The organism is Devosia sp. Root105 (assembly GCF_001424865.1).
GTDB lineage: Bacteria > Pseudomonadota > Alphaproteobacteria > Rhizobiales > Devosiaceae > Devosia_A.
In genome coordinates, this window is record NZ_LMCR01000019.1 from 562,254 (window position 1) to 616,253 (window position 54,000).

Below are 54,000 nucleotides of genomic sequence, written 5' to 3' on the forward strand. Positions count from 1 at the left end.
GCATCAGGGTCTGGAGCACGGTTCTCATTTGGCGCGCCGTTCCGCGTGCTCGCGAATGGCCAGCTTCACCAATGCCGCACGGTCAGGCGCCACGCCTTTTGCGATGGTGCGGTCGATCAGTTCGAGCTGCTGCTGGTTGAGCTTGAGAATAATGGTCCTTGCCGGCATGCGCCTCTCCCGTTCGAATACCAAAACTGTATACATGATTGACGGAACAACGATCCAGTTTCATGCAGATCAGCCATGCGATTCTCGCATGTTGACCGCAAGTGTCTGCAAACTGCTGCAGTTTTTGCTGTCCGATGGTGAAATCTGGCATACTTGCAACTCACAATCTCGTATGCATGAATGGATCGACAACACGAGGTTTGAATGACCAGACCATCCCCCCGCACCGATATCGCTCACGAGGCGCTGAAACAGGCGATCCTCGAGCGGGCGCTGCAACCGGGCACTAAACTGCCCGAGGATGAGATCGGCGCACATTTCGGCATGAGCCGGACGCTGGTGCGGGCAGTGCTGGCGAAACTGCAATCAGAAGGGCTGGTCGATGCTCGGCCCAAGCGCACGGCCATCGTCGCCCAACCGACCCTGGCGGAGGCCCGTGACGTCTTCGAGGTGCGGCGCGGGCTGGAGGCCCAGGCCGTCGACCTCGTCATCAAGCGCTGGAAACCAAGCTTTGGCGCCGAGCTCGAAGGGCTGGTGCGCGAGGAGGATGCGGCCCGCGAGCGGCATGAAGAACACGTTGCCGGGCGCCTGGGTGGTGAGTTTCACATCCGGCTGGCGAAACTGAGCGGCAATGTCCTGCTCGAGCGCTACATGTCGGAACTTGTGACCCGCTGTTCGCTGATCCTTGCCGTTTACGGCTCGCCGCACAGCCACGATCACAGCGGCCCCAACGAGCATATCGAGATCATCGCCGCGCTGCGTGCCGGCGACGCTGCCAAGGCCATCGCCCTCATGGATGCGCACATGTCCGCCGTGGAGCGTCGGGCCATGCACGATACCGACCCCGCCGGCGCGGCGCTCGGCGACGTGCTCGCCCGCTATGCCGGCGCGATCGCCGCGCCCGCCGGCGCCATCCCGCTCAAGCGCAAGCGCGCCAGATGAGCGGCCACCTGCATTTCGACTTCGCCGAACTGGACCCGCGCGAGCGCTACAAGCTGCTGATCGGGACGGTGATCCCGCGGCCTATCGCGTTCATCACCACACTGAGCCGCGACGGCCGGCGCAACGCCGGGCCGTTCAGCTTCTTCAATGTTCTCACCCACGATCCGGCGATCGTCGCCATCGGCATCGAGAACTACGACGACATGCGCCTCAAGGACACGGCGCGCAATATCCGCGAGACCGAGGAGTTCACCGTCCACATCGTCGATGACGCACTGGCCGCGCAGATGGAGATCTGCGCCATCAAGTTCGGCCCCGATGTCGATGAACTCAGCGAGGCCGGCCTCGAAACGGTACCCGGCAAGGCAGTGCGCAGCCCGCGCATCGTCTCGGCCCCGGCGGCGCTCGAATGCCGCCGGCACATGACCATCGAAGTGGGCAAGGCGCGCGAGATCGTGCTCGGCCAGGTGCTGGGCATCCACATCCGCGCCGACATCGTCGATGCGGCACGCCTCCACGTCGACCAGATCAAGATGGATGCGATCGGCCGTCTCGGTGGCCATGGCTATGCCCGCACGCGCGACCAGTTCGACATCCGGACGCTCAGCGTGGGCGAGTACGAACAGCTCAAGGCCGACCGCCTTGTGACTGAGACCGGCGCCGCCTAGCCGCGCGCAGGAACGACCCGACTAAACGGAACGCCGCGCCAACGCGTGGCCGAGACGGTGAGCGCATGCCGCGCTCCCCGGACGATGAAACCTGGACTCATGGGGGTGCAACCTTGTCCAACTTCTCAATGAACCGCCGACATTTCCTCGGCACTGCTGCCGCCGGATCGCTGCTGCTGGCGAGTGGCATGAAGGCGCAAGCTGCAACGCCGCTGACCATCGGCATGATCTATGTCGGGCCGGTCACCGATTTCGGCTGGAACCAGGCCCATGCGGTCGGCGCCGCCGCGCTGAAGGCGCTGCCCGATGTCACCGTGGTGGAGGAGGAGAATGTCCCCGAAACCGACGCGGTCGCCCAGTCGATGGAATCGATGATCAACCTCGACGGCGCCAAGCTGCTGTTTCCGACCTCGTTCGGTTATTTCGACCCCTTCATGAAGGAAGCGGCGAAGAAGCATGCGGACGTCGAATTCCGCCACCCGACGTCGCTGTGGAACAAGGACACCGACCCGCTCAACCTCGGAGGCTACTTCTGCTACCTCGACCAGGGCCACTACGTGAACGGCGTCGCTGCAGGCCTCTCGACCAAATCCAACAAGATCGGCTTCATCGCCGCCAAGCCGATCGCGCTGGTGCTGCGAAACGTCAACGCCTTCACGCTGGGCGTCAAGAAGGTGAACCCCAACGCCGAGGTGCGCCTCATCATCACCGGCGAGTGGAGCCTGCCGGTGCGCGAGGCCGAGGCCGCCAATGCGCTGGTGGATGCCGGCTGCGACGTCATCGCCTGCCACGTCGACAGCCCCAAGGTGGTGGTCGAGACGGCCGAGGCGCGTGGCGTCAAGAGCTGCGGCCATAATGCCGACCAGGCCTCGCTGGCCCCCAACGGCTTCATCACCGGCGCCGAGCTCAAATGGGGCACGGTCTATACCGAGTACGCCAGGCTGATCGCCGCAGGCGAGAAACTGCCCAACGTCAACGAGGGCGGCTACGACAAGGACATGGTCTTTTCCACGCCGTTCGGCGTGGGAGCGACCGAAGCGGCGATCGCCGCAGCCACCAACGCCATTGCCGAAACCAGAGCCGGGACGCCGATTTTCGTCGGCCCGCTCACGGACAATACCGGCAAGCTCATCAGTCAGGAGACGCTCGGTCTCTATGACGGCGCCCTGTGGGGCACCGACTACCTGATCGAAGGCGTGGTCGGCTCGATCACCTGAGAGCCTCGGTGTGCGGGCCCGCTACGGCGAGCCCGCGCACCGATCCAACTGCTTGGGGGCATTGGTGGAGGGCTGGCTCCGCCAATGCCTGAAGCCCACCCGAGCTTAGTTGCCGGCCCGACCCGTCTCGAACAGGAACCAGGTCCGGCGTTCGGCTTCGTCGATCCAGACTTCGACGAGGCTGGTGGTGGCGGAATCATTGTGACCGGCGGCGAGTTCGTGCACGGCACGCAGCAGGCTGACGAAGCGTGAGTTGTCATCGGCCAGTTCGGCCAGCATGTCGGCCGGGGTGACGAACTCGGCATCGTTGTCGGAGAGGCGCTGCAGGCGGCCGATCTGGCCGATCGAGCGCAGGGTGCCACCGCCGATCTTGCGGGCCCGTTCGGCAATATCGTCGGTGATGGCGAAGATCTGGTCGGCCTGCTCGTCGAGCAGCAGGTGATAATCGCGGAAATGCGGGCCCGACATATGCCAGTGGAAGTTCTTGGTCTTGAGGTAGAGCGCGAAAGTGTCGGCCAGCAGTGCGGTCAGCGCGGCGGCAATGTCCTTGACCGCGGCTTCGCCGAGATCGGTGGGGGTGTGGAGCGGCGCGGCGCGCAGTGCACGGGTACGAGCGATGTCCATTCTGTTTCTCCTTGAGTGAGTGGGTCAGGCGACCGGGTCGATCGGGTTGATACGGTTGACGAGCAGGGGATCCTGTTCGGTGAAGGGGAAATCGGGGAGTTCGGCGCGCGACACCCTCAGCGTTGCGGCCAGCACTTCGGGCGGAAAGCTGCCGACAAGGGTGCGGAAACCGATATCGCCGGGGTCGGCGCGATCAAAGAAGATCAGGAAGTGGGCGTCGCCGGCGCCGATATTCTCGATGTGATGCGGATAGGCTGGCGGGATGAAGTAGACGTCGCCGCTCTGCAGCTCGTAGGTGTCCGTCGTTCCATCCGGGTCGAGGATGGTCATCCGCGCCCGGCCCTCCAGCACGTAGCCCATCTCGGCGGTGGCCGGGTGCCAGTGCGGCTCGCGCATGCCGACATCCGAGATGCGGACCGAGTACATCGCGATATCCTCGAGCACCGGCCACAACCCCGCCTTGGTCTGGCGGGCGGAGCCGGCGGCGGCGTCGATCTGCGGCAGGTTGGTCTCGACGCGATACTTCAGCGCATCGACATGCAGGGCCTGCAGCTCGATCTCGGCCTCGCCGTCGACATGGACGATCTCGGGCTCGATCGGGCGGGTGGTGATGCTGCCGATCTCCTGGAAGAAGGCGGTCGGCGCGTCGAAGGTGTTGCCGAGCACGGCCGGCGTCATGGCCGCGAAGCTGCCGCCAAGACCGAAATCCTCGGGCTTCTCATGCGAGAACGCCAGGATAAACTCGGCTTCGGCCGGGCCGATATTGCGGATCGAGTGGAGGCTGCCGCTCGGGGCGAAGAACATGTCGCCGGGCCGGACGACGAAGCTGTTGCGTACAGCGTGATTGCGGACGATGGTGACCAGCGCCTCGCCGCGGACGCAGTAGCCCAGTTCGTGGGCATTGGCGTGCCAATGCGGTTCGCGCAGCCCTTCGGGCGCCAGCAGCAACCGGCGCAGCGACAGACGCTTCAGGAGCGGCAACGCCGTGCTGTCGATATGAACCGTCGATCCCGACGCGTTCGCATAGCTGGGCGGCTGTAGGCTGATTGAAGCGACATGCCGCGAGGTATTGGGTTTGAAGTCCATGTCTCGTCTCCTCAGGTCGGGTTGACCATCGGAAGGTGGACTGAACGCGGCGCCGGCAGAATCCTCCGCAGGTTTGCGTGGCTCATACCTGAGTACAGGGTCGAGCCAACCAGCGCACGATGGGCTGCCGATCCCGGGGCGCGTTAGCTCGATAGTCGAAGCAGCCCAGCGAACGGAGACATCCAATGGAGCGCTCGATCACGGCCGGCAACCCTACCGGCACGAGCTATGAAGGCCTTGCACCATTGCTGGCGTTCGTTGCGGGCTATGTCGACGCCACGACGTTCCTGGCGTTCGGTGGCCTGTTCGTGGCCCAGGCCACCGGCAGCCTGGTGGTCGCAGGCTCCGCCTTCGAAGCCGGTGGCGCCGATATCCTCAAGCTCGCGGCCATCCCTGCCTTCATTCTGGCCGGTATTGTAACGACCGCGGTGGTGCGCAGCTTCGGCCCCGACCGGGAGCACGCCCTCGCGGCTGCGCTGTTCATGGAGACAGTGTTGGTAGCCGGACTGGCGCTGTCGGCGTTGCTGATCCCGCATGACGCGCTGCTGCCGGGGCTGTTCGGCCTAGGCGCCATGGGCGTGCAGAGCGCGCTGGTGCGCCTGTTGCTCAGCGGCGGGTCGACCAACGTGATGACCACCAACCTGACGCAGCTTTCGATCGACATCGAGGGCGCCCTTGCCGGTCTCGCGCGCAACCACATCGACCGCACGGCACTCGCATCGCTGCGCCGGGTGGCGCTGTTGATCCTGGGCTTTCTCGCAGGCGTGCTGGTGGGCAGCGTCGGATTTCATATCGCCGGCAGCGCCGGTGTGGTGCTGATGGTGGCCGTGCTCGCGGCACTGGCGCTGTGCGCCTGGATCCACGCTTTGCCCTGAGGCGACCCAAACCTCTGTATGATGGCAAATCTCCAGCGCCGCGGCACATTGCGTGCCGATAAGCCCGCCGCACTATCCGAGTTGCTCGGAGCGCGGCATGATCGGGTCGCCCGGACCACGCCGGGCGCTAGAGGATACGCGCGTCAATGTCGTCACAAGCCGTCGCAGAAGGTGGAGCAGCGCCGGGTGGCAAGCGGCCGCAACCGCTGATCGGCGCCAATGGCTATCGCCTCAGCGCTGCGGCGCTGGCGCTCGCGATCTTCCTCTTCGATATCCTGTCGCCGCTCGAAGGCGCCATCGCCGTGCTCTACGTGCTCGTGGTGTTCATGGTGGCGCGCACTGGCCGACGCAGGGAGATCATCGCCGCCGCTGCCGCCTGCCTCGGGCTCACCCTGCTGGCTTATTTCATCTCGCATGGCATCAGCCATGCCGGCGCACCGACGCTGCGCGCGCTGGTCAGCATCGCCGCTATCGGCGTTGCGGCCCTGCTGGCCCTGCAGAACCAATCGGCCACCGCCACGCTGGTGCGCAGCGAACGGCGTTACCGGCGGATGTTCGACGCCACGCGGATCGGCGTGATGCAAGAGGACTGGTCGCGCGTTCGAAGCGAACTGGCCGATGCGAGTCCCGCTGACCTCGAAGCGCGTGCGCCGGGCCTGATCCGCATTGTCGACGTCAATCCGGCATTCCTCGCCATGGTTGGCGTCGGCGCGGGCAGCTTCCGTGGCACCGTCGACGACATCCTGAGCGCCGGCGATCGCACGTTTGCCGGCGCGCTCGCCGCTTTCGCCCGTGGCGACACCCACTATGAAGGCGAGACCGAGATCATCGCCACCGACGGCCGGCGCGTGCCGGTGCTGTTCGCCATCACCCTTCCAGCAACGCCTGAGGATGACGGCAACGTGCTGGTCTTCGTGGTCGACATCACCGAACGGCGCGAAGCGCATGACGCGCTGCACCTGGCGCAGACCGAGCTGGCGCATGCCGCCCGGGTGGCGACGCTGGGTGAGCTGACCGCCTCGATTGCCCACGAGGTCAACCAGCCGCTGATGGCGGTGGTGACCAATGGCGAGGCCGGCATGCGCTGGCTGCGACGCGAGCCGCCGGACCTCGGCGAGGTTGAGAAGGCAATGGGCCGGGTGATCTCTGAAGGCCGCCGCGCCAGCGATATCGTCAAGCGCATCCGCGCCTTCCTCAGCAAGGCGCCGGGTCAACCGGCCGAGCTGAGCGTCTCCTCGCTGATCGAGGACGCTTCGGCGCTGGTCGAGCGCGAGCTGGCCCGGGCGGGCGTGCAGTTGCGCATCGAGGCGCCGGACGGATTGCCCACGGTGCTCGGCGACCGGGTGCAGTTGCAGCAGGTGCTGGTGAACCTGATGGTCAACGCCAGCCAGGCCATGGCAGGCCATCCCGGCAACCGCCACTTGACCGTCAAGGCATGGGCAGACAGCGGCAAGATCGCGATCACGGTGTCTGATACCGGCCCCGGCATCGCGGCACAGGACCTGCAGCGGCTGTTCGACCCGTTCTTCACCACCAAGGCAGACGGCATGGGCATGGGGCTCGCGATTTGCCGGACCACCGTCGAGGCGCATGGTGGCTCTCTCACCGTCGAAAGCGAGCCACCCGATGGCGCGACCTTTCGCATATCGCTGCCAGCCCAGGAGGCCAGCCCATGATCCGGCAGACATCGGGGCGCGGCGCCTCGGCAGAAGACCCCACAGTGCCGTTCGTGGCGGTCGTCGACGACGATCCGGCAGTGCTCGAAGCGCTCGACAGCCTGCTGCGCTCCATCTCGCTCGCAACGCGGTTGTTCGGCTCGCCGGCCGAGCTGCTGGCCGCACAGTTGCCCGATGCGCCGGGCTGCATCGTGCTCGATGTCCGGCTGCCGGGCGTCAGCGGGCTGGATTTCCAGGGGCAACTGGTCGAGCGCGGCATCGGTCGGCCGATCGTGTTCATGACCGGGCACGGCGATATCCCGATGAGCGTCCGCGCCATGAAGGCCGGGGCGGTAGATTTCCTGTCCAAGCCCTTCCGCGACCAGGACATGCTGGACGCGGTCTCCGCCGCCATCGAACGCGATCGGCAGCAGAGGGCGGCGGCGGCCAGCCGCAACGATCTGACGGCGGAGTTCGAAACGCTGACGGCGCGGGAGCGCGAGGTCATGACCCACGTCGTGGCTGGCCTCATGAACAAGCAGGTCGCCGGCATCCTGGGGCTCAGCGAGATCACCGTGAAAATCCATCGTGGCAACGTCATGCGAAAGATGGGTGTGCGGACGCTCGCCGACCTGGTGCGAAAGGCCGAGGCGCTCGGGATCAAACCATGAGGGGGAGAGGGGCAAACCTGCGTATGATTCCGCGGGACTCGCAGCTGCGCCATAACGACGGTGGACGCAGGGCTTGGCCACATGGCCGAGCCTCAGCGACACGAGAAATTTGTCATGCACAGTGAAAAGACCATCGCCATCGTCGACGACGACGAGGGTGTCCGCATTTCCCTCGCGAGCCTCCTCCGTTCGTTCGGCTACCAGGTCAGCACCTATGGCTCCGCCATCGCATTCCTCGAGAGCGGCGCGGCGCCGGACTGCATGGTCGTCGACATCCAGATGCCGACGATGCAGGGCGACGAGCTGCAGGCGAGGCTCATCGCCGACGGGCAGTTCATTCCGATGATCTTCATGACGGCATTTCCGACCGAGGCAGTCCGCAATCGCGTCCTCGCGGCCGGCGGCCGGGCTTTCCTTGAGAAACCCACCGATACCGACATCCTCGTCCATGAGGTCGAGCGGGCCATGGCCTGACATACCTTGGTATGAGTGCGCCACCCCAGCGTAGAATTCGGCCGACGACGAACCGGCCCTAGGCTCCGGGCGTTGTATCACCTCAACGCAAGGAGCAGCAGATGAGCAGCGGCTACATCACCACCCGGGACGGCACTGAGATCTTCTACAAGGACTGGGGCAGCAAGACCGCGCAACCCATCGTCTTCCATCACGGCTGGCCGCTGTCGGCCGATGACTGGGACGCGCAGATGCTGTTCTTCTTTTCGAAAGGCTATCGCGTCATCGCGCATGATCGACGCGGCCACGGGCGTTCGAGCCAGACCGACACCGGCAACGAGATGGACACCTACGCCGCCGACGTCGCCGAACGGGCCGAAAAGCTCGATCTGCGCAACGCCATCCATATCGGCCACTCCACCGGCGGTGGCGAGGTTGCCCGCTATGTGGCGCGCTACGGCAAGGGCCGGGTTGCCAAGGCGGTGCTGATCGGGGCGGTGCCGCCGATCATGGTGCAGACCGCCAGCAATCCAGGTGGCCTGCCGCTCTCGGTGTTCGACGGTTTCCGCTCAGCCCTCGCGGCCAACCGCTCGCAGTTCTACCTCGATGTGGCATCGGGTCCGTTCTACGGCTTCAACCGACCCGGTGCGACGGTGATCGAGGGCGCCATCCGCAACTGGTGGCGGCAGGGCATGATGGGCGGGGCCCAGGCACACTACGAGTGCATCAAGGTCTTCTCGGAGACCGACTTCACCGAAGACCTCAAAGCCATCGAGGTGCCGGTGCTGGTGATGCACGGCGAGGACGATCAGGTGGTGCCGATCGCCGACTCGGCGCTGTTGTCGATCAAGCTGCTGAAGCAGGGCACGCTCAAGACCTATCCGGGCTATCCGCACGGCATGGCGACAACTCATGCCGACGTCATCAACCCGGACCTCTTGGCCTTCATCACGGCATGACGGTTTGCGGCGGCCACCGGCCACCAGTGGCCGCCGCAACGCCGGCGGATTTTGTCAGAGGCGCGATCGCGCCCGCAGAGCATCCGACGGCGTGTGACCGAAACGCTCGGCATAGTAAGCCGAGAAGCGACCCAAATGCCAAAAGCCCCATTTCATCGCGATCTCGGAGACGCTGCCGTTGGCGCTGTTGAGGTCGCGGCGTGCGCCATGCAGCCGATGCTGGCGCAGCCAGGCGCTGGGGGTAATGCCGATCGTTTCCGTGAAGGCTTCGCGCAGGCTTGTAGCCGGAACACCAAGCTCCTGCGCCATATCGGCGACCGACAGCGGTTCACGATGCTGATCCTCCATCAGGCGCAATGCCTGCCGGTAGAGAGCATAGGCGGCTCGAGGGCGCAGCGCGGTGTCGTCGCTGAGCAGGAAATGCTGCAGCATGGCGTGCAACCGGTCGAGGACGAGGCCCGGCAGCAAGGCGTCAAGCTCCGGCGGGGCCTCGTTCCTGCCATAGATGGCCAGCAGCGAACTGAGCCACTGTTTGGTGGCTTCGGTTTGGGCTGAGCCGAAACAATAGCGCACCGGCGGGATGTCCTCCGCTGCGACACCCAGCTGTTGCGCCTCGACTGTAACGATCAGCACGTCACTGTGGTCGGGCGCCACGGCGGTGACTTCCGTGCCGCCGCGGTAAAGCGAGATGACATCGGTGCCGCGTCGGGCCGCATTGACGCGCCACTCCGCCGAGTTCGACAGGGACGCGACGAAAACGGCGCAGCCCAGTGGGCTTGCGATCTCCTGCGCCACGGCCAGGTTCACGCGCTCCCGGGTAATGCTGATCCCCGGCAGGCTCAACGTCTGAACCTCGCCGGCGAAGCTGCCGCGACGCAGTTGGCTATAGCGCTGATGCCAACCCACCAGCGCCGCTTCCTGCACGGAAGCATCCGCAAAGCACTGTCGCGTGAGGTGGTGGGAACTTGTGCGCATCGTGTGGCCTTCGCCTGAACGTAGCAGAGCGCATAGATTAGGCAAGTCTCGTTGTTGCCTACGATTTAGGCAGGATTTCTGCTCAAACTGGATATTCAGCCTCAGTCCTGCCTCGCTAGCCTCTCCTCGAAACGCGATGGAGACCCCGCATGGCCCGTTCCCTAACCCTATCAGTCTGCCTCGCCTGCGCCCTTGCCGCGGCCGCGCCGACCTTGGCCCAGGAGGCCGAGTTCAAGCCCGAGAGCGTCGGCGTCAAGGCGGCGATCGACCCTGGGCCAAACGTTTTCGTCAACAAGCAGGAATGGGGTGGTGCGGGCTCGATCAACGTCTATTCGGCTGCCGACCTGACCTACAAGGGCAACATGAGCGCGGGCTCGATGGGCCAGGTGCTGATCTCGCCCGATGGCAAGACGGCCTACAGCCAGTCGAGCTACCTCAAGCGCATCATGTACGGCGACCATGAGCAGGTTCTGCAACTGTTCGACGTCGCAACTTTGACCCCGACCAAGGAAATAATCCTGCCCAACAAGGCGGCCATGGTCGCGGCCTACACACCGCTGCTGACGCAAAGCGCCGATGGCAAGTTCGTCTATGTGCAGAACGCTACCCCGGCAACGTCCGTGACGGTGGTGGATGTCGCGGCGGGCGAGGTGGTGCAGGAGCTGCCGACACCGGGTTGCTGGGGCATCTACCCGTCGCTTGCGGGCTATTCGTTCTCCGCCATCTGCGGTGACGGCACCTTCGCCAGCTTCGCACTGGGCGAGGACGGCAAGGGCATTGCCAAGACCAGCAGCGAGAAGATCTTCGACGCCGATGCCGACGCACTCTTCGTCTCGGCCGAACGGATCGAGGGCAAGCTCGCCTTCATGAGCTTCAAAGGCAATCTCTACGTCCTCGACGATGCGACCGGCACGATCACGCTGAGCGACAAGATCGCCGTCACCGAAGGGCAGGAGGGATGGGCGCCGGGTGGCTACAACCTGTTCGACTACAACGACCCCAACGGCGTCATCTTCCTCACCATGCATGACGAGGCCAAGGAGGGCACGCACAAGAACGCGTCGAAGGAAATCTGGGCCTACGACGTCAAGAACAAGAAACTGCTCTACCGATCGCCGGTCGAGCACGTCATCTCGCTCACTGTCAGCGATGACCCGGTTCCGGTGGTCTATGGACTCAACGAAGACGACGGCAAGGTCATCCGCTTCGCGTCCGATCCGGAAGCCAAGTTCGTCCTCAAGCAGACGGCCGAACACGAGGACACCGGCTTCGCCACCGTCGTAGCGGTGCGCAATTGAGCGCCGACTGGACAAGCCTCGTCGCGGCGAGTGCGACAGCGTTCACGACGCTGATCTTCGCTCGTGCAGCGCTCCATAAACTGGGTGATTTCACCACGTTCACCGGTTTCGTCGCCGACTACCAGGTCGTGTCGGAGCGACAGGTGGCGCCGGTCTCGATGGCACTCGCCGCCGCCGAAGTGGTGGTGGTTGCGGCGGCTTTCCTGCCCGGGCTGCAGCCGCTGGGCAGCGTCGCTGCGATCGGGCTCTACCTGCTCTACGCCACGGTCATCGGGCTCAACGTCGCCCGTGGGCGGGACCGGGTCGAGTGCGGCTGCGGCGGAGCAGCCCAGCCGCTGAGCTGGACCCTCGTTGCGCGGAACTTCGTGCTGGCGGCCATCGCGGCAATCGGCCTTGCCGGCCCGATCTCGGCCCTCAGCGTGGCCGAAGCGGTAACCGCGATCGTCTCCGGCTTCACGCTTTTCGTTGGCTACCAGCTCGTCGAGCAGATCATGGCCAACTTCACCCAGATGCGCCTCAAGCGCTGACCGGGCCGGAACAGGAGTATCTCAAATGGATGCCGTTACCTTCGCAGTGATCGTGCTCTGGCTGGTGGTGATCGGACTGATCATTGTGCTGTTCGCCATGGCCCGGCAGATCGGCGTGCTCTACGAGCGCGTCTCGCCGATGGGGGCACTGGTCAACGAATCCGGCCCACGCATCGGCGACATGACCCCGCTGTTCAGCCTCACGAGCCTCAATGGCGGCGAGGTGGCGATCGGCCCGAAGCCCGAGCGCTCGACGCTGATGTTCTTCCTCTCGCCCACCTGTCCGGTGTGCAAGAAGCTGTTGCCCATCCTCAAGTCGGTTCGGCAGGCCGAGGGCAAATGGCTCGATGTGGTGCTGGCGAGCGATGGCGACGTGGCCAAGCACCAGCGGTTCATCCAGACGGCCGATCTCAAGGCCTTCCCCTATGTCGTGTCGACCGAGTTGGGCCTCGCCTACCGCGTCGCCCGACTGCCGTTTGCGGTGCTGCTCGACAGCAAGGGAACGGTCAAGGCGAAGGGCCTCGTCAATAATCGCGAGCAGCTGGAAAGCCTGTTCAACGCCCATGAGATGGGGATCGATTCCATCCAGGGCTTCCTCGAGACACAGCCCGCTCAAGGCTGATCCCCCGAACGGAGAGAAAAATGTTCAACATCGTTGATACGCTGCTCGAATGGATGGACAGCCGGGCCGAGTCCGGCGCCCGCCGGGTGGCGCAACGCACGGGGCGCCGAAGCTTCCTCACCAAGGCCGGTGCGGCTCTACTTGGTGGCGCGCTCCTGCCGATGCTGCCCTACGACCGCAATTTCGGCGAAGCCCATGCCCAGGAGGGCGCCTCCACCGACGGCGACCAGACCGAGTGCGAATACTGGCGCTATTGCGCGCTCGACGGGAACCTCTGCAACAGCTGCGGCGGCACGCTCACCGAATGCCCGCCGGGCGCAGAGGCTTCGAAGGTCAGCTGGGTCGGCACCTGCCGCAACCCGAACGACAACAAGGACTACCTCGTCTCCTACAACGACTGCTGCGGCAAGGCGTCGTGCTCGGGTTCGTTCTGCTTCACCTCCGAGGGCGAACGGCCGGGCTACCGGATGGGTCTCTACAACGACATCAACTGGTGCATGGCCAATACCTCCAAGGGCTACCACTGCACCGTCGCGGTACTCGTCGGCCTTGCGGATGCGTAATCTCTGCGCCCTTGCGGCGGTACTGCTGCTGGCGGCCTCCGGGCCGGCGGCAGCGGCTGACGGTGAGGCAATCTTCAACGATATCTGCTCGGCCTGCCACCAGCCGGACGGCAGCGGCCAGCCGGGGCTGGCCCCGCCGCTGGTGGACGCCGCTTTGTGGTCGAGGTTGGGCGGCAAGGCGCCCGGCTACGTGGTCGGGGTCGTCCTCGCGGGCCTTACCGGGACGATCGAGGCGGCCGGCCAGAGCTATATCGGTCTCGTCATGCCGACGCACGACTTCATGAGCGACCAAGAGATCGCAGCGGTTACCAACTACGTGCTGCAGGACCTCAATCAGATCGGCACGCCCATAGATGCCACGACCGTTGGGGACGTCCGCGCTGCAGTGCCCACCCACAAGCAACTGCGCGACATCCGCAAGGGCGGTAGCTGACATGCGCGTCCTGGCAGTTCTTGCAGCAGGTCTTGCACTTGGCCTCGCTCTGGTCTCGCCCGCGCTGGCACAGCAAGCAGGCCGCAGCAATTTCATTTTGCGCTGCGCCGGCTGCCACGCCATGGATGGGTCAGGAAGCGAGCCGGGCGGTATCCCCGACTTTCGCAACTATGTCGGTGCATTCGCCCAAACCGAGGATGGCCGTCGCTACCTCATGCACGTCCCCGGTGTGGTGAGCGCAAGCCTCACCGACAAGCAGATCGCCGATGTGATGAACTATGTGATGGAAACCTGGGGCGGAACCTCTTTAGCAGCGGACCACCGACCCTTCACCGGAGCCGAGGTCACGACGCTCAGGGCCGAGCCGGTGGGCGATGTGGTGGCCTATCGGCGGAAAGTGGCGGCGGATCTGTTGGCGCAGGGGATCGCAACGGCAGGCTATCCCTGGCCTTAGGGCCGATCACTCAGCGGGGCGACCGTTCACCCGGCCTGCCCCTGCCCGTCCCACGATGTCACGCTGGTCGAGAGCCGCGAGGTCGCGCGGCATGGCGAGGTGCTTCACCTCGGTCCCTGGTCGGTAGTGGTCTCGTGGCAACGCAAATCCCGGGGGACCGACCGCGATGTCGGTACCAGATCGACCCGAGTTTGTTTTGGAATCGAGCCAGCCCGATTTTCGTGTCGCGCCAAAATGAAGTTGGGTCGGCTAAGCCCATGAAAAGGCTCAACCCACCAAAATTTCTTGGGTCAACCCCGCCAAAGGAACCTGGGTCGATCAGGTCGTACTTCCAAAATTTCTTGGGTCGACTGCGCACCGGGTGTGGCCACCCCTCCTTCGCCGCTGCTCGGAATCGTCGGTAGACTGGACGCCACGATCTCCCTCTTGTCGGATGGCCGCCAATAACCGTGATGAGCTCCACGCGCTGGTTGCTAAGCCAACGTCCGTTCTTGGGCGCGGAGGGGTCACCGTCGGGGGCCGGTTCGGCCCAAAAGCGGCCATTGGCGCTCCTAGAAATCCGTGGACAAACTCGTCGCGATCCACCTCTCGGCTTCCTCGCGGCGAGCGGCTTCGGATTGAGAGACTCGGGCTACCGCGTCGCTACCGAGGATAAGGTGCTCTGGCACGTCGTCTCGGCGCGAGAGGTCGAACAGGACCTGCGCGACCCGCATCGGATCACCCGGTTCGTTGCCGGCTATGTGCTCGGTCAGCTTCATAATCATGCCAATTGTCGGTTCGTATTCCTCGAGCAGCGTCGGCACGTTTCCTCGCGCCACCCGTGTCCAGTTGGTGCGGATGCTGCCGGGCTCAACCGATACGGCTTTCACCCCGGATGGCGCGACTTCCTTGGCTAGGGACTCGGTGAATCCACTCACCGCCCATTTCGCGGCGCTATAGGCGGTTGAACCCGGACCGCCAAAGCGACCGGAACTTGAGGAGATGTTGAGGATGTGCCCTGCCCTTTGCCGCCGCATCACCGGCAGGACAGCTCGCGTCAGGTTGACCACTCCGAAGAAGTTGGTTTCCACCTCGTTGCGAAAGTCGACCTCCGGCGTCTGCTCGAAGGGCGCGAGGTGAGCGTATCCGGCATTGTTGATCAGCACGTCGAGCCGGCCGAAGCGTTCCAGCGCCTTTGCGACGGCCCGCGATGCGGCTGCGCTGTCGGTCACATCGAGCTCCGCCAGCGCCACGCTCGAACCATACCGCTCCACCAGATCGCCGAGTCGGTCGACCCGACGCGCCGTGGCGACCAGTCGGTCGCCCTTCTCCAGTACTAGCTCCGCGGTGGCGCGTCCGATGCCATTGGCGGCACCGGTAATCAGCCAAACCTTGCTCATTTGCTTCGTCCTTCAAGTGCGTGTGTCGTGATATCGATGACTGCCGAAGCGAAGGCGTCGGGCGCTTCCTGAGGCAGGTTGTGGCCGATGCCGCCGGCTAGCGTCCGGTGCTCGTAGTGGCCGGTGACTCGGTCGCGATAGGTTGCGGGCTCGGGGTGCGGGGCGCCATTCGCGTCGCCCTCGAGCGTTATAGTCGGTACCGAGATAAGCGGCCGCGCCGCCAGCCTCGCCTCGAACGCGTCGAGCCTGGGGTCACCTTCGGCCACACCGAGCCGCCATCGATAATTGTGGATCACGACGTCGACATGGTCGGGATTGTTCAGCGCCTCAGCCGTGAGGGCGAACTGGGCTTCGTTGAATGCCCAGCGCGGCGAGGCCAGCCGCCAGATCAGCCGGGCGAAGTCCACGCGGTGCGCCGCATATCCCCGGCGGCCACGCTCCGTGGCGAAGTAATACTGATACCACCAGCGTAGCTCCGCCTCCGGCGGCAATGGCGCCTTGCCGGCGTGCTGACTAGAGATCAGGTACCCGCTCACCGACACCAGCGCCGTCACCCGTTCCGGCCAGAGCGCCGCGACACAGCAGGCGGCGCGGGCGCCCCAGTCGGTACCGGCCAATGTCGCTCGTTCGAGCCCCAAGGCATCCATCAGCCCCAACACGTCGAGTGCCAGCGCCGCCTGCTGACCGTTGCGCAAGGCCCGGGCGTCACGAAACCGCGTCGTGCCGAAGCCGCGCAGGTAGGGCACGATCACTCGAAACCCGGCGCCGGCGAGGCGCGGCGCGACCTGCACATAGGTGTGGATGTCATAGGGCCAGCCGTGGAGGGGGATCACGGCTGGCCCGTCGACGGGGCCGAGCTCGGCGTAGCCGATGCTGAGTTCGCCCACATCGATTTGTCGAAGGTGGTCAGTCAGCGTCGTCATGCGGCACGGGACCGTTGAGAACGTGCGCCACACGGGTGGCCTCGAGCAGCTCCAGCGCTGCTCCCACCCTCTCGGCCACGTCGAAGCGGAAATGCCGGTCGGGCTGGGTGTGCTCGTAGTCGTGCAGTTCCTCGACGCTGACGCCGGCGGCAGCCGCGAATTCCTCCCGACTGGCGCCCAGCGATAGCCGGCGGTTCTTGTCGCCGCGAGGCAGGCGATCATGCGGATCGTTGGGAAAGGTCATTCCGGCCTCCTCAGTGATAGCCGTTGCCAGCGATATAGTTGATCAGAGCTTCCTCCTGGCTCTCCTCGGACTTGAGGATGGCCGAGAGCGCATCGCGGATATCGAGCGTTCCGACGAGCCGGCGGTCCGAACCCACCACGGGCAGGTTCTGCAGCCGCTGACGCACCATGTATTGCCAGGTCTCGTGCAGATCGTCGGCGGGCGAGGCAGTGATGACCGTGTGGGTCATCACCGCCGTGACCGGCAAGTCGACCAGTCCGGCCTGCGCGAGATGCCGCACCAGATCGGACTTGCTCACCACCCCCGTCGGACGCTCGTCCGAGCCGCACACCACGATGAGGCCCAGCCGTGGGTTGGCCAACGCTTCTGCGGCCAGCCGCACCGTGCTCGTCTCATCGAGTGCCTTGAAACGCGAGCGCATCTGCTCGTCGAGGTCGCGGACGAACATCCTCGCCTCCATCAGGCGGCGCGAGGCTGGCTGCGGGCCAGCCAGTCGTCGAGCGACACGGCACCGATGAAGGGATCGTCACCCACCGGCACCAGCGTGCGTTCGCTGATCGTGACGCCGAAATACTTTGCCTTGGGGTCGGCAATCACCAGTCGTTCATCATGGTTCACCGCCAGTACGCGGCCGACCACATCGCTCAGGCGATAGGCCTGCGGTCCGGCCAGTTCGGCGCGGCCGTTGACCGGTGCCCTCAGCGCCAGCTGTGCCAGCGTTTCGCCGACATCGTCGGCAGCCACCGGCTGCATCAGCGCCGGCGGCAGGCGCACCACTTGGTCTTCGCCGGTCGAGAACCCGGCAACGCCATTGAGGAATTCGTAGAACTGGGTGGCCCGGAGGATCGTGTAGGGAATGCCGCCCTCTTCGATCAGTTGTTCCTGCAGCGCCTTGGCACGGAAATAACCGCTGTCCTGCAATTGTTCGGTGCCAACGACTGAAAGCGCCACATGGTGCTTCACACCTGCCGCCTTTTCGGCGGCAAAGATGTTGTTGCCGGCGTTGAAGAAGAAGTCCCAGGCCGCCGCGCTGTCGAACGATGGCGAGTTGGCGACGTCGACAACCGCGTCGGTGCCTTCCATCGCCTCGGGCAATCCGTCGCCGGTCACCGTATTGATCCCGGTCGACGGCGAGCCCGCGATCACGTCGTGGCCGCCTTGACGCAACCGGCTGACCACGCGTGAACCGATGAGACCGCTGCCGCCGATAACCAGAACTCTCATAACTTGCTCCTGTTGTTTGCTCGATGCCGAATTGCCCCTGAAGTCTGTCTCCGGAGCCGGCTGCCGACCATCGTGCCTGGGCTGAGCCCGCCTATACCGAAGGTCTAGGTGCAACAGCCGCTAGGGCTGCAGCGCCTAGACGACCGGAAAACGAAGCCTCACCGCGGTGCCGGATCCGAGGGCGGATTCGATCGCAATGCGTCCGCCGGCGCCCTCGACGAAGCGTCGGACGCCCGGCAGGCCCATGCCGCCGCCGGTCGGTTTGGTGCTGAAGCGAGGCTCGAAGGCACGCTGAATGACTTCCGACGACATGCCGGTGCCGTCGTCGGCAACTACCAGCTCGATTTCCGCGCCATCCGGTCCTTCGGCGAGCATCGCCGAGATCGACAGGGTGCCGCCTACCGGCATGGCGTCCCGGGCATTCACCGCCAGGTTGAGCAGCGCGTTCTGCAGCTCGATCCGGCTGATCCGCACTCGCGGCAGCAGTCCGACCAGCAGCCGCACATGCACATGGGGTCCGGTCGCGTAGCGCAGCAGCGAAGCCATCTGCATAACGCACTCGCCGATGCTCACGTCATCATCCGCATCGTTGCGGCGCACGGTATGGCGCACCAGCGCGCCGGCACGGTCGAGCGCGTCATCGGCCTGCGCCAGCATTGTGCTGAGGGCCATCGACCCCGCAGCATCCTTGTGGCGAGAAACGAGGCGTACCGCCGACATGGCGATCTGGATGTAGTTTCCGAGGTCGTGCACCAGTCCGGCCATGCCATCGTAAGGCAAAGGCGGGATCACTTCGGACCTGCCGCCGGGTACAAAATCCGTCATTTTGCTCTCCTGTAGACCCAAAGGGGGCGGCGAACCGAACAGGTCCGCCGCCTCGGCCTTACGGCTGCGAGAACACGAAGCGCAGGTAGCCCGTGGCCTGGCCAACGGCGCCGCGGACGGCCGGCGTCAGCGCGAGGGCGTTGAGCATCATGAAGTCGTGGATGGTGCCGTTGTATCGGACTGAGGTGACACGAACGCCGGCCTCGGCGAGCTTCCGGCCATAGGCTTCGCCCTCGTCGCGCAAAACGTCGTTCTCGTCCACCATCAGCAGCGTCTGGGGCAACCCGCTCAGCTCGTCCTTGCTGGCGTTGACCGGCGAGGCGTGCGTCTGGGAACGTTGCGCGGCCTCGGGAATATACTGTTCCCAGTACCAGGCCATCGCGTCCCGGGTCAGCCACGGGCCGGCGGCAAACTGCTCGTACGAGCGAGTCGACATCGAGGCGTCGGTCACCGGGTAGAGCAGGACCTGGGCCCGGAAGTTCGGCCCCTTGCGCTCCTTGGCGAGCAACGCAATCGCCGCCGCCATGTTGCCGCCCACGCTGTCACCGGCGATCACGATGTGCTGGCCGTCGATCATCAGTTTGTCGGCATTGTTGGAGACATAGTTCGCCACCGCGTAGCCCTGCTCGATCGCTACCGGGTAGCGAGCTTCGGGCGAGCGCTCGTAGTCGACGAAGACCAGCGCCGCGTTGGCGCCAGTCGCGAGCTCGCGGATCAGGCGGTCATGCGTCTCGCGGTCGCCCAGCACCCAGCCGCCGCCATGCATGTAGATGATCGCCGGCAGTACGCCGGTCGCTCCGGCCGGGCGGACAACGCGGATGTTGATGCTGCCGGTCGGGCCGAGCGGCAGCGCCACATCCTTGATCTGCACATCGAGCAACTTTACGTCGGCGGCTTTCTGCACGCTCGTGAGCACGCCACGCGCTTCGGTGGGCGTCAGGGTCTGGATCGGCTTGCCACCCGCAAGGCCTTCGACGAAGGCGCCAGCAGTGGGGTCGAGGATCGGGGTGGGAGTGATCGGCTTGTTCATTTCGGCTCCTATGGAGTTGGCAAGAGCGTTCGCTGCTCTCGTCCACCATCTGGCGGCGGCCCGTCGCGTCGGGCCATTCGCCCTCGCAGCGAGCTGCGCTAGTGCCGAGGGTGTAGGCGGCTCGACCCGGGGGCAGGAGTGCAACACCCAGCAGCGAGGCGATGCCATGCCTCCGCAGCGGTCATCCTCCGCCTGCGCACAAATGGCCGCTTCGACGGCTTCGGCGATGCTCGCTTCACGGCCAAACCCGGCCGACATGGAGACAATCAAATGCAGAAGACTCTCGGAGTTATCGCGATTGCAGCGGCCGCCGTGCTTGGCGCTACCGGTGGCGGCATCGCCCAGGATGTGACCAAGCCGACCATCGTTCTGGTCCACGGCGCCTTCGCCGATTCCTCGGGCTGGGGCGGCGTCATCGCGGAGCTCAACAAGGACGGCTACACTGCCATCGCCGCCTCGAACCCGCTGCGGACGCTTGCTGGCGACGCAGCTTCGGTCGCCGACCTCGTGAAGTCCATCCCGGGTGACGTCGTGCTGGTCGGCCACTCCTATGGCGGCCTCGTCATCACCGAGGCGGCGAACGGCAACAAGAACGTCAAGGCGCTGGTCTATGTTGGCGGCTTTATCCCCGCGCCTGGCGAGTCGGCTTCCGTGCTCTCAACTAAGTTCCCGGGCTCGACGCTGGGCGCCGCGCTGCAGCCAGTGCCGCTGGCCTCGGGCGGCGCCGACCTCTACATCCAGCCGGCGAAGTTCCACGCCCAGTTCGCCGCCGACGTGCCCGAGACTGTCACCGCCCTGATGGCGGCGACCCAGCGCCCCGTCACCCAGGCGGCGCTCGAGGAGCTCACCGCTGTCGCGACCTGGAAGGACGTGCCGAGCTACTCGATCTATGGCTCGCTCGACCTCAACATCCCAGCCGCCGTGCAGGAGTTCATGGCCGACCGCGCCGAGGTCAAGAAGGCCGTGGCGATCGAAGGCGGCTCGCACGCCCTGATGGTCTCTCATCCGGCCGAAGTCGCCGCGATAATCGAGGAAGCGGCTACAGCGAAGTAAGCATCGCGACAAACTTGAGCCGGCCGGAGGTGCGCCCCCGGCCGGTGTCGTCTGCCCGCTACAACAGGCCTTCCACGCTCATTGCTTCGCGCACCGCCGCCCGCCGGCTGAGCCGGTCGCCGAGAGCGACGATTTCTTCCGGGATAGTCACGCCGAAGCGCTGCGCCCAGAGCAGCATCACAAACAAGTAGAAGTCGGCGACGGATGGGTGATCTCCGAGCAGATAGTCGCCCCGCATCCGATCGGAGAAATATTGCATGTGCCGGTTGATCGTTTCGGCCGCATGCGCCTTTTCCGCGACCGATCTGTTATGCCAGAACGGCTTGAAGGCGCGATGGATCTCGGTCGAGATGAAGGTCAACGCCTCCAGCAGGCGGGTACGCCCGAGCGGCCCCTCGAGCCCGAGCGCCGGGTAGCGGCCGGCGATCCAGTCCAGCACGGCAATGTTTTCGGTCACCACCTCGCCATCGTCGAGCACCAGTGCCGGCACGTAGCTCTTGCCGGTGATCTCGGTGATGTCGCGTCCGGTCGCGGTGCGCTTGGTGCGCAAGTCGACCTGCTCGCGCTCGAACTGCATTCCGGCTTCAAGCAGGGCGATGTGGTCGGCAAGGCTGCAGGCCAGCGGGGCATAGTAAAGCTTCATGGTCTTGATCCTCTGTAGGGAGACCTGAAGTTGTCCCCGCGAGGATCGCGGCGCGATATTATGCTAGGCGGGGAGTGCGGCTCGACCTGAGGGTAGGTTCGTCCATCGAAAAGCCAGTCCCGTCAGCCTCTTAAGGCAGTCAGAATTCGTTCAGACAGCGTTCATGTTGATGGCGGAGCCGTGTCAACCGGACGAGACAGCGATGGCGAACACGCGGGATTTTTCCGGTTTCTCCCCGTGGCCGACGAAGGGGCAGGCGAGCGCTTTACCTGTCCGGCTCCGCCCCGCCCCGCCCGGGGCATGGATTTCCACTAGATACGACGGAAGTGGTTTGTGGTTAGCCTCGGCGCCAGTGAGGGACGACCGGAGCAGCCGGCAATGACCATAGCCCACCCAGACCTGACGGGAGCCGGTATAACCGCCGCAAACGCGGCAAGGGCGGTCGAGCGCATCCTCGGCAACGCTTGGGCCGCAGATATCGACGGCCGGCTCACCTACGCGAACGGTGGAAGCCCTGCGGGAGAAGCTGCCTGGTGCCGGCTCGCCCATCCCGACGACCTCGCCCGGATCGAGGCAGCCTGGCGCCAAAGCCTCGACACCGGCGAACGTCTCGACGTTGAGCACCGCACGCGGCGCGGCGACGGCCGGCTCGGCTGGGCGCGAACCACCGGTGAGCCGGTTCGCGACGGCTCCGGCGCCATCACCGGCTGGTACGGCGCCATGGTCGATATCGAAGCCCCCGGTCTCGCGTCGGAGATAGAAGCATCAATGCATCCCGAGGACCGCCCGCTGGTTGAGCAGGCCGCCTCCCGGGCTTTCTTCCACGGCACCCCACAGGTCAGCAGCTACCGCCAGCTGCAGCCTGACGGCAGCTATGCCTGGGTCGAGTTCCGACTCGAGCCACAGGCGAGCCCACGTCTCACTATCGCTCCAGCCACCGCCCGTGGCGACGACCGCTGGACTGTCGCCTCGTCATTCGGCGAAACCGAGGAGGCCGTCCGCGCGGCCAGGGCGGTCGAAGACCTCTATGGCGGGGCCTGGGCCATGGACGCTACCGGCCAGTTCACCTACGCCACACCCACGGCCCAGACTTCGATTGGGATGACGCTCGAGGGCCTCAACGAGCTGCTCGACGGCATCCCGTTCCTCGAAGGCGGCCGGCAGGGCTGGCAGCGCAGCTGGCATCCCGACGATGCTCCGCTTGCCGCCGATGTTCTGCGCAACTCGCTGCGGACTGGTGAAAATTGTCATTTCGAGTACCGAGTGCTGCGGGCCAATGGTGCCTTCGTCTGGCATCGGGTTGCGGCGCGACCGACCCGCAATGCCGACGGTCGCATTACCGGCTGGTACGGCGCGATGCTCGATATCGACGTCTACCGCCTTACCGAACAGGCGCTGCGCGAACGCGAGCGTCGCTTGCAACGCCTCGTCGACACCGTGCCAATCCAGATCTGGTGTGTCACGCCCGACGGCGAGCCCGCCTACATCAACAAGACGATGACCGACTATATCGGCCTCGACCTCGCTTTCTTCGACGCTCAGGGAGGCCTGCGCGAGGCGATCGGCACCATTGTGCACCCCGATGACCGGACGCTCCTCGCCAACGCGCTGCACCACTCCTTCACCACAGGTGAGCCGTTCCATCTGCATTACCGCAACCGCCGTCACGACGGCGCATGGCGGTGGACAGAGGGGCAAGCAGCGCCATTCCGGGCTTCCGACGGCAAGATCGTCCAGTGGTACGGCGTCAACGTCGACATCGAGGACATGGTGGTGGCGCAGGACTCGCTGCGGCAGAGCGAACAGCAGTTCCGGCAACTGGTCGAGACACTGCCGGCTATGATCGACTGTGCTGCTCCCGACGGCGAGCCCATCTTCCGCAGCCAACAGCTCCGCGAGTACCTGGGCTATGACCTCGATGCCCTCGACGGCACGGGAAAGTCTCGGCTGGCCGGCACGCTCGATGCGGGCGTCCATCCCGACGATCTCGCGGCGGTCAAGGAGGACTATGGCCTATCGCTGCGCACCGGCCAGCCATACGCCCGCAAGCACCGGCTGCGGCGCCATGATGGCGAATACCGCTGGGTCGAGACCCGTGCCGCGCCGATGCGCAGCGCCGATGGCACGATCCTGCAGTGGAACGTCATCTGCCTCGATATCGACAGCGAGATGCGGGCCGAGGAAGAATTGCGGTTGGCGCGGGAGAGCCTGGCCCGGGCCAGCCAGGCGGCGAGCCTTGCCGAACTTTCCGCCTCGATCGCCCACGAAGTGAACCAGCCTCTAGCCGCCATCGTCGCCAATTCGCATGCCTGCGAACGGTGGCTGAAGGCCGATCCACCCAACCTTGAGCGGGCGAGGATCACGGCCGAGCGCATCATCCGCGACGCCAACGCGGCTGCCGATATCGTCAGCAGCATCCGCTCCCTGTTCAAGCAGTCTGCCGACACCCGTTCCAGCATGGGGCTCGACCGCCTCGTTGCGGAAGCTCGAGAGCTGATGGCCGAAGATGCCGCCCGGCGGCGCGTTCGCCTGACCGTTCAGGTCTCGGCCGACCTCCCGGATGTCGTGATCGATCGCGTGCAGATCCAGCAGGTGATCATCAACCTGCTGCGCAACGGCATCGAGGCGATGGAGTCGGCGACGGGACCGCGAGACTTACGGATCGATGTCAGCGCCGCCGATGGCCTGGTGCGAACCGAAATCAGCGACACAGGCTCTGGGCTATCGAACCCCGAGACGATCTTCGAGCCGTTCGTCACCACCAAGGGCGGCGGCATGGGCATGGGACTGGCGATCAGCCGTTCGATCGTCCAGTCGCATGGCGGTCGACTCTGGGCCGAGCCGAATACGCCGGCGGGAGCCAGATTTATCTTCACCCTGCCGGTCGCGGCCAACGTGCCGGAGACGCAGACTTCGCCATGACCAGTAACGACAAAATCGCCTTCATCGTTGACGACGATGCGCCGATCCGCGAGGCGCTCACGGAGCTGCTCGATTCACACGGGATACGTTCAATGCCGTTCGCCTCGGCCGCTGAATATGTCAGGGCCGACAAACCGGACCTGCCTGCCTGCCTGATCCTCGATCTCGAACTCCCAGGTATCACAGGATTGGAACTGCAGCGCCAACTGGGGGAGGGCGAGCATCCACCCATCGTCTTCATCACCGGTCACGGCGACATCCCATCATCGGTGCGAGCGATCAAAGGCGGCGCGGTGGATTTTCTCACCAAGCCATTCAGCGACTCCGACCTGATGCGAGCAATCGATCAGGCGATCGCGCTCGATCGCGCCAGGCGGACCGAGCAGACTGAACTGCTGGCCCTGCGGCGTCGCTACGACGAGTTGACCCCGCGAGAACGCGACGTGCTGCCATTGGTGGTCAGCGGGCTGCTCAACAAGCAGGCCGCGGCCGAGCTCGGGATCAGCGAAGTGACCCTGCAAATCCATCGCCGCAACGTCATGCACAAGATGGCGGCCGCGTCGCTGGCCGATCTCGTCCGCATCGCCGAGCGCCTGCAGGTCCCGGTCACCCATTCCCGTTTGGGAGTGACCGATCGTGACCACTGAGCGAGCCGTGATCGCCATCGTCGACGACGATGCGCGGGTATTGGAGTCCCTGTCGGAACTTCTAGAATCTGCAGGATATGTGGCTCGTTGCTATCTGTCGGGACAGGCTTTGCTGGAGGGGGGCACAGCCGACATCGACATGCTGATCACCGACATCGGGATGGTCGGTATGGATGGGTTCGAACTCCGTGACCGGGTGCTGCGCGTGCGGCCGGACCTGCCGGTTTTCCTGATCACCGGGCGCCATGAGGTTGCCGACCGTGCCTCGAACGTTGGCGGCCTGTTCCGCAAGCCGTTCGACGCCGGTGAGCTACTGTCGACGGTGGTGGGCGCCCTCAAATCCAGAGACGGAGGCAAGCATGGGACTTGACCAAGGACAGACAACCAGGGTTGTGGCGTCGCAGTCCGTCACGGGATTGGACCTGAGGCCGGCGGTCTTCATCGTCGATGACGACCAGCGAGTCCGCGAGGGTCTGACCGAGCTTATCCAATCGGCAGGATATGAGCCCTTACCCTTCGCGTCAGTCGGTGAGATGCTTGAGAGTGGCTCGCTGAAACGGCCGGGCTGCCTGATCCTCGATGTTCGCATGCCGGGCAGCAGCGGACTGGATATCCAGCAGCAACTGGCCCGTGGCCCCAATCCGAAGCCGGTCATTTTTCTCACCGGGCATGGCGACATCCCTATGACCGTCCAGGCGATGAAGGCGGGTGCCATCGACTTCCTGACCAAGCCGGTGCGGGACCAGACGCTACTCGATGCCATCGCCGCGGGAATCGCCCGGGATGCCGCCCAACGGGCCGACGCCGAAGTAACACGTCGGCACGCCGAGCGTGTCGCTACTCTGACGCCTCGCGAGCTCGAGGTGATGGAAAAGGTCGCGCATGGCCGCCTCAACAAGCAGATCGCCTTCGACCTCGGCATCAGCGAAGTCACGGTGAAGCTTCACCGCAGCAACGCCATGCGGAAAATGGGGCTCGGTTCGATTGCCGAGCTAATCCGAGTCTGGAGCATCTCCTCCGGCACACAGGCTCCGTGACCGGATGTCGGCAATTGGCGCGATAGCGTTGAAAAAGCGGGCCGAAGGGCGTCCATGGCGCCACTACGGCCGACGTGCTGGGATGAGGTTCCGGCAGTGGCCAGTAGCGAGAACGGTTTCGCTGCCGAAGGGCCTCTCGGCGGCTGGCCGCGCAAGATCGTTTCAGCCAGTTTGGCAGCTGATGACCCGCGCGGACTTTTTCAACACTATCCGCCCAAAGCGGAAGTCAGACAGCGGTCAAATCTAGCCTGCCATTGAGGAATTGGGCGGCGAGGAACGATGCAAGCTCGTGACCTTGGGACTCGATAGCCGCGACGACGCCTGCAGTACCCAGAACTCGATCGGCCGATTGAGCACGTCTCCCCAGTTGGCCAAATGACTAGAAGCAACATCGGCGGCAGTTAGCGATCAACGCAGACGGCGGCACCGCGCTCGACCGGGACAGCCTGATGGACCATCAGGATGGATGATAGCCGCATCACCGGTTCGGCTGGTAGGTGACGCTAAGCCCTCATCAGCAAATGAGGCTCCACCTGCTGCCGGTCGTAGATGGTGTCAAAAACGGTCGCCAATCTTGAAAGCGTCCGCAGCGCCTATCAACAGCTGTTGGCGAGAGGCAACTCTCCGTCCGCGGCCAATGTTCTCAAATTGACGGGCGGCTCGAAGAGCACAGTGTTGAAGCACTTGGCAGTGGTCCGGTCAGAACGCCTGAATGCGTCCCATGACGACGATCCCTCCGCGAGCTTTCTTGCCGACATCGCAGAGCCGGTGCTCAAGAAGCTGTGGGCTGCGGCTAAGCGTCATGCCGAGGGAGCGCTGGCGGCCGAGGTCCGCGAGTTTCGAGCGGCCTATGCCGGCCTAAGAGAGGATTTCGAGTTGCTAGAGGCTTCTGAAGAGGCAGCGACAAAACGTGCGGAGCTCGCCGAGAACCGGCTGGACCAATTGCTTCAGAGCACGAGCGAGCTTCAGGCGGCCGCTCAATTGTTCCGTGCGCAAGCGTCGGCGGTGTCAAGTTCGCTCCCAGCGCCTACAGCCGCGGTTCCTGAGGAAACGTCCACGCTACTCGCCCTGCTCGCTGTGTTGAGCGGGGCCGACGAACCAATTGCGACCAAGGTGCTTTACGCTGAGCTCGAGGCTCAGGGACACAAGCCACACGAGGCGCAAAAGGCCAGAACCCATTCGATCGACCGCGGGTACATCGGGCTAAGCCTGACGGAAAAGGGCAGAAATCGGGTCCGCAGGGACGAACCGAAGGCAGCTGCTAGCTGACGCTACTGCCGGCAACCTTGCAGTCGCCGCTCGGATCTTCGGATCCGAGCGCTGGCCGTGTCGAGCTAGCGGCCGACCCAACTTTCTTTGGAATCGACCCAATCGCGATTTGGCGTGACATTTCGGCTGACAGCTCGGGGAAGGATTGGCGCGCCCTAAGAGATTCGAACTCCTGACCCCCAGATTCGTAGTCTGGTGCTCTATCCAGCTGAGCTAAGGGCGCGCACGGCCGGTGGTGTTTCCGGCGAACGGCGAGACCCATACATGGGCCGCCGCAGCATTGCAAGCATCGACGCGCGAGGAATTTTGACGCTGACGTGACAGTTCAGGCGATGCGGATGGAACGGGGCAGCGTGACGTCGAAACGCGTGCCCAGCGGCTGGTCGACGAAGCTGAGCTTGCCACCATGCGCCTCGGTCAACTCGCGAGCGATGGCGAGCCCAAGACCGGTGCCGCCGGCCTTGGCGGAGCCCTCGAAGGCGACGAACAGGTTCTCGCGGGCCCGTGGCGGCAGGCCGGGACCGTTGTCGGTGACCGTGAGGGTGAGCCAGTCGGGCGTCTCGGCGATGCTGACCTCGACCTGAGGGCCGTCGATCTTGCCGCCGGCGGCCTCGAGCGCCTCGCGCGCATTCTTGAACAGATTGTCGAAGATGCGGGCAAACTGGTCGGGATCGGCGGAGATCGACACCGCGTCAGGCACGTGGTTGGTCCAGCGGATCGCGGGGTGGCCGACGAGGCCGGCATCGAAGGCGGCTTCATCGAGCAGCAGATGCAGGTCAACCGGCACCGGCCGCGGCGGGGTGGCGCTCTGGCGGCCATAGTCGAGCACCGACTGGGCGAAGCCGATGGCCTTGTCGATCGACAGCACCAGGCGCGGCGCGAGGCGCTGCACCTTGGGATCGTCGAGATTGGCCACCTGGTCGGAAAGCAGTTGCGCCGAGGTCAGGGTGTTGCGCAGGTCGTGGTTGATCTTGGCGACGGCGAGGCCGAGATCGGCGAGATGCCGGCGCTGGCGCAGCATCGAATAGATATCGGATTCCATCGCCGCCAGTTCGCGCTCCATGATGCCGATTTCGTCGCGCCGGTCGGATGGGGTGACGATCAGCGCGGCGTTCTCGGGCGCCTCGGAGAACTCCACCATGTTGCCGGTGAGGCGGCGGATTGGCGCAATCAGGATGCGCGAGACAAATACATAGAGAACCGCCGAAGTGATGATGGCGAGGATCAGCGACAGGAAGAACAGGTTGCGCGAATAGAGCAGCAGCTCGCTGCGCAACGGCGCCTCGGGCATCAGCACCTCGATGACCCGGTCGGGCATACCGTCTTCTTCGCCGACGATGCGCAGCGTGCGGTTGGAGCCGAGCACCAGGGTCTCGAGGGCGCCGAGAATCAGTGAGGCCGGATCGCGCTGGCGCAGATCCACCGTCACCGCCTCGCGCGGCATGGTGACGTTCTCGAGTTCGATCAGCTGGCTCTGGCCCTCGCGGCGATAGACGATGGCGAGGGCGCCGGCCGAGGTGAGCAGCCGGTCGGTCAGCATGCGCGGCAGGTTCATGGCGTCGGGCACGGCATCGAGCACGCGGGCAGCGACGACGCCGACGCGCAACCGGTCGTTGAGCCAGCTTTGGCGGAAGTTGGCGGCCGATGGCAGATAGATCACGATCTCAACCGCAAGGATCACCACGATGATGGTGGCGATGATCTTGACGGACAGCCCGGAGAACGGGCCAGGCATCGCGCGGTTTTGTTTAGCCATTGGGCGATGATTAGCGGGGAAAGCTGTGGCTTTCCAGCGTCAACAGGTGACAAACGGGCCTAGCCGAGCAGCTTATTGAGGCTGATCCACTGCCGGATGAGCGGCTTGGCCGTCCCGCCACGGCGGAACTCCTCGCCGAGCCGCACCGCGATCTCGGCGTAAGAGGGGTAAGGCGCAACCAGCTCGGCGAGCTTGTCGGCCCTGAGCCCACCGGTCATGGCGAGGGAAAACAACGCAACCAGCTCGCCGGCGCCGGGACCGACGACGCCAGCGCCGAGGATCCTGCCGGAGCGGTCGGTGATGAGCTTGGCGAGGCCATAGGTCGCACGTGAGGTGCGGGCCCGATCATTGTCGGCGTAGGACCAGCGGGTGACGCGAAAGCCGGCGCCGTGCCTCAAGCGGGCCAGCGCTTCGTTGAGGCCGATCTCGGCGAGCTCGGGGTCGGTGGAGACGACGCGCGGGACGCGCAGCGCGTCCGGTTTGGCCATAGCACCGAGGAGGACGCTGCGCACCACGACCTCGGCCTGGCGCACCGCCGCCTGCACCGACTGGCCGCCGGCGGCGTCACCGACCGCGTAGACGCGCGGATTGGTGGTCTTGAGGCCAGGAGACAGCAGCAGCAGCCGCGGATCGGCCTTGTTCATCCGGATGCCGGCCTTGTCGAGGTCGAGGCCGGCAAGGTTGGGCATGCGTTCGGCGGCAACGAGGATGTGCGAGACGTCGAGCAACTGGTCGTCCTCGCCGTTCTGCACGGCGACGCCGATGCCCATCGATCGGGCCTGGATGGCGGTGACGGTGGTGTGCGCCCGGAGGCGGACGCCCTCCTCTTCGACCCGCTTCAATGCGACGGCCGCCAGTTCGGGGTCGAAGCCTGCAAGCATCGGACCGTTCTCGACCACAGTGACCTCGGTGCCGAGCCGGGCATAGGCCTGGGCCAGTTCGAGCGCCACGCCCCCGCCACCGATGACCACGAGGTGGGTGAGTTTCCTCGTATTGTCGAGAATGGTCTCGCTGGTGAAATATGGCACCGCGTCGAGCCCCGGGATGGAGGGGATCGGCAGCCGCGCGCCGGTCGCAATAACGAAGCGGCGGGCGCGGATTTCACTATCCCCGACCGACAGGGCCTTGCGGTTGATGAAGCGGGCGGCGCCGCGGATGATCTCGACGCCGAGCGCTTCGAGCCGGCCCGCGGCATCATGCGGCGCAAGCGCGGCGATCACCTGCTCGACATGGTCGTGCACCTTGCGAAAATTGATCTTGGGCTCGTCCGCGGCGATGCCGAAAGCGGCGCCATCCCGCAGCGCCTGGGCGTGAGCGGCGGCGGCGACCAGCGCCTTGGCCGGAATCGCGCCGGCATGCAGCGCGTTGCCACCCAGCCGCGCCTTCTCGACCAGCACGACCGAGGCCCCATAGGCGCGGGCGGCCTCGGCGACGGCCAGGCCGCCGGATCCGGCCCCGATGACACAGAGGTCGGGCGTAAGGATATCGGCCAATCTCGCTCTCTCGACTAAGCCCCCGCGCCTCATTATCACCGGGTGACGGCCCAACAATAGTGGGCGGGATCAAGGCAGTGTGGAAATCGGCGGATTTCAGGGGCAGACAATGCCGCTCTGCCGCACGGTCCTCGCGTTGACTTCACCGAACCAATTCCCTATAAGCCGCCCCAATCTGCCGTAGGCGCCCAGATCAGGGCCCGGCCGGCAAGCACCTTGCTGCTCTCAAGTATAAGAGGAACCGCGCGCCGGCGTGGTCAGATCGTATGTCGAAACGCACTTTCCAGCCGAGCACGCTCGTCCGCACTCGCCGGCACGGTTTCCGCGCCCGTATGGCGACCAAGAACGGCCGCAAGATTCTGAACCGCCGCCGCGCTGTCGGCCGCGCCAAGCTCTCGGCCTAAGGTTTTGGCCGTGAACACGGCCATGCCACGGGATGGCGCTTTGCGGCGCCTCAAGAACCGGTCCGAATTTCTGAAAGCCGCCCGAGGCCAGCGCGTCGGGCGCGCTGCGTTTTCGCTGCAGGCGAACGCGCGTGAGCTCGACGAGCCGGGCATCGGCCTGGCCGAGCCGGGCATCGGCTTCACGGTTACCAAGCAGATGGGCAACTCGCCCCAGCGCAACCGCATCCGCCGGCGCCTTCGGGCTGCCGCGAAGGCTTGCGCGAGCGGGTTCGAACCCCAACATGATTACGTGCTGGTCGGCCGCCGCGAGGCGCTGAGCATTCCGTACGGCCAGCTGGTCAACGACCTGGCCGCCGCCATTTCCAAAGTCCACCTGAAGAAGAAGAGCTGATGCAGTCCGATAACAACCGCAACATGATCATTGCGATCGTGCTCAGCGTCGTGGTGCTGTTCGGATGGCAGTTCTTCATTGCCGGCCCGCAACTGGAGCAGGCGCAGAAGCGAGCGGCGCTCGAGCAGGCCGCGCAGGCGCCGGCGACCGATGCCAGCCTCGCGACGCCCGCCGCCGACGGCAGCACGCCCGCGGCGGCTGCAGCAACCGGCGCCACGGGGACGTTCGCCGACCGCGCGGCCGCGCTCGCGGCATCGCCGCAGCGGTTGAAGATCGATACCCCATCGCTGTCGGGCTCGATCAACCTCACCGGCGCCCGCCTCGATGACCTGCAGCTCAAGCAGTACACAGAGACGGTCGACCCCAATTCGCCGATCATTACCCTGCTGATCCCCTCCGGCGCCCCCGGCGGCTATTACGCCGAAACCGGCTGGGTGCCGGCAGCCGGCGGCACTGCGGCAACCCCGAGCGAGACCACCGTGTGGTCGGTCGAGGGCGATGCGCAGACGCTGACCGTCGCAACGCCGGTGACGCTGAAGTGGGACAATGGCGCCGGGCTGATCTTCCGCCGCACCATCAGCGTCGACGACAATTACCTGTTCACCGTGGCGCAGTCGGTGGAGAATACCGGCTCCGGCGACGTGGCGCTCTACCCGTTCTCGCGCATCGTGCGCCAGGGCAAGCCGCACGTGCAGAACTTCTTCGTGCAGCATGAGGGCCCGCTCGGCGTGCTCGGCTCGAACAACCTGGTCTCCAAAAAGTACGACGACGTCGTCAACGACAAGCAGATCGACGTCTCCAGCACTACCGGCGGCTGGGTCGGCATCACCGACAAGTACTGGGCGACGGCCGTGCTCTCGGTGCCGGGCGCGCCGCTCAACGCTCGCTTCTCGGCGACCCCCTCGGGCGCCCAGAACATCTTCCAGACCAGCTTCGTCGAAACCACACCGGTGCTGGTGCCGGCCGGCGGCACCGCTGAGAACAAGACCTACCTGTTCGCCGGCGCCAAGCGCGAAGGGGTGATCGCCAGCTACGAAAAGACCTACGGCTTCGACCGGCTCGAACTGCTGATCGACTGGGGCTGGCTGCACTTCCTGACCAAGCCGATGTTCTTCCTGTTGCAGTTCCTCTACGGAATCCTCGGCAATTTCGGTCTCGCCATCCTCGCGGTGACGGTCATCGTCAAGGGCCTGTTCTTCCCGCTGGCCAACCGCTCGTACGCCTCGATGGCGGCGATGCGGCGCGTGCAGCCGGAAATGAAGTCGATCCAGGAGCGCTTCAAGGACGATCGCCCCGCACAGCAGCAGGCGATGATGGAGCTGTACAAGAAAGAGAAGATCAATCCGCTCTCGGGCTGCTGGCCGATCCTGATCCAGATCCCGGTATTCTTCTCGCTCTATACCGTCATCTTCATCTCGCTGGAGATGCGGCACGCGCCGTTCTTCGGCTGGATCGTCGACCTCGCGGCGCCTGATCCGACTAACATCTTCACCCTGTTCGGGCTGATCCCGTGGAACCCGGTTGCCCTGCCGGTGGTGGGCGGACTGCTGCATCTGGGCGTCTGGCCGGTGATCATGGGCATCACCATGTGGGTGCAGATGAAGCTCAACCCGCCGCCGCCGGATCCGACGCAGGCGATGATCTTCAACTGGATGCCGATCATCTTCACCTTCATGCTGGGCACGTTCCCCGCCGGCCTCGTGATCTACTGGGCGTGGAACAACCTGCTCTCGGTGACGCAGCAGTGGTTCATCATGAAGCGCCACGGCGCCGAAGTGGACCTGCTCGGCAACATCACGGCGAGCTTCAAGCGCAAGCCCAAGGTCGAAGAAAAACCGGCCGGCGGCAAGGCCAGCTGACGCAACAGAGCCAGCTGACGCGGCAAGGGGTGATCAGGTGCTGGACAGCCTCTGCCTGATCACCGGCCCCCGCACCGGGGCCAACCACCTGATGCAGCTCGGCGGCAATTTCGCCGAGCTCAAGAGCTTCCCCGAACTGTTCAACAGCCTCGCCGAGCGGATCGAGCCGGACCACGTGCTCGACCAGGCGACGGACGCGGCCCGCGCCGAACACAAGCGCGTCCTCACCTTCAAGCTCTGGCACGATACGCTCGAGCCCGAGACCGTCGAGCAGCTGGTGCTGTCGCGGCCGGGTGTGCGGGTGATCTTCGTGGTGCGCCGGCAGATCGATGCCTATGTCAGCTGGTGCAAGGCGATCAGCGTGCACAAGTGGCAGGAGGTCGACACCTCGGCGGTCCGCCTCAGCCTCGACATCGCCGATTTCGCCGCCTGGATGGACGCGCAGGAGCGCTGGTACGACCGCTGGCGCAACTGGCTCAACCGGCGCTTCCTGCCCTCACCGATCCTGCGCTACGAGACCGACATCGACCAGCCGCCCGAGGGCGCGCTGCGGCGGTTCTCGGCGGCTGCAGCGCAGGTGGGGGTGACGCTCAAGGTGCCGGCAGCGCTCAGCACCACCGGGCTTGTGAAGCAGGACCGGGTAAAGGCGGCGGCCGACAAGGTCGACAACTGGCCGGCTTTCTCGAAGGCGATGGTGGCGCAAGGGCTTGAGAAGCGGGCTTTCGGGTATCCGGTGTAGAGACCGGAGGATCGGGCTGGATCGTGCCTCACACACCGAGCGGCACCTCCCCCCTTGTGGGGGAGATTGGGAGGGGGGTGAGCCACGAACACCGAACTAGACAAGGAGTTCCCGGGGGGTGAACCCGCCCGTCTCTGCAACAAGCCTGCGGCTCCACCCCCTCCCGGCCTCCCCCATCAAGGGGGAGGTGTGGCATCCAGTGCTGGGGACGATCGACGATAGAGCCTCGGGGCTATCAGCCCACGCTCCCCTTCCCTTCTCCGCCGCCCTCCCCTATTGAACGCCAATGAGCGAGACACAATCCAAGTTCAGCGCAGACCAGATCGAGGCGGGACGGCTGCTGTTCGCGCGGCCGTTCGTCTTCATCAAGGGCTGCGTGCGCATCGCCGACCTGCCGCCGGCCGACCGGATGGAGATTGCCTTTGCCGGGCGCTCCAATGTCGGCAAGTCGTCACTGATCAATGCGCTGACCGGCACTACCGGGCTGGCCCGCACCTCGAACACGCCGGGGCGGACGCAGGAGCTCAACATCTTCGAGAGCCAGTCGGACGACCTGCGCATCGTCGACATGCCCGGCTACGGCTATGCCAGGGCGCCCGAGGACAAGGTGAAGCAGTGGACCCGGCTGATCCACCAGTACCTCACCGGCCGGCCGAACCTCAGGCGCGTCTACGTGCTGATCGATGGCCGGCATGGCCCGAACGCTAATGATGCGACGGTGATGAACGAGCTCGACAAGGCGGCGGTGAGCTACCAGATCGTCGTCACCAAGGCCGACAAGCCGAACAAGACGGAGTTGGAAGCAGCGCTGGCCAAGACCCGTGCCGCGATCGCCAAACGCCCGGCGGCGCATCCCGAGATCATCCTGACCTCGAGCGAAGAGAAGGTCGGCCTCGAGCAGTTGCGGGCGGAGATCCGGCAACTGATGGAGCACTGAGGGCTCAGCGGCTCAGGAAGCTTCCCAGCCAGCCGGCTACATCCTTGCTGTGCGACGGCGTTGTGACCGAGGCGACGGCGGTGTCCACCACGGCGTCCGGGGCCTTGCCGCGGCGGAGTTCGGCGAGAGCGAGGGTGTAGTCGTCGAGGAATTCCGGGTGCGGCTGGAGGCTCAGGGCCTTGCCGTTCCGGTAGACCAGGCCGGCATTGGGCGTGAACTCGGAGCCGAGAAACACCTCTGCTTCTTTGGGCGGGACGATCACCTGATCCTGGTGCGAGCAGGCGATCGACAGCGCCGGCAGGTCGGTGGCGAGGAAGCCGGGACGAGCCTTAACTTCATAGGTGTGGCGGCCGAGGCCCCAGCCCTTCTCGGATTTGCGCACATCACCGCCTAGAGCGTCGGCCATGATCTGGTGGCCGAAGCAGATGCCGAGCATCGGGGTATTGGCGGCGTAGGCCGAGCGGATGAAGGCGCGCAGCGGGTCGAGCCAGGCGTAGTCGTCGTAGACGCCGGCGGCGGAGCCGGTGATCAGGATGCCGTCGAGGCTGGTCGCATCGGGAAACTCGGCGCCATCATAGACAGCCACCGTCTCGTAGTCGAACGGTTGGCCCGCCTCGTCGAACATGCGCTTGAACATCGGCGGGTAGGCGCCGAACTGCGGGCGCAGCAGAGCGGGAACTTCGCCGGTCTGGATGATGGTGAGCTTCATGGCGAGCCAAGAAATGGGGCGGTTCGCCGGGCTTGACAAGATGGCCGGGCAGCAAGGCTCTGTTGCATAGAAGAAGGCCCCCCATCCCACAACGTCTATCGGACGTGGGGGATGAAGGGCCAGTCGGAGGGTAGGCACTAATCTCAGGGAAACCCGGTCAGGCCGGGGTGAAAGTCAGAGCGAGGCCGTTCATGCAGTAGCGCAGGCCCGTGGGTTGCGGCCCGTCGTTGAAGACGTGGCCGAGATGTCCCCCGCAGCGGCGGCAATGCACTTCGGTGCGGCTCATGCCGAGCGTGGTGTCGGTGGCTTCGCCGACGGCGTTGTCGAGCGGCTGGTAGAAGCTGGGCCAGCCGGTGCCGCTCTCGTACTTGGTCTTGGAATCGAACAGCGGCAGCTCGCAGCCGGCGCAGTCGAAGATGCCGGCGCGGTGCTCGTAGAGCAGCGGCGAGGAGCCCGGGGCTTCGGTGGCTTCGTGGCGCAGCACTTCGAACACCTTGGGGTCGAGCTTCGCCTTCCACTCGTCTTCGGTGAGATTGACCTCGAAGGTGCCTTCGGCAGCGCGGCTCGAGCCCATCGGCCGGAACATCAGGGCGGCCGCGCCGAGGGCAGCAATGGCGGTGCCGCCAAGGAGGAATGTCCGACGATCGACTTGCATGGGATGAGGCCTTTCAGCAGTTGCCGGCAGTCTATCCGCCCCGCCGGTGATGGGCATTCAAATGCTCGTGTCCCGTGAGGATCGCCCCACGGGACACGAAGCGGTTCACACCATCTATTCGCAGGTCGGACCGCGCCGGTTACATCTTGGGCAGCAGCACCTTGTCGATGACATGGATCACGCCGTTCGACTGCACCACGTCGGCGATAGTGACATTGGCGACGCCACCGGCTTCGTCGGTGATGGTCACCTTGCCGCCATCGGCCTTCAGCCACAGCTTGCAGCCGCCGACGGTGGTCACTTCGTGGGTACCGCCGTCATCCATCGCCATCTTGGTGATGTCGGCCGCCATGGCCTTGGCGGCGATAACGTGGCAGGTGAGAATCTTCACCAGCTGATCCTTGTTCTCGGGCTTCAGCAGGTTGTCGACAGTGCCGGCCGGGAGTGCATCGAACGCGGCATTGACCGGGGCGAGAACGGTGAACGGGCCAGCGCCCTTCAGCGTCTCGACGAGGCCGGCGGCCTTCACGGCGGCGACCAGGGTGGTGTGGTCGGCCGAGTTCACTGCATTGTCGATGATATCCTTGGTCTCGGACATCGGCGCGCCGCCGACCATCGGGTTCTCAGCAAGGGCCGCGCCGGAGAGAGCAGAGACCGACAGCATGGCCGAGACGGCAAGTACGCGAAGAGTGGAGAACTTCATTGTTGGTTCCTTCCTTTTGGCAGTGTCCGCATTGTTTTTGTGACGGGACAGCGGGAGATACGGCGGCTGCTGCAAGGCAGTTTCGGATCACATTTTCATCCGGAGCGTTTTATTCGGGCTAGCTGGCGAAACTATTCGCGGGCGGCTGCCGTACGCGCGTCGCGAACGCCGGCACAAACGAAACAGCCCGCCTGGATAAGGCGGGCTGCAGAAAAGCTGACGGATCGGAGCGCCGATCAGATGGGGGTCACGGTACCGACCGCGACGATCGGGCCCTGCGCCACGCCGGTGGGCGAGCCACCCTTCTGCTCCAGAGTCACGGCGAGGACGGTGCCGGGTTCGATACCGGCCTTGGCGGCGGCATCGAGCGGGATCTCCAGGCGCTGGTCGACCGGGATCACGCCCATCGATACCGCAGGCTCAGCGCCCTTGATGTACCAGAGCTCGAAATCCTTGTCAGGCACGGCGGTGCCCTTGAGCGAAGTGATGCGCACTTGACCGGAAGCCTGATCGTAGAGCGCGACGAACTCGACGCCACTGCCCTCTTGCGCCTGGATCGCGGCGACCAGCTGGGTGGCCAGAACATTGGGATCGACGCGCGGCTGCAGCAGGTTGACGCCGATGGCAACCACGGCCACCGCCGCAGCAGCGGCGGTGAGACCGCGCCACAAAGCCAACGAGTTCCACCAGCCCCCGGAAACAGCCGCAGTGGCGCCGAACAGGCGGCTCTCGATGCGGGCCAGGACGCCTGACGGCGCCGCGACTTCAGCGAACTCGTCGTCGAGGGTCGCGAGGCGGGAACGCCACAGGCGCAGGTCCGAGGCGAGCCCCGGCTCGGCGACGATGCGGCGTGCGAGGGCGGCTCGCTCGCCGCCTTGCAAGAGGCCGAGCGCGTACTCGGCGACCAGCACCTGGTCGTCCTCCCTACCGCCGCTGTGACCTTCCGTGCTCATGCCGACAGGCACTCTCTCAGTTTCAACAGGCTGCGTCGCAGCCAGGTTCGCATCGTGTTCAGCGGTACGCTGTGGCGCGTCGCCAGTTCCTCGTAGCTGAAGCCGTCGAGATAGGCCCCGCGCACACAATCGGCCTTGTCGCTCTCGAGTTCGTCGAGGCAGCCGTCGATGCGCGTGCGCTCCGAACTGTCGATGGTGGCCTGCTCTGGGTCAGGCCCGCCATCGGCGAGGTCAAGCACGAGGTCGATATCATCGCTTACCGGCTTGCGCGCCCGGAGGACGTCCAGCGAGTGGTTGCGGGCGACCGCCACCAGCCAACTGATCGGGCTGTAGCCACCCGCCACGTAGCGGTCGGCGCGCTGCCAGATCTTGACGTACACTTCCTGGAGCGCCTCTTCGGCTTCCGATCTGTCTTTGAGGATACGCAGCACGACGCCGAAAAGTTTCGCACTGGTGCGGCTGTAGAGATCACGAAATGCCGCGCGGTCCCGCAGGGCACAACGGGCAATGAGGTCGGCGATCTCGAGGCTCGCGGTGCTGCTCATGGGCGCGAACTTAGCCAAAGGCTGTGAGTATGCCTATCCCCACAGCGCCCGGTCACGAAATCTTCGTGTTTGTTCTGTTGATGCCCATGTCTGGTCGCGGGATCGAGGTGGAAAGTCTCACAACTTTTCCTGATCCGCTCCGGCACGGGGCTCAAAAGCGCTTTCGACTCCAATGGAATGCGCTATAGGACGGGACACAATGGATACACAGCGCGCCATGCCTGACATCGAGAGCTTTTCCCGCGACGCCGCCGTCCTGTCGCAGGCGCTGCCCTATATGCAGCGCTATGAGGGCAAGACCGTCGTGGTGAAGTACGGCGGCCACGCGATGGGCGATGTGGAGCTGGGCCAGGCCTTCGCGCGCGACATCGCGCTCTTGAAGCAATCCAAGGTCAACCCGATCGTCGTGCATGGCGGCGGGCCGCAGATCGCCTCGATGCTGAAGAATCTCGGCATAGAGTCGAAGTTCGAGGGCGGGCTGCGCGTCACCGACAAGCGGACGATGGAAGTCGTCGAGATGGTGCTGGCCGGCTCGATCAACAAAGAGATCGTGGCGCTGATCAATGCCGAGGGCGAATGGGCCATCGGCTTGTGCGGCAAGGACGGCAACATGGTCTTCGCCAAAAAGGCCACCAAGACCGTCAAGGACCCCGGCTCGAACATCGAGCGCGAGCTTGATCTGGGCTTTGTCGGCGAGCCGGTGGAAGTCGACCGCACGCTGCTCGACCTCCTCGCCCGCTCGGAGATGATCCCGGTGATCGCCCCGGTGGCGCCCGGCCGCGACGGCCAGACCTATAACATCAATGCCGATACCTTCGCCGGCGCCATTGCCGGCTCGCTCGGCGCCAAGCGCCTGCTGTTCCTGACCGATGTCGACGGCGTGCTCGACGCGAACAAGAAACTGATCCCCGAGCTGTCGGCCCGCGACGCGCGGGCGCTGATCGCCGACGGCACGATCAATGGCGGCATGATCCCCAAGGTCGAAACCTGCCTCGAAGCGCTCGATAACGGCGTCGAGGGTGTGGTGATCCTCAACGGCAAGACCCCGCACGTGGTGCTGGTCGAGCTGTTCACCGCGCATGGCGCGGGTACGCTGATCGTAAGGTAAGCTTGGGGGCCTTACCCCTCGCTGATAGCCCTCACACTCACCGGCCGTCATCCCGGCGAACGCCGGGACCCAGTGCGCCGAGCGTTGATCCGTCGCTGAATCGGCCGACCTAGCGGTGATGGACCGGCACGGTCGTTGCCCATCTAACCCTTCGAGCAATGGGTCCCGGCGTTCGCCGGGATGACGGCTGGTGGTGGGGTGGGATCGAGCTTCGCCAGGGGCTGATCACCGCGACCCACTGCTCAACCCCATCCAATCGCTCGGTCTCTCGGACCTCGCCGTCAGATCGTGTCCCACCCGCCGGGCGTGGCGGGTCTCGCCCGGCTGGCGGCTGGTGTGCGGCAGCGGGCGGCTTTCGGTGCGGCTGTGCATGACCGCGCTCACGGCTTGAGCCACGGGGATTCGACGCTCCAGAAGATGGCGTCGACGCCGAGATAGTCGGTGGCGAAGGCGGTGAACTCGTCCTTGGTGAAGGGCTTGCCGGTCTTGTCGTTCTTGTAGGTGAGGGTCGGCTCCTGCACGGCCATGCCGACGAAATCGAGCTTGCCCCTGTACTGGTTGAAGAACGGGTAGGAGTTCTTCATCTGGCCCTTGCGGTAGGGCACGATATCGGGGCCGCCGAGCCCGATGCCGCTGGCGGCGGCGCGCTCGAACAGTCGGCCCATATAGTTGTGGTCGTTCTCCCACTCGCAGGGCCAGAAGTTGACGTACTGCACCACCTTGGAGGTGCTGAACGCCTGGCGCGCGGTGGTGAGGTTTTCCAGTTCGGCGTCGAAGTAGGCGTCGCAGCTGAAGCCGGTCTGGTCGGCCTTCATGTCGATGTCGATCGCCGTCTCGGGCAGGTTGACGCCATAGACCTGGCCGTCGAAGCGGGTGGCCAGTGCCTTGAGCAGCTCCTGGTAGCGGGCGCGGACGGCGGGGTTCCACTGCATGGTGGTCCAGCCATAGGCCTCGGCCTTGCCCTCGCCCGGGTTGTCGAGCTGCGGCACGAGGCCACCGCCATACTCGGCGCCCTCGAGCACGTAATCGGGGATGTTGCGGGCCTCGGGCGAAAAGAACCGATCCTGGACCTGGATGAACAGTTTCTTGCCTAACTTGCCGGTCTGCTCGAGGTCGCGCTCGATGGCCGAGAAGTCGTACTCACCCTTTTTGGGCTCCAGCGCACGCCAGTTGTAGACTACCTGCGCCCCGGCAATGTCAGGGCGCTCGAGGATCGCCGCTGCCGCCGCGAGGTCGCCATTGCCGGTGTAGATGAAGTTCTCGGCAGCCTGGACGTTGCCGGCGATAGCCGTGGCGAGCCCGAAGATGGTGGCGGCGGTGATGCCGAAGATGGTGAGGCTGTTCACGACGACTCCTGTGCGTTTGGTGAGACGCGAGATGGAGCCGCACTTGGCCGGCACCGAGACCGACATGTGGCATTTTATGGAATGTCGTCAGCAATGGTTAGCCAATGGCAAACGGACTCGTCGAGCTCCCCTCCCCCTTGAGGGGAGGGAGGCTAGGTCGGTTTGGGCTGCTGCCAGGAAATCCCCATTTCGGCCCGCACCTCGATGCTGCCGAAGCGGGCCATGGGCTCGCGGCGGGCGATCGCCACGGCCTCCTCGAGGTCACGCGCCTCGATGACGAAGAAGCCGCCCAGGTGCTCCTTGCTTTCGATATACGGGCCGTCGGTGGCGGAGACCTTGCCGCCGCGCGAGCGGACGATGCGGGCAGTGCCGGGCTCCTTCAGCGCCAGGTCGAGGATCAGATGACCGCTGGCGGTCAGCTCGGCGTTCGCCGCCTGGTTGTCGCGATCCATGGCGGCGAGCTCTTCAGGGGTGGCGGCGTCGATCAGCGAGGGGTCGACATGGACGAGGCAGACGTAGCGCATCGGTTTCTCCTCTGGGGTTTCTCTGAGTGGTCGACCGGATGGCGACGGAATCGACATTCACACAGCAAAGAAAAAGGGCGCCCAGAGACGCCCTTTCGCATCAGGCTTCGACGACGACCGGTGGCGCCGCCGGTGCGCCGGCACTCTGGTCGGGGCGCTTGATCTTGAGGAACGGCACGAGGATCACCACCAGGCCGAACGAAATGATCTGGTAGACGATGGCCGGCGCCGCAGCTTCGGCGAAGGCGACATGCGGGGCGTTGCCGGCGGCAAAGCCAGCGGCGAGCTGGGTGAAGAAGATCTGCCCGACCAGCGCCACGCCGATGGCGCCGCCGACCTGCTGGAACGCCTGCAGCGCACCGGAGCCGGCACCGGCATCGCGGGCCGGGACACCCCCCAGCACCGACTGGAACAGCCCGGAGAAGCCGAGGCCGAGACCGAGACCGGCCAGCAGCAGCGGCGGCAGGAAGGTCCAGTGATCGACGCTGTCACCGAGCCCGCCGATGATGAAATCGAGCCAGGTGATGCCGACGACGAGGATCGCCGCGCCGAGCGCCAACCGAGTGCGCAGGTACCTCTGGCCGAGCCGGCCGATGAACAGCGAGACGGCGAGCACGCCGACCGAGAACGGCGTGTTGGTGAGGCCGGACTCGAGCGGGGTGAAGTTGTAGCCCGACTGCAGCAGCAGCGAGATGACCATGAACATGGCCGGCACGCCCGAGGCGAAGATAGTGGTGATGAGCAGGCCGAGCAGATAGTTCGGGTTGCTGATCAGGCTGAAATTGAGCAGTTGCGGCTGATCGATGCGGGCCCGGTGCCGCTCCCAGATGATGAACATGCCGGCGAATAGCAGGCCCACCGCCATCAGGCCCCAAAGCCAGGTCGGCCAACCCAGGGCGTGGCCTTCGACCAGCGGGAAGACCATGGCGACCATGGCGATGCCGAACAGGCCAATGCCGACGAAATCGTTCTTCAGCGTCGGGTGGCCCGGGGTGCGCGGGATCAGGTACCAGCCGGCGATAACGGCAAAGATGCCGAACGGGATGTTGACGAGGAAGATTGGCCGCCAGTCGAGATCGAAGAAGTTGGCGCCGATCAACAGGCCACCGACGATCGGACCGGCGACGGCAGCGAGGCCGGCGCTCAGACCGAACAGCGAGAACGCCTGGCCCTTTTCCTCGGGCGGGAAGGTGACCTGGGCGATGGCGAGCACCTGCGGGGTCATGGCGGCGCCGGCGAGGCCCTGCAGCACGCGGGCGATGATCAGCCACTCGATCGAGGGCGCCAGGCCGCAGAAGGCCGAGGCGAGCGTGAAGGCCGCGACGCCGATGAGGAACATGCGGGTGCGGCCGACGATGTCGCCGAGCCGGCCGAACGGCAACAGGCCCAGCGCGAAGGCCAGCACATAGGCGGCGATGACCCACTCGATCTGCGTCGGGTCGGCGCCGAGATTCTGCTGCAGGCTGGGGAGCGCGACGTTGACGATGGTGACGTCGATGAGATTCATGAAGCTGGCGAGCAGCAGCACGGCGAGCGCCACCCAGCGGCGCGGATCGGCATCGGCCTTGGACAGCGGCGGATGGAACTGCGAAGAAGGGAATTGCGAAGACATGGACTAGTTCCTGGTCGGTGTGGTTGAGCGAACGGCGCGGCGCAGCTCAGCGCACAGGCGTTCGAAATACTGGGGTGAGGTATCGGGGCCGCGGCCGAAGCCGACCAGCGCCCCGATGAACATGCTGGAGGCGGCCTCGGGATCGAGGTCCGCCCGGAAGGTTCCGTCGGCGACGCCGTCGACGAAGATCGCGGCAACCATCTGGTGCCACTTCAAGAGGATCGGCCGCATGGCGGCGTGGATGACTTCGTCGCGCCGTGCCCGCTCCATCAGCTCGGACATCACGGCGAGGGTGTCGCGCTGCTCGTAGAACATCTCGTGGAAGTCGAAGAACTCGTGCTCGAGCCGCTCCAACGGCGACAGGTGGGCGCGTGGCCGCACCAGCGACTGAGCCCGGAAGTCGTCGCGCATGGCACCGGCGACGAGGCCGATCAGCGCCTCCTTGGTGGGGACATGATAGTGCAGCGTCGCGACATTGATGCCGACCCGCGCCGCGATATCGCGGGTGCGCAGGCCCTCAAAGCCCTTCTCGGCAATGAGGTCGCGCGCTGCGGACGCGATGGCGCGGCGACGATCGTCGGTGTTTTCCCGTTTCGGGGCGGGGCTGGTGACGGTCATGGCTTCCTGGCTCGCCGACAATGTCGCGCCAGACGCCGTGATTTCGACGTTTCGCGCCTGGCAGCGCAGCCACATACACCTCGTCGCTCTGTCAATCAAGTGATTGATTGAACGGAATCGTTGGATCGACTTATAGGCGGGCTTTCCGCCTTTCCGGTTTCTTCCCGGTGACAAGAAGATGAGCCAGCAGCTGGGCAAGCTGCCGCGACTGCCGGCCGGGTTTCAGGTTGAGCTCGATGCAGCGCTGCTGGGGCGCGGCGACGCTTCTACCAGCGCGTGGCGGGAGCGCTTCGCGATCATCGAGCGCTTGACCGCCGGGCTGCGCAGCCTTGCACCGAGCGCGGGGTGAAAGTTCCGGCGAAAGCTGCCATATTGGTCGGATGAACGATCTTACTCCTCCGCCCCGCTCGCTCTCCCACGTCACCGACTGGGTGTTCGACCTCGACAACACGCTCTACCCGCGTGAATGCAACCTGTTCGCGCAGATCGACATGCTGATCTCGCACTATATGGTCGGCGTCACGCAGCTGCCGTTCGACGAGGCGCGGGCGCTGCAGAAAGCCTATTACCGCGACTATGGCACGACGCTGAACGGGCTGATGCAACTGCACGAGGTGGACCCGGACCATTTCCTCAACACCGTGCACGCCATCGACTACTCGCCGGTAGAGGCGCATCCCGACCTGGTCGAAGCGATCAAGGCACTGCCGGGGCGGAAGTTCATCCTCACCAATGGCGATGTCGGACATGCGCGCGCGGTGCTCAACCGGCTGGGCAACGCCGACGCACTGTTCGAGGACATCTTCGATATCCGCGCCATGAGTTACAAGCCCAAGCCCCTGCCCGAAGCTTATGAGGCGTTCTTCCACAAGCACGGCATCGATGCGCGCCGCGCCGCGATGTTCGACGATCTCGAAAAGAACCTGGTGGTGCCGCACGATACCGGCATGACCACGGTGCAGGTGATCGCCGGCGAGGCCTTCGCCCATGAGCAGGTGGAAGCCTGGGAGCTGGAACGCACCGGCGGCGCCCATGTGCACTATGTGACGGCGGACCTGGCGGGGTTTTTGCGGAAGCTGCCGTAAGGGCAGGTTGTGGCGCACACAGTGGCTCCCCACGACCCCCTCTCTGGCGAAAACTAAGGACTTAGCTGCGCTAAGCCCAAGTTTTCGCTTTCTCCCCCGCCAAGGGGGAGAGTCCCGACTGATGCGCCAATGCCAATGGTGGCCACTGATCATCTCCCCCCTTGCGGGGGAGAATGGAATTTCTTGGGCTTAGCTTCTTGGCTAAGCCTTAGAAATTCCAAGAGAGGGGATGCGGAGCCACCGCGCCTCCACGCAAGGGGGCCGTCTCTGTCAGTCTGGTTCAGCTCGCCAGCGTCACTTCCGGCAGATTGTAGTGCTCGCGGATGACGTTCCAGCCGTCTTCGGCGCTGTCGACGACGGTGAACAGATGTGGGTCGTCCGGCGCGATAGTGCCGGCGTCGGCCAGCGCCTCGAAGTTGATCACCCTGTTCCAGAACTCCTTGCCGAACAGCAGCAGCGGCACGCGCTCCATGCGACCGGTCTGGATCAGGGTCAGCGTCTCGAAGAACTCATCGAGCGTACCGAAGCCGCCGGGGAAGATGGCGACGGCGCGGGCCCGCAAGAGGAAGTGAATCTTGCGCGTGGCGAAATAGTGGAAATTGAAGCAGAGGTCGGGGGTGATGTAGGTGTTGGGCGCCTGCTCGTGCGGCAGGACGATGTTGAGCCCGATGCTGGGCGCGCCGACATCGGCGGCGCCGCGGTTGCCGGCCTCCATGACGCCGGGGCCACCGCCGGTGACCACCACATAATCGCGGAAGTTCAGGGCGCGTGAGGTGAGCGAGGCGTATTGAGCGAAGCGCCGGGCCTCGTCGTAGTAGCGCGAGGCCGCTTCGAGGTTCTTTTTCTGCGTCTCGTTGCGGGCGGCCCAGGCGGGTTTGCCCGGCTCGGGGATACGGGCGCCGCCGAACAGCACGACGGTCGAGCGGATGCCGTGCTCGCGCAGGCGGAACTCGGTCTTCAGATATTCCAGCTGGAAGCGGACGCCGCGGGTGTCCTCACTGGTCATGAACTCTTCGTCGGAGAAGGCGAGCCGGAACGCCGCGGATTCGGTCTGCGGCGTCGAGGGCGCGCGTTTTGCCGCATCCACGTCCTCGACTGAGGTACGAAGCGGGGTATGGGCGCGTCTGGCCATTCTGGCGTCTCCGAATAGTGGCCTTGAGCTTGTCACGGCCGGGGTTAAGGATCGTTGACAGCAGGACCGGGCCGGATAATGTCCGGCGCGCCGTCCTGCCACCCGACCGAAAGCACTTGTCATGTCGTATGCCGATCTCGCCCAGACCATCGATGCCGCCTGGGAGGCGCGCACCGAGATCAGCTCCAGTACGCAAGGCGCAGTGCGCGAGGCGGTGGAGACAGCGCTCGAACTGCTCGACAGCGGCAAGGCGCGCGTTGCCGACAAGTCGGGTGACGGCTGGACGGTCAATCAGTGGCTGAAGAAGGCGGTGCTGCTGAGCTTCCGGCTCAACGACAACGCGGTGATCCAGGGCCCCGGTGGCACCACTTGGTGGGACAAGGTGCCCTCGAAGTTCGAAGGCTGGGGCGAGAACCGTTTTCGTGAGGCCGGCTTCCGGGCGGTTCCCGGCTCGATCGTGCGACGCGGCTCGCATATCGGCCGCGGCGTCGTCCTGATGCCGAGCTTCGTCAATATCGGCGCCTTCGTCGACGAGAACTCGATGGTCGATGGCTGGGCCACGGTCGGCTCGTGCGCGCAGATCGGCAAGAACGTGCACCTGAGTGGCGGCGTCGGCATTGGCGGCGTGCTGGAGCCGATGCAGGCCGGCCCCACCATCATCGAGGACAACTGCTTTATCGGCGCCCGCTCCGAGGTGGTCGAGGGCGTGGTGGTCGGCGAGGGCTCGGTGCTGTCGATGGGCGTCTATATCGGCGCCTCGACCAAGATCGTCGACCGGGCGACCGGCGAAATCCATATCGGCAAGGTGCCGCCCTACTCCGTGGTGGTCTCGGGCAACCTGCCAGGCAAGCCGCTCCCCAATGGTCAGCCGGGCCCGAGCCTTTATTGCGCGGTGATCGTCAAGACGGTCGACGCGCAGACGCGGTCGAAGACCGGCATCAACGAGCTGTTGCGCGACTGACAGGGACGGACGGGACAATGACGCTCGCAGAGGGGATCAACCCCGTCCAGCTTCTCGCCGACCTGATCCGCCAGCCCTCAGTCACGCCGGAGCTGCATGGCGCGTTCGACGTGCTCGAGGCGGCCTTGGTGCCGCTGGGGTTCAGCTGCGAGCGCGTACGGTTCGAGGGGGATGGGTCCTATCCGGTCGACAACCTGTTCGCGACGCGCGGCAGCGAGGGCCGGCATCTGCTGTTTGCCGGGCATACCGACGTGGTGCCGCCCGGCGATAGCGCAGCGTGGCGGCATCAGCCGTTCGCGGCTGAGATCGTCGACGGGACGATCTATGGACGCGGCGCCGCCGACATGAAGTCGGGAATCGCGGCGTTCATCGCGGCGATCGCACGGGTGCCGGAGGCGGGGCGCATCTCGCTTGCCATCACCAATGACGAGGAAGCCGACGCGGTCAACGGCACCGACAAGCTGATGGCCTGGGCGGAAGCTCAGGGTCACCGCTTCGATTTCGCCATCGTCGGCGAGCAAAGCGCCACGGCGCGGGTGGGCGACAGCATCAAGGTGGGGCGGCGCGGCTCGCTCAACGGGCAGATCCGGGTGACCGGCACGCAGGGGCATGTCGCCTATCCCGACAAGGCCAACAACCCGCTGCCGACGGCGGCGCTGCTGATCGGGGCGCTGACCGGCAAGCTCGATGACGGCACCGAGCATTTTCCGCCCTCGAACCTCGAATTCACCTCGGCCGATGTCGGCAACGAGACCACCAATGTCATCCCGGCCTCGGTGCTGCTGCGTTTCAACGTGCGCTACAACGACCGCTGGACGCCGGAGAGCCTGATCGCGGCGATCGAAGAGGTGATCGGGAGCCAGGATTTGCGCGAATGCAGCGCCGAGTTCACCGTGGTCGGCCGTCCTTCCCGCTCATTCCTGTCGCCGCTCGGTGGGGGCGTCGAAACGCTGGTCGAGACCATCGCGCGACGCACCGGCATCCCGCCGGAACTGTCGACCGGCGGCGGTACGTCGGACGCGCGGTTCATCGCGGAATACTGCCCGGTGGTGGAGTTCGGGCTGCCCGGCCCGACCATGCACAAGGTGGACGAGAATGTGCGAGTCGCCGATGTCGAGGAGCTGACGGCGCTCTACGCCCAGTTCATCCGTGACTATCTGGGGGGCGAGTGATGGCGAACGGCTTTCTCAGCGCCGTGGGCACCGCAACGCAGACGGCGTTCGGCCGGGCGCCGGCCACCGACAGCCCGGCGACGGCGAGCTGGACGCATGCCGTCGCCGGCATCGTGGTGATGGCGTTGCTGCAGGTGGTGCTGCTGGTGGTGCCATTCGCAGGCGCGTTGCCGGAGGCACTGCGGGCGGTCGTCGATTTCGCCCTGCTGGCGCTGGTGATGACGGCGGTGCCGTTCGTCGTGGTCGGCGCGGCCGGATTGCTGCTGGGCAAGCAGGAACAGCTGCCCGGCTTCTTCCTGTTCCTGGCGCTGGTGCTGGCGCTGAGCCAACTGGTCGGCCTCATCATCGGGGCGTTCGGCATCAGCGCCGGCACGGCGATGATCGGTATCCTCGGCTACTTCGTGGCGCGGGCGGCAAAGAGCCTGTTCGGCATGGGCTGGGCCGGCGCGATCCTGCTCGGTGCGCTGGTGGCCGTCGCCTCGTTCGCTGCGAGCTTCATCTTCCTGATGCTGCCGACCGGGCAGGCGATGATGGCGGCGCCGTGAACGCCTTCGGCGAGCTGTGGCGCGCCATTGTCGGCTGGCTCGACCTGTTGACGGCGCGCCCGGGCGCGGCGCAGAAATTCAACCTCACCGGTCTCGGCCTCATCAACGCCACCGGCTGTTTCTTTGCCGTGGTGCTGGCGCTGATCCTCATCGAGAGTTCGCTCAGCGGCTTTCCCGGCTGGGCGACGGTCGTCCTCAGCCTTGTCGCCAATGCCCTGCAGCTCGGCGTCATATGGGTGGTGATCGCAGTGACGGCGCGGGTGTTTCGTACGCCTGGAGTAGCGATGGCGGTGCCCGCCACCTACGCCGTGGCGTTCGTCCTCGGGGTGTCGCTGCCGCTGGCCTATCTCGGCGGATCGAACATTCTCACGGCGACGCTCGGGGTCATCGGCTTTATGCTGTTCCGGGTGGCGCGCGAGGTCGGCAAACTCGGGATCGGCATTTCCGCCGCGTTTGCCATTCTTTCGATTGTCGCGCTTGTCGCCACCCGAGTCGGGCTCTACATGCTGACCACCGGACTGAACGGGGTCGGCTAGTGCCTGAACGCAGCAACGATATCTGGAACGAGGTGGCCTCGGCCGCCCGCGGCGTTGTGGCGCTGGTCATCGGTGACCGCCGGGCCAACGGCTATTTCGACTTCTCCGATCGCGGGCTGGTCGGCAGCTTCATCGCCTTCCTGGTGGTGGCGCTGCTCAACACCGCGGTGCCGCTGGTGCTGGGCGTGCCCGGAACGAGCGGTACGGCGTTCCGGGCCATTGCCACGGTGATCATCGTGCTGGCGCTGCAGATCGGCGCGGCGGCCCTGGTGCTGCGCCAGTTGAAGCGGCCCGATGCCTTGGTGCCCTACATCGTGGTCGACAACTGGGCGACCTTTTTCCTGACCATCGCCACGACGCTGCTCGGACTGGTGGGCGCCGGCGGCGAGCTGATGTTCATCGCCACGGGCATCGTGATCATCATCATCATGATCAACATCGCCCGGCTGATCCTGACGCTGACGCCCTGGCAGATCGCCTCATTCCTCGTGGTGCAACTGATCAGCGGCGTGATTGCACTGTTCGTGGTGAGCGCGGTGTTCCCGCTGTCGCCGGAGCAGTTGGCCGAACTGACGGCCGGCGCTGGAGCGGCTACGGCCCCCTGAAGCGCTGTCAGTAATCCACCTTGGTGAGGTAGAGCCCGTCGGGCGGGGCGAGCGGGCCGCAGCGGGCGCGATCGCGCGCATCGAGGGCAGCGCGGAAATCGCTTGGGCGCCATTTGCCGTCGCCCACCAGCTTCAGTGAGCCGACCATCGAGCGCACCTGCGAATGGAGGAAGCTCCGCGCCTTGGCGGTGACGATGATCATCTCGGCCTGCCGCGACACGGTGAAGATGTCGAGAGTGCGATCGGGCGACTTGGCCTGGCACTCGGCGGCGCGGAAGGTGGTGAAGTCGTGCTTGCCGAGGATCAGCTGCGCCGCCCTGTGCATCGCATCGGCATCGAGAGGCACCGGCACGTGCCAGACGCGGCCAGCATCGAGGCCGGGCCGGGCACGTCGGTTGAGGATGCGGTATTCGTAGTGCCGGGCGATGGCCGAGAAGCGGGCCTCGAAGCTTTCATCGACGCGATCGGCAGTGAGAATGGCCACCGGGTGCGGCTTGGTGTGATAGTTCAGCGCCTCGCGCACCTTGAATGGATCCCAGTCGCGCTCGAGGTCGAAATGCACCACCTGGCCGAGGGCATGCACGCCCGCATCGGTGCGACCGGCGGCCTGGGTGACGACGCTTTCACCGGAAAAGCGCTCGATCGCCTCCTCGAGCAGCTGCTGCACGGAGAGATCGCCCGCCTGCCGCTGCCAGCCGCAGAAGGGGCGGCCGTCGTATTCGATCGAGAGACGGTAGCGGGGCATCGCTAGAAAGGCCCCCTCACGATGCCCGCTCCGGCAACGCCCCTGCCCCACGCAGGAACGTCGCGGCGTCCATGGCGCCCTTACCTTCGCGCTGCACCATGGTGAGGCGGACGGCGCCGGCGCCGCAGGCGATGGTGAGGTCGGGAAGGATGGTGCCCGGGGCGCCCTCTGCGGCGACCAGCGTCGAGCGCAGCGCCTTGATGCGGGTGGGCGTGCCGTTAAGGCTCAGCTCGAACCAGGCGCCGGGGAATGGCGAGAGGCCGCGGATCAGGTTGTGCACCTCGCTCGCGGGCTTCGTCCAATCGATGCGGGCCTCGGCCTTGTCGATCTTACTGGCGTAGGTAACGCCCGCTTCCGGCTGTGGGGTGAAATGCAGGCTGCCACGGTCGAGCGCGGCGAGCGCCCGGCCCATCAGGTCGGCGCCGACCAGCATCATCCGGTCGTGCAGCTCGCCCGAGGTCATGTCGGGACCGATGGGCATTTCCTCGATCAGGCCGACGGCGCCGGTATCGAGGCCCTCGTCCATCTGCATCACCATGATGCCGGTGCGCGCGTCGCCCGCCATGACCGCCCGCTGGATCGGCGCGGCGCCGCGCCAGCGCGGCAGCAGCGAGCCATGGAGGTTGAGGCAGCCGAGCCGCGGGGCCTCGAGGATTGGCTTGGGCAGGATCAGGCCATAGGCGACGACCACCCCCACATCAGCATCGAGCGAGGCAAACACCTCCTGCTCGGGCGCCTGCTTCAGCGAGCGCGGGGTGAACACCGGGATGCCGAAGCCCTCGGCCGCCTCATGCACCGGCGACTTACGCTCAGCCTGGCCGCGGCCGGCGGGTTTTGGCGCACGCGTATAGACGGCGACCACCTCGTGGCCGGTCGAGACGATCTCGGTGAGGGTGGGCACGGCGAATTCCGGCGTGCCCATGAAGATGATTTTCATACGACCTCTCAGTCGGGATTTCGGGAGGCGCCGATGTTGGTGGTCGCCCCCTCCACCAGCTTCGCTGGTCCCCACGCGGTGAAGGCCTGAGGCCTTCATCCGCCTCCCCCGCTACGCAGGGGAGGACCACCGAGAGTCCGAGCTCAGCCCGCCTTCTTGGCGAGGCGCTCGGCCTTCTGGAACTTCTTCAGCACGCGGTCGCGCTTCAGCCGGCTCAGATAGTCGATGTAGAGCACGCCATCGAGGTGATCGAGCTCGTGCTGGACGCAGACCGCCAGGCGATCCTTGGCGTCGAGCTCCACTTCCTTGCCGTCGAGATCGGTGTAGCGGACGGTGACCTCAGCCGGACGCTCGACATCATAGTAGAGCTCGGGGATGGAGAGGCAGCCTTCCTCGGTGGTGACGGTCTCGTCGGAGTATTTGAGAATCTCGGGGTTGATCATGACCAGCGGCGCGGCCGGCTCGTCTTCCTTGGCGAGGTCCATGACGACGATACGTTTCAGCTCGCCGATCTGCGGCGCGGCGAGGCCAATGCCCGGCGCGTCGTACATGGTCTCGAGCATGTCCTTGGCGAGCTGCTTGATGCCATCGTCGATCTTCTCGATCGGCTCTGCAATGGCGCGCAGGCGCTCGTCGGGCAGGATCAGGATGGGGCGCTTGGCCATGAACGTTCAGTCCTTCATCGGGGGTTGCCGCTGAATATGGTATTTCCCCGGCGCCGGTCAACGGCCAGCCGGTTTACGCTCTGTTTACGCCAATTGCGGCGCCGAAGAACAATGCAGGAACAACGGCGTCGAATCGTGTAAGCTGAGGCGATGGATCGAGTGCTTTTCGTCATCGCCGACTTCCCCGTCACGCTTGAGATCGCCGCCTATGCGGCTGTGGGAGTCGTCGCGGCCCTCTTGGTGGCGCTGCTCGTCGTAGTGGTGCGCCAGTCGCGCGCCCGGGCGGAAGAGGCAGAGCAGCGCGCCGAAGAGGCAGCCGCGGCGCAGCTCAAGGCGCAGGAGACCGAACGCTACATCGCCGACATGGTTCGCGTGCAGTCGGAGATGACCGGCCGGATGCAGACGATGAGCGAGATTTTTGGCTCGCGCACCTCCGACCTGGCACGGCTGGTGAACGAACGGCTCGACAGCCAGGGCCAGCGCATCGGCGCGGTCATGCAGGAGAGCAACGTCAAGACCAACGAGAGCTTGGCGAAGCTCCAGGAACGGCTGGCGGTGATCGACCGGGCGCAATCCAACATCACCCAGCTCAGCCAGAATGTGGTGTCGCTGCAGTCGATCCTCGCCAACAAGCAGACGCGCGGCGCGTTCGGCCAGGGCCGGATGGAAGCGATCATCGGCGATGGGCTGGCGCAGAACGCCTATGCGTTCCAGGCGACGCTGTCGAACGGCAGCCGCCCCGATGCGCTGGTCTATATGCCGAACGGGGCGCCGTCGCTGGTGATCGACGCCAAGTTCCCGCTGGAGAGCTGGCAGGGCTTTTCAGGTGCCGGTGACGGCGAGGACCCGCGTTTCGCGGCCAGCCGGTTCCGCAACGACATGGGCGTCCATATCAAGGCGATCTCGGAAAAATACCTGATCGCCGGGGAGACCGCTGACACGGCCTTCCTGTTCGTGCCGTCGGAATCGATCTTTGCGGACCTGCACGAACATTTCGAGGATGTGGTGCAGCGTGCGCTGAAGGCGCGCATCGTCATCGTTTCGCCGTCAATCCTGATGCTGTCCATCCAGGTGGTGCAGGCGCTGCTGCGCGACGTGAAGATGCGCGAAGAGGCCTATCGCATCCAGACCGAGGTGCGGGCGCTATTGACCGATGTCGGCCGGCTGGACGAGCGGGTGCGCAAGCTCCAGACCCACTTCACCCAGGCCGCCGGGGATATCGGCGACATCGTCACCTCGTCCTCAAAGATCGTGAAGCGCGGCGAGCGGATCGAGGCGATGGAGTTCGATGAAGCCCGGCCGGAGCCGCAGCGGCTCGCCGGCGAATAGCCTGCTCACATCGCCTCACAAGCGTGCGAGCGTCATCCCCAAGTCCGGTTGCACGCCTTAGCCTCCCCCGCGTCAAAACGCAGGAGGACGGCGAAATGGACGAGAGGGATACACCCCAGATCTCGCAGGAGATGATCAATCTCTTCGACGACTACACCCACCTGAGCCTCGACCGCCGTAAGTTCATGGACAATCTCGCTAAGCTCGCAGGCTCGATGAGCGCGGCGACGGTGGCAGCGGCGCTGATGGCATCAAACGCCAAGGCGCAGGGTCTGGTGCCGGAGGACGATGCGCGGCTGGTTGCCGAGGACGTGACCTATCCGGGCGCGAAAGGCGAGATGCGCGGCTACCTCGCCTACCCTGCCGAGGGCGGACCGTTCGGAGCGGTGATCGTGGTGCACGAGAATCGCGGGCTCAATGCGCACACCAGGGACGTGGCGCGGCGCGTGGCGCTCGAGGGCTTCGTGGCGCTGGCGCCCGACTTCCTCTCCGACCTCGGCGGCACGCCCGCCGACGAGGAGGCGGCGCGGCCGATGTTCCAGCAGTTGCC

The 54,000-nt window shown here is 65.4% G+C and carries 63 protein-coding genes and 1 tRNA gene (2 of these 64 running past the window's edge); 35 read left to right on the forward strand and 29 right to left on the reverse strand.

Going from position 1 to position 54,000, the window contains the following annotated elements:
• On the reverse strand, nt 1–28 hold the beginning of the coding sequence (locus ASC68_RS25150) for an urea carboxylase-associated family protein (RefSeq protein WP_055885915.1). The gene continues 896 nt to the left of window position 1, outside the view; 28 of the gene's 924 nt are visible here — the first part of the coding sequence; it begins with the start codon at nt 26–28; its stop codon lies off the left edge, out of view.
• Nucleotides 25–168, reverse strand: a complete 144-nt coding sequence (locus ASC68_RS28830) for a hypothetical protein (RefSeq protein WP_156384760.1) — start codon at nt 166–168, stop codon at nt 25–27. The genes ASC68_RS25150 and ASC68_RS28830 overlap by 4 nt, the downstream gene beginning before the upstream one ends.
• 204 nt (nt 169–372) lie before the next feature.
• Here ASC68_RS28830 and ASC68_RS25155 point away from each other — a divergent pair, with 204 nt between their 5' ends.
• From ASC68_RS25155 to ASC68_RS25165, 3 genes are all read left to right on the forward strand, one after another.
• Nucleotides 373–1,110 (forward strand): GntR family transcriptional regulator, encoded by a 738-nt coding sequence (locus ASC68_RS25155; RefSeq protein WP_055885917.1) that lies wholly within the window; start codon nt 373–375, stop codon nt 1,108–1,110.
• On the forward strand, nt 1,107–1,778 hold the full coding sequence (locus ASC68_RS25160; protein WP_055885921.1) for a flavin reductase family protein: 672 nt from the start codon (nt 1,107–1,109) through the stop codon (nt 1,776–1,778). The genes ASC68_RS25155 and ASC68_RS25160 overlap by 4 nt, the downstream gene beginning before the upstream one ends.
• Before the next feature lie 128 nt (nt 1,779–1,906).
• Nucleotides 1,907–2,995 (forward strand): BMP family ABC transporter substrate-binding protein, encoded by a 1,089-nt coding sequence (locus ASC68_RS25165; protein WP_349236253.1) that lies wholly within the window; start codon nt 1,907–1,909, stop codon nt 2,993–2,995.
• Between the two features lie 105 nt (nt 2,996–3,100).
• Here the strand turns inward: ASC68_RS25165 and ASC68_RS25170 are convergent, their stop codons facing one another.
• Together ASC68_RS25170 and ASC68_RS25175 are read right to left on the reverse strand one after the other, a co-directional pair.
• Nucleotides 3,101–3,619: a DNA starvation/stationary phase protection protein gene (locus tag ASC68_RS25170; RefSeq protein ID WP_055885926.1), complete on the reverse strand. Its 519-nt coding sequence runs from the start codon at nt 3,617–3,619 to the stop codon at nt 3,101–3,103.
• 24 nt (nt 3,620–3,643) lie between these two features.
• The gene (locus ASC68_RS25175; protein ID WP_055885929.1) at nt 3,644–4,705 is read right to left on the reverse strand and encodes a cupin domain-containing protein; all 1,062 of its coding nucleotides are present in this window, start codon (nt 4,703–4,705) and stop codon (nt 3,644–3,646) included.
• A gap of 185 nt (nt 4,706–4,890) precedes the next feature.
• Between ASC68_RS25175 and ASC68_RS25180 the strand changes: the two genes are divergently transcribed.
• From ASC68_RS25180 to ASC68_RS25200, 5 genes are all read left to right on the forward strand, one after another.
• On the forward strand, nt 4,891–5,580 hold the full coding sequence (locus tag ASC68_RS25180) for a YoaK family protein (protein ID WP_055885931.1): 690 nt from the start codon (nt 4,891–4,893) through the stop codon (nt 5,578–5,580).
• 146 nt (nt 5,581–5,726) lie between these two features.
• A complete protein-coding gene (locus ASC68_RS25185) occupies nt 5,727–7,256 on the forward strand; it encodes an ATP-binding protein (protein WP_055885934.1) in 1,530 nt (509 codons plus the stop codon).
• Nucleotides 7,253–7,906: a response regulator transcription factor gene (locus ASC68_RS25190; protein ID WP_055885937.1), complete on the forward strand. Its 654-nt coding sequence runs from the start codon at nt 7,253–7,255 to the stop codon at nt 7,904–7,906. The genes ASC68_RS25185 and ASC68_RS25190 overlap by 4 nt, the downstream gene beginning before the upstream one ends.
• A 114-nt stretch (nt 7,907–8,020) precedes the next feature.
• Nucleotides 8,021–8,380, forward strand: a complete 360-nt coding sequence (locus ASC68_RS25195; protein ID WP_055885940.1) for a response regulator — start codon at nt 8,021–8,023, stop codon at nt 8,378–8,380.
• Between the two features lie 101 nt (nt 8,381–8,481).
• Nucleotides 8,482–9,318 (forward strand): alpha/beta hydrolase, encoded by an 837-nt coding sequence (locus tag ASC68_RS25200; RefSeq protein WP_055885944.1) that lies wholly within the window; start codon nt 8,482–8,484, stop codon nt 9,316–9,318.
• Between the two features lie 54 nt (nt 9,319–9,372).
• On the opposite strand, the gene ASC68_RS25205 is transcribed toward ASC68_RS25200, so the two are convergent.
• Nucleotides 9,373–10,242: a helix-turn-helix domain-containing protein gene (locus ASC68_RS25205; RefSeq protein ID WP_055885948.1), complete on the reverse strand. Its 870-nt coding sequence runs from the start codon at nt 10,240–10,242 to the stop codon at nt 9,373–9,375.
• 200 nt (nt 10,243–10,442) lie between these two features.
• Here ASC68_RS25205 and ASC68_RS25210 point away from each other — a divergent pair, with 200 nt between their 5' ends.
• The 6 genes from ASC68_RS25210 to ASC68_RS25235 are packed head-to-tail and all read left to right on the forward strand — an operon-like array spanning nt 10,443 to nt 14,190.
• Nucleotides 10,443–11,591: an amine dehydrogenase large subunit gene (locus ASC68_RS25210; RefSeq protein WP_055885950.1), complete on the forward strand. Its 1,149-nt coding sequence runs from the start codon at nt 10,443–10,445 to the stop codon at nt 11,589–11,591.
• Complete coding sequence (locus ASC68_RS25215; RefSeq protein ID WP_055885953.1) at nt 11,588–12,118, forward strand: MauE/DoxX family redox-associated membrane protein; 531 nt, start codon at nt 11,588–11,590, stop codon at nt 12,116–12,118. The genes ASC68_RS25210 and ASC68_RS25215 overlap by 4 nt, the downstream gene beginning before the upstream one ends.
• Before the next feature lie 25 nt (nt 12,119–12,143).
• Complete coding sequence (mauD, locus tag ASC68_RS25220) at nt 12,144–12,740, forward strand: methylamine dehydrogenase accessory protein MauD (protein WP_055885956.1); 597 nt, start codon at nt 12,144–12,146, stop codon at nt 12,738–12,740.
• Nucleotides 12,741–12,760: 20 nt separating this feature from the next.
• Nucleotides 12,761–13,303 (forward strand): methylamine dehydrogenase light chain, encoded by a 543-nt coding sequence (locus ASC68_RS25225; protein ID WP_055885961.1) that lies wholly within the window; start codon nt 12,761–12,763, stop codon nt 13,301–13,303.
• A complete protein-coding gene (locus ASC68_RS25230) occupies nt 13,296–13,736 on the forward strand; it encodes a cytochrome c (RefSeq protein ID WP_055885963.1) in 441 nt (146 codons plus the stop codon). The genes ASC68_RS25225 and ASC68_RS25230 overlap by 8 nt, the downstream gene beginning before the upstream one ends.
• Before the next feature lies 1 nt (nt 13,737).
• Entirely contained in the window at nt 13,738–14,190 is a 453-nt protein-coding gene (locus tag ASC68_RS25235; protein ID WP_055885967.1) for a cytochrome c, read from the forward strand.
• Between the two features lie 551 nt (nt 14,191–14,741).
• Here ASC68_RS25235 and ASC68_RS25240 read toward each other — a convergent pair.
• From ASC68_RS25240 to ASC68_RS25270, 7 genes are all read right to left on the reverse strand, one after another.
• On the reverse strand, nt 14,742–15,569 hold the full coding sequence (locus ASC68_RS25240; protein ID WP_055885970.1) for an SDR family NAD(P)-dependent oxidoreductase: 828 nt from the start codon (nt 15,567–15,569) through the stop codon (nt 14,742–14,744).
• On the reverse strand, nt 15,566–16,492 hold the full coding sequence (locus ASC68_RS25245) for an alpha/beta hydrolase (RefSeq protein ID WP_055885973.1): 927 nt from the start codon (nt 16,490–16,492) through the stop codon (nt 15,566–15,568). The genes ASC68_RS25240 and ASC68_RS25245 overlap by 4 nt, the downstream gene beginning before the upstream one ends.
• On the reverse strand, nt 16,476–16,736 hold the full coding sequence (locus tag ASC68_RS25250) for a helix-turn-helix transcriptional regulator (RefSeq protein WP_055885976.1): 261 nt from the start codon (nt 16,734–16,736) through the stop codon (nt 16,476–16,478). Before ASC68_RS25250 ends, ASC68_RS25245 begins: the two co-directional genes overlap by 17 nt.
• A 10-nt stretch (nt 16,737–16,746) precedes the next feature.
• Nucleotides 16,747–17,184: a CBS domain-containing protein gene (locus ASC68_RS25255; protein WP_055885979.1), complete on the reverse strand. Its 438-nt coding sequence runs from the start codon at nt 17,182–17,184 to the stop codon at nt 16,747–16,749.
• A gap of 11 nt (nt 17,185–17,195) precedes the next feature.
• A complete protein-coding gene (locus ASC68_RS25260; protein ID WP_055885981.1) occupies nt 17,196–17,960 on the reverse strand; it encodes an NAD(P)H-binding protein in 765 nt (254 codons plus the stop codon).
• A 135-nt stretch (nt 17,961–18,095) separates the two neighbouring features.
• Nucleotides 18,096–18,785, reverse strand: a complete 690-nt coding sequence (locus ASC68_RS25265; protein WP_055885985.1) for a sensor histidine kinase — start codon at nt 18,783–18,785, stop codon at nt 18,096–18,098.
• Between the two features lie 58 nt (nt 18,786–18,843).
• Nucleotides 18,844–19,815, reverse strand: coding sequence for an alpha/beta hydrolase (locus ASC68_RS25270; protein ID WP_082528464.1), 972 nt, complete (start codon nt 19,813–19,815; stop codon nt 18,844–18,846).
• Between the two features lie 270 nt (nt 19,816–20,085).
• Here ASC68_RS25270 and ASC68_RS25275 point away from each other — a divergent pair, with 270 nt between their 5' ends.
• Nucleotides 20,086–20,868 carry an alpha/beta hydrolase gene (locus ASC68_RS25275; protein WP_055885988.1) on the forward strand — a complete coding sequence of 261 codons (783 nt, stop codon included), beginning with the start codon at nt 20,086–20,088 and terminating at the stop codon, nt 20,866–20,868.
• A gap of 58 nt (nt 20,869–20,926) precedes the next feature.
• Here ASC68_RS25275 and ASC68_RS25280 read toward each other — a convergent pair whose 3' ends face one another.
• Nucleotides 20,927–21,511: a glutathione S-transferase C-terminal domain-containing protein gene (locus ASC68_RS25280; protein WP_055885991.1), complete on the reverse strand. Its 585-nt coding sequence runs from the start codon at nt 21,509–21,511 to the stop codon at nt 20,927–20,929.
• 378 nt (nt 21,512–21,889) lie between these two features.
• Between ASC68_RS25280 and ASC68_RS25285 the strand changes: the two genes are divergently transcribed.
• The 5 genes from ASC68_RS25285 (at nt 21,890) to ASC68_RS25305 (ending at nt 27,386) form a co-directional block, all read left to right on the forward strand.
• Complete coding sequence (locus ASC68_RS25285) at nt 21,890–24,433, forward strand: PAS domain-containing protein (RefSeq protein WP_055885995.1); 2,544 nt, start codon at nt 21,890–21,892, stop codon at nt 24,431–24,433.
• A complete protein-coding gene (locus ASC68_RS25290) occupies nt 24,430–25,080 on the forward strand; it encodes a response regulator (RefSeq protein WP_055885998.1) in 651 nt (216 codons plus the stop codon). Before ASC68_RS25285 ends, ASC68_RS25290 begins: the two co-directional genes overlap by 4 nt.
• Nucleotides 25,070–25,450, forward strand: a complete 381-nt coding sequence (locus tag ASC68_RS25295) for a response regulator (protein ID WP_055886001.1) — start codon at nt 25,070–25,072, stop codon at nt 25,448–25,450. Before ASC68_RS25290 ends, ASC68_RS25295 begins: the two co-directional genes overlap by 11 nt.
• Nucleotides 25,440–26,117 (forward strand): response regulator transcription factor, encoded by a 678-nt coding sequence (locus tag ASC68_RS25300; RefSeq protein WP_055886005.1) that lies wholly within the window; start codon nt 25,440–25,442, stop codon nt 26,115–26,117. The genes ASC68_RS25295 and ASC68_RS25300 overlap by 11 nt, the downstream gene beginning before the upstream one ends.
• 552 nt (nt 26,118–26,669) lie before the next feature.
• A complete protein-coding gene (locus tag ASC68_RS25305; RefSeq protein ID WP_197421406.1) occupies nt 26,670–27,386 on the forward strand; it encodes a DNA-binding protein in 717 nt (238 codons plus the stop codon).
• A gap of 146 nt (nt 27,387–27,532) precedes the next feature.
• Here ASC68_RS25305 and ASC68_RS25310 read toward each other — a convergent pair.
• The 3 genes from ASC68_RS25310 to ASC68_RS25320 form a co-directional block, all read right to left on the reverse strand.
• Nucleotides 27,533–27,609 (reverse strand) — tRNA-Arg (locus tag ASC68_RS25310).
• A gap of 102 nt (nt 27,610–27,711) precedes the next feature.
• Nucleotides 27,712–29,142 (reverse strand): HAMP domain-containing sensor histidine kinase, encoded by a 1,431-nt coding sequence (locus ASC68_RS25315; protein WP_055886009.1) that lies wholly within the window; start codon nt 29,140–29,142, stop codon nt 27,712–27,714.
• Between the two features lie 59 nt (nt 29,143–29,201).
• A complete protein-coding gene (locus ASC68_RS25320) occupies nt 29,202–30,635 on the reverse strand; it encodes an NAD(P)/FAD-dependent oxidoreductase (RefSeq protein ID WP_055886012.1) in 1,434 nt (477 codons plus the stop codon).
• 266 nt (nt 30,636–30,901) lie between these two features.
• On the opposite strand from ASC68_RS25320, the gene rpmH reads away from it, so the two are divergent.
• From rpmH to yihA, 5 genes are all read left to right on the forward strand, one after another.
• Nucleotides 30,902–31,039, forward strand: a complete 138-nt coding sequence (rpmH, locus tag ASC68_RS25325; RefSeq protein WP_055886015.1) for a 50S ribosomal protein L34 — start codon at nt 30,902–30,904, stop codon at nt 31,037–31,039.
• 40 nt (nt 31,040–31,079) lie between these two features.
• Complete coding sequence (rnpA, locus tag ASC68_RS25330; protein ID WP_162247993.1) at nt 31,080–31,430, forward strand: ribonuclease P protein component; 351 nt, start codon at nt 31,080–31,082, stop codon at nt 31,428–31,430.
• The gene (gene yidC, locus ASC68_RS25335) at nt 31,430–33,289 is read left to right on the forward strand and encodes a membrane protein insertase YidC (protein WP_055886018.1); all 1,860 of its coding nucleotides are present in this window, start codon (nt 31,430–31,432) and stop codon (nt 33,287–33,289) included. The genes rnpA and yidC overlap by 1 nt, the downstream gene beginning before the upstream one ends.
• A 37-nt stretch (nt 33,290–33,326) precedes the next feature.
• On the forward strand, nt 33,327–34,028 hold the full coding sequence (locus ASC68_RS25340) for a hypothetical protein (protein WP_055886021.1): 702 nt from the start codon (nt 33,327–33,329) through the stop codon (nt 34,026–34,028).
• Between the two features lie 286 nt (nt 34,029–34,314).
• The gene (gene yihA / locus ASC68_RS25345; protein WP_055886024.1) at nt 34,315–34,965 is read left to right on the forward strand and encodes a ribosome biogenesis GTP-binding protein YihA/YsxC; all 651 of its coding nucleotides are present in this window, start codon (nt 34,315–34,317) and stop codon (nt 34,963–34,965) included.
• Nucleotides 34,966–34,969: 4 nt separating this feature from the next.
• Here yihA and ASC68_RS25350 read toward each other — a convergent pair whose 3' ends face one another.
• The 5 genes from ASC68_RS25350 to ASC68_RS25370 all read right to left on the reverse strand — a co-directional run bounded on the left by ASC68_RS25350 (nt 34,970) and on the right by ASC68_RS25370 (nt 38,530).
• A complete protein-coding gene (locus tag ASC68_RS25350) occupies nt 34,970–35,674 on the reverse strand; it encodes a type 1 glutamine amidotransferase (protein ID WP_055886027.1) in 705 nt (234 codons plus the stop codon).
• A gap of 157 nt (nt 35,675–35,831) precedes the next feature.
• Entirely contained in the window at nt 35,832–36,260 is a 429-nt protein-coding gene (gene msrB, locus ASC68_RS25355; protein WP_244488553.1) for a peptide-methionine (R)-S-oxide reductase MsrB, read from the reverse strand.
• A gap of 208 nt (nt 36,261–36,468) precedes the next feature.
• Nucleotides 36,469–37,032 (reverse strand): fasciclin domain-containing protein, encoded by a 564-nt coding sequence (locus ASC68_RS25360; RefSeq protein ID WP_055886037.1) that lies wholly within the window; start codon nt 37,030–37,032, stop codon nt 36,469–36,471.
• Nucleotides 37,033–37,268: 236 nt separating this feature from the next.
• Entirely contained in the window at nt 37,269–37,985 is a 717-nt protein-coding gene (locus tag ASC68_RS25365) for an anti-sigma factor (RefSeq protein WP_055886041.1), read from the reverse strand.
• Entirely contained in the window at nt 37,982–38,530 is a 549-nt protein-coding gene (locus tag ASC68_RS25370; protein WP_055886044.1) for a sigma-70 family RNA polymerase sigma factor, read from the reverse strand. Before ASC68_RS25370 ends, ASC68_RS25365 begins: the two co-directional genes overlap by 4 nt.
• A 199-nt stretch (nt 38,531–38,729) precedes the next feature.
• On the opposite strand from ASC68_RS25370, the gene argB reads away from it, so the two are divergent.
• Nucleotides 38,730–39,638 carry an acetylglutamate kinase gene (gene argB / locus ASC68_RS25375; RefSeq protein WP_244488541.1) on the forward strand — a complete coding sequence of 303 codons (909 nt, stop codon included), beginning with the start codon at nt 38,730–38,732 and terminating at the stop codon, nt 39,636–39,638.
• Between the two features lie 380 nt (nt 39,639–40,018).
• Here argB and ASC68_RS25380 read toward each other — a convergent pair whose 3' ends face one another.
• The 4 genes from ASC68_RS25380 to ASC68_RS25395 form a co-directional block, all read right to left on the reverse strand.
• The gene (locus tag ASC68_RS25380; RefSeq protein ID WP_248310598.1) at nt 40,019–40,984 is read right to left on the reverse strand and encodes a hypothetical protein; all 966 of its coding nucleotides are present in this window, start codon (nt 40,982–40,984) and stop codon (nt 40,019–40,021) included.
• A gap of 152 nt (nt 40,985–41,136) precedes the next feature.
• Entirely contained in the window at nt 41,137–41,508 is a 372-nt protein-coding gene (locus tag ASC68_RS25385; protein ID WP_055886052.1) for a YciI family protein, read from the reverse strand.
• A gap of 100 nt (nt 41,509–41,608) precedes the next feature.
• Nucleotides 41,609–43,120 (reverse strand): MFS transporter, encoded by a 1,512-nt coding sequence (locus ASC68_RS25390; protein WP_082528467.1) that lies wholly within the window; start codon nt 43,118–43,120, stop codon nt 41,609–41,611.
• A gap of 3 nt (nt 43,121–43,123) precedes the next feature.
• Nucleotides 43,124–43,738 carry a TetR/AcrR family transcriptional regulator gene (locus ASC68_RS25395; protein WP_162247994.1) on the reverse strand — a complete coding sequence of 205 codons (615 nt, stop codon included), beginning with the start codon at nt 43,736–43,738 and terminating at the stop codon, nt 43,124–43,126.
• Nucleotides 43,739–43,916: 178 nt separating this feature from the next.
• On the opposite strand from ASC68_RS25395, the gene ASC68_RS28835 reads away from it, so the two are divergent.
• Both ASC68_RS28835 and ASC68_RS25400 read left to right on the forward strand, forming a co-directional pair.
• Nucleotides 43,917–44,087: a hypothetical protein gene (locus ASC68_RS28835; RefSeq protein ID WP_156387443.1), complete on the forward strand. Its 171-nt coding sequence runs from the start codon at nt 43,917–43,919 to the stop codon at nt 44,085–44,087.
• A 31-nt stretch (nt 44,088–44,118) separates the two neighbouring features.
• Nucleotides 44,119–44,823 carry a pyrimidine 5'-nucleotidase gene (locus ASC68_RS25400; protein WP_055886059.1) on the forward strand — a complete coding sequence of 235 codons (705 nt, stop codon included), beginning with the start codon at nt 44,119–44,121 and terminating at the stop codon, nt 44,821–44,823.
• Between the two features lie 280 nt (nt 44,824–45,103).
• On the opposite strand, the gene ASC68_RS25405 is transcribed toward ASC68_RS25400, so the two are convergent.
• Nucleotides 45,104–45,955 carry an LOG family protein gene (locus ASC68_RS25405; protein ID WP_055886063.1) on the reverse strand — a complete coding sequence of 284 codons (852 nt, stop codon included), beginning with the start codon at nt 45,953–45,955 and terminating at the stop codon, nt 45,104–45,106.
• Between the two features lie 121 nt (nt 45,956–46,076).
• Between ASC68_RS25405 and dapD the strand changes: the two genes are divergently transcribed.
• From dapD to ASC68_RS25430, 5 genes are read left to right on the forward strand one after another with little or no spacing between them, the layout of a single operon-like run.
• On the forward strand, nt 46,077–46,916 hold the full coding sequence (dapD, locus tag ASC68_RS25410) for a 2,3,4,5-tetrahydropyridine-2,6-dicarboxylate N-succinyltransferase (RefSeq protein ID WP_055886066.1): 840 nt from the start codon (nt 46,077–46,079) through the stop codon (nt 46,914–46,916).
• Between the two features lie 17 nt (nt 46,917–46,933).
• The gene (gene dapE, locus ASC68_RS25415; protein ID WP_055886070.1) at nt 46,934–48,088 is read left to right on the forward strand and encodes a succinyl-diaminopimelate desuccinylase; all 1,155 of its coding nucleotides are present in this window, start codon (nt 46,934–46,936) and stop codon (nt 48,086–48,088) included.
• On the forward strand, nt 48,088–48,633 hold the full coding sequence (locus tag ASC68_RS25420) for a hypothetical protein (RefSeq protein WP_055886073.1): 546 nt from the start codon (nt 48,088–48,090) through the stop codon (nt 48,631–48,633). The genes dapE and ASC68_RS25420 overlap by 1 nt, the downstream gene beginning before the upstream one ends.
• A complete protein-coding gene (locus ASC68_RS25425) occupies nt 48,630–49,169 on the forward strand; it encodes a hypothetical protein (RefSeq protein WP_055886077.1) in 540 nt (179 codons plus the stop codon). The genes ASC68_RS25420 and ASC68_RS25425 overlap by 4 nt, the downstream gene beginning before the upstream one ends.
• A complete protein-coding gene (locus ASC68_RS25430) occupies nt 49,169–49,774 on the forward strand; it encodes a hypothetical protein (protein ID WP_055886081.1) in 606 nt (201 codons plus the stop codon). Before ASC68_RS25425 ends, ASC68_RS25430 begins: the two co-directional genes overlap by 1 nt.
• Before the next feature lie 7 nt (nt 49,775–49,781).
• On the opposite strand, the gene truA is transcribed toward ASC68_RS25430, so the two are convergent.
• The 3 genes from truA to def all read right to left on the reverse strand — a co-directional run bounded on the left by truA (nt 49,782) and on the right by def (nt 52,121).
• Nucleotides 49,782–50,519, reverse strand: coding sequence for a tRNA pseudouridine(38-40) synthase TruA (gene truA / locus ASC68_RS25435; RefSeq protein WP_055886086.1), 738 nt, complete (start codon nt 50,517–50,519; stop codon nt 49,782–49,784).
• 16 nt (nt 50,520–50,535) lie between these two features.
• On the reverse strand, nt 50,536–51,456 hold the full coding sequence (gene fmt, locus ASC68_RS25440; protein ID WP_055886088.1) for a methionyl-tRNA formyltransferase: 921 nt from the start codon (nt 51,454–51,456) through the stop codon (nt 50,536–50,538).
• 143 nt (nt 51,457–51,599) lie between these two features.
• On the reverse strand, nt 51,600–52,121 hold the full coding sequence (def, locus tag ASC68_RS25445; RefSeq protein WP_055886090.1) for a peptide deformylase: 522 nt from the start codon (nt 52,119–52,121) through the stop codon (nt 51,600–51,602).
• A gap of 150 nt (nt 52,122–52,271) precedes the next feature.
• Here def and rmuC point away from each other — a divergent pair, with 150 nt between their 5' ends.
• Complete coding sequence (gene rmuC / locus ASC68_RS25450; RefSeq protein WP_055886093.1) at nt 52,272–53,450, forward strand: DNA recombination protein RmuC; 1,179 nt, start codon at nt 52,272–52,274, stop codon at nt 53,448–53,450.
• Between the two features lie 95 nt (nt 53,451–53,545).
• Nucleotides 53,546–54,000 carry the 5' portion of a dienelactone hydrolase family protein gene (locus tag ASC68_RS25455; protein ID WP_055886095.1) on the forward strand. Its footprint extends 427 nt past the window's final position, so the window shows 455 of its 882 coding nt (coding positions 1–455); its start codon is at nt 53,546–53,548; its stop codon lies off the right edge, out of view.

Bases quoted from the DNA above. Each gene is read 5' to 3' on its own strand.
- ASC68_RS28830 (WP_156384760.1), bottom strand. From the start codon at position 168: ATGCCGGCAAGGACCATTATTCTCAAGCTCAACCAGCAGCAGCTCGAA.
- ASC68_RS25155 (WP_055885917.1), top strand. From the start codon at position 373: ATGACCAGACCATCCCCCCGCACCGATATCGCTCACGAGGCGCTGAAA.
- ASC68_RS25160 (WP_055885921.1), top strand. From the start codon at position 1,107: ATGAGCGGCCACCTGCATTTCGACTTCGCCGAACTGGACCCGCGCGAG.
- ASC68_RS25165 (WP_349236253.1), top strand. From the start codon at position 1,907: ATGAACCGCCGACATTTCCTCGGCACTGCTGCCGCCGGATCGCTGCTG.
- ASC68_RS25170 (WP_055885926.1), bottom strand. From the start codon at position 3,619: ATGGACATCGCTCGTACCCGTGCACTGCGCGCCGCGCCGCTCCACACC.
- ASC68_RS25175 (WP_055885929.1), bottom strand. From the start codon at position 4,705: ATGGACTTCAAACCCAATACCTCGCGGCATGTCGCTTCAATCAGCCTA.
- ASC68_RS25180 (WP_055885931.1), top strand. From the start codon at position 4,891: ATGGAGCGCTCGATCACGGCCGGCAACCCTACCGGCACGAGCTATGAA.
- ASC68_RS25185 (WP_055885934.1), top strand. From the start codon at position 5,727: ATGTCGTCACAAGCCGTCGCAGAAGGTGGAGCAGCGCCGGGTGGCAAG.
- ASC68_RS25190 (WP_055885937.1), top strand. From the start codon at position 7,253: ATGATCCGGCAGACATCGGGGCGCGGCGCCTCGGCAGAAGACCCCACA.
- ASC68_RS25195 (WP_055885940.1), top strand. From the start codon at position 8,021: ATGCACAGTGAAAAGACCATCGCCATCGTCGACGACGACGAGGGTGTC.
- ASC68_RS25200 (WP_055885944.1), top strand. From the start codon at position 8,482: ATGAGCAGCGGCTACATCACCACCCGGGACGGCACTGAGATCTTCTAC.
- ASC68_RS25210 (WP_055885950.1), top strand. From the start codon at position 10,443: ATGGCCCGTTCCCTAACCCTATCAGTCTGCCTCGCCTGCGCCCTTGCC.
- mauD (WP_055885956.1), top strand. From the start codon at position 12,144: ATGGATGCCGTTACCTTCGCAGTGATCGTGCTCTGGCTGGTGGTGATC.
- ASC68_RS25225 (WP_055885961.1), top strand. From the start codon at position 12,761: ATGTTCAACATCGTTGATACGCTGCTCGAATGGATGGACAGCCGGGCC.
- ASC68_RS25230 (WP_055885963.1), top strand. From the start codon at position 13,296: ATGCGTAATCTCTGCGCCCTTGCGGCGGTACTGCTGCTGGCGGCCTCC.
- ASC68_RS25235 (WP_055885967.1), top strand. From the start codon at position 13,738: ATGCGCGTCCTGGCAGTTCTTGCAGCAGGTCTTGCACTTGGCCTCGCT.
- ASC68_RS25240 (WP_055885970.1), bottom strand. From the start codon at position 15,569: ATGAGCAAGGTTTGGCTGATTACCGGTGCCGCCAATGGCATCGGACGC.
- ASC68_RS25245 (WP_055885973.1), bottom strand. From the start codon at position 16,492: ATGACGACGCTGACTGACCACCTTCGACAAATCGATGTGGGCGAACTC.
- ASC68_RS25250 (WP_055885976.1), bottom strand. From the start codon at position 16,736: ATGACCTTTCCCAACGATCCGCATGATCGCCTGCCTCGCGGCGACAAG.
- ASC68_RS25255 (WP_055885979.1), bottom strand. From the start codon at position 17,184: ATGTTCGTCCGCGACCTCGACGAGCAGATGCGCTCGCGTTTCAAGGCA.
- ASC68_RS25260 (WP_055885981.1), bottom strand. From the start codon at position 17,960: ATGAGAGTTCTGGTTATCGGCGGCAGCGGTCTCATCGGTTCACGCGTG.
- ASC68_RS25265 (WP_055885985.1), bottom strand. From the start codon at position 18,785: ATGACGGATTTTGTACCCGGCGGCAGGTCCGAAGTGATCCCGCCTTTG.
- ASC68_RS25270 (WP_082528464.1), bottom strand. From the start codon at position 19,815: ATGAACAAGCCGATCACTCCCACCCCGATCCTCGACCCCACTGCTGGC.
- ASC68_RS25275 (WP_055885988.1), top strand. From the start codon at position 20,086: ATGCAGAAGACTCTCGGAGTTATCGCGATTGCAGCGGCCGCCGTGCTT.
- ASC68_RS25280 (WP_055885991.1), bottom strand. From the start codon at position 21,511: ATGAAGCTTTACTATGCCCCGCTGGCCTGCAGCCTTGCCGACCACATC.
- ASC68_RS25285 (WP_055885995.1), top strand. From the start codon at position 21,890: ATGACCATAGCCCACCCAGACCTGACGGGAGCCGGTATAACCGCCGCA.
- ASC68_RS25290 (WP_055885998.1), top strand. From the start codon at position 24,430: ATGACCAGTAACGACAAAATCGCCTTCATCGTTGACGACGATGCGCCG.
- ASC68_RS25300 (WP_055886005.1), top strand. From the start codon at position 25,440: ATGGGACTTGACCAAGGACAGACAACCAGGGTTGTGGCGTCGCAGTCC.
- ASC68_RS25315 (WP_055886009.1), bottom strand. From the start codon at position 29,142: ATGGCTAAACAAAACCGCGCGATGCCTGGCCCGTTCTCCGGGCTGTCC.
- rpmH (WP_055886015.1), top strand. From the start codon at position 30,902: ATGTCGAAACGCACTTTCCAGCCGAGCACGCTCGTCCGCACTCGCCGG.
- yidC (WP_055886018.1), top strand. From the start codon at position 31,430: ATGCAGTCCGATAACAACCGCAACATGATCATTGCGATCGTGCTCAGC.
- yihA (WP_055886024.1), top strand. From the start codon at position 34,315: ATGAGCGAGACACAATCCAAGTTCAGCGCAGACCAGATCGAGGCGGGA.
- ASC68_RS25350 (WP_055886027.1), bottom strand. From the start codon at position 35,674: ATGAAGCTCACCATCATCCAGACCGGCGAAGTTCCCGCTCTGCTGCGC.
- msrB (WP_244488553.1), bottom strand. From the start codon at position 36,260: ATGTTCCGGCCGATGGGCTCGAGCCGCGCTGCCGAAGGCACCTTCGAG.
- ASC68_RS25360 (WP_055886037.1), bottom strand. From the start codon at position 37,032: ATGAAGTTCTCCACTCTTCGCGTACTTGCCGTCTCGGCCATGCTGTCG.
- ASC68_RS25365 (WP_055886041.1), bottom strand. From the start codon at position 37,985: ATGAGCACGGAAGGTCACAGCGGCGGTAGGGAGGACGACCAGGTGCTG.
- ASC68_RS25370 (WP_055886044.1), bottom strand. From the start codon at position 38,530: ATGAGCAGCACCGCGAGCCTCGAGATCGCCGACCTCATTGCCCGTTGT.
- argB (WP_244488541.1), top strand. From the start codon at position 38,730: ATGGATACACAGCGCGCCATGCCTGACATCGAGAGCTTTTCCCGCGAC.
- ASC68_RS25385 (WP_055886052.1), bottom strand. From the start codon at position 41,508: ATGCGCTACGTCTGCCTCGTCCATGTCGACCCCTCGCTGATCGACGCC.
- ASC68_RS25390 (WP_082528467.1), bottom strand. From the start codon at position 43,120: ATGTCTTCGCAATTCCCTTCTTCGCAGTTCCATCCGCCGCTGTCCAAG.
- ASC68_RS25395 (WP_162247994.1), bottom strand. From the start codon at position 43,738: ATGACCGTCACCAGCCCCGCCCCGAAACGGGAAAACACCGACGATCGT.
- ASC68_RS28835 (WP_156387443.1), top strand. From the start codon at position 43,917: ATGAGCCAGCAGCTGGGCAAGCTGCCGCGACTGCCGGCCGGGTTTCAG.
- ASC68_RS25400 (WP_055886059.1), top strand. From the start codon at position 44,119: ATGAACGATCTTACTCCTCCGCCCCGCTCGCTCTCCCACGTCACCGAC.
- ASC68_RS25405 (WP_055886063.1), bottom strand. From the start codon at position 45,955: ATGGCCAGACGCGCCCATACCCCGCTTCGTACCTCAGTCGAGGACGTG.
- dapD (WP_055886066.1), top strand. From the start codon at position 46,077: ATGTCGTATGCCGATCTCGCCCAGACCATCGATGCCGCCTGGGAGGCG.
- dapE (WP_055886070.1), top strand. From the start codon at position 46,934: ATGACGCTCGCAGAGGGGATCAACCCCGTCCAGCTTCTCGCCGACCTG.
- ASC68_RS25420 (WP_055886073.1), top strand. From the start codon at position 48,088: ATGGCGAACGGCTTTCTCAGCGCCGTGGGCACCGCAACGCAGACGGCG.
- truA (WP_055886086.1), bottom strand. From the start codon at position 50,519: ATGCCCCGCTACCGTCTCTCGATCGAATACGACGGCCGCCCCTTCTGC.
- fmt (WP_055886088.1), bottom strand. From the start codon at position 51,456: ATGAAAATCATCTTCATGGGCACGCCGGAATTCGCCGTGCCCACCCTC.
- def (WP_055886090.1), bottom strand. From the start codon at position 52,121: ATGGCCAAGCGCCCCATCCTGATCCTGCCCGACGAGCGCCTGCGCGCC.
- rmuC (WP_055886093.1), top strand. From the start codon at position 52,272: ATGGATCGAGTGCTTTTCGTCATCGCCGACTTCCCCGTCACGCTTGAG.